General features: G+C 42.4%; 56 protein-coding genes. 9 read left to right on the top strand and 47 right to left on the bottom strand.

Features of this window, described 5'->3' with window-relative positions; genetic code table 11:
• Positions 1–51: 51 nt before the first annotated feature.
• Positions 52–912, bottom strand: coding sequence for a lipase family protein (locus WMO43_RS11755; RefSeq protein WP_177962175.1), 861 nt, complete (start codon positions 910–912; stop codon positions 52–54).
• A gap of 279 nt (positions 913–1191) precedes the next feature.
• On the opposite strand from WMO43_RS11755, the gene WMO43_RS11750 reads away from it, so the two are divergent.
• Positions 1192–1896: an AzlC family ABC transporter permease gene (locus WMO43_RS11750; RefSeq protein WP_353531354.1), complete on the top strand. Its 705-nt coding sequence runs from the start codon at positions 1192–1194 to the stop codon at positions 1894–1896.
• Entirely contained in the window at positions 1896–2222 is a 327-nt protein-coding gene (locus tag WMO43_RS11745; RefSeq protein WP_353531353.1) for a branched-chain amino acid transporter permease, read from the top strand. The genes WMO43_RS11750 and WMO43_RS11745 overlap by 1 nt, the downstream gene beginning before the upstream one ends.
• 14 nt (positions 2223–2236) lie before the next feature.
• On the opposite strand, the gene WMO43_RS11740 is transcribed toward WMO43_RS11745, so the two are convergent.
• The 8 genes from WMO43_RS11740 to hypB all read right to left on the bottom strand — a co-directional run bounded on the left by WMO43_RS11740 (position 2237) and on the right by hypB (position 12812).
• Positions 2237–3217, bottom strand: a complete 981-nt coding sequence (locus WMO43_RS11740) for an ABC transporter permease (protein ID WP_177962176.1) — start codon at positions 3215–3217, stop codon at positions 2237–2239.
• Entirely contained in the window at positions 3218–4330 is a 1113-nt protein-coding gene (locus WMO43_RS11735) for an ABC transporter permease (protein ID WP_177962177.1), read from the bottom strand.
• On the bottom strand, positions 4327–5859 hold the full coding sequence (locus WMO43_RS11730; protein ID WP_177962178.1) for an ABC transporter ATP-binding protein: 1533 nt from the start codon (positions 5857–5859) through the stop codon (positions 4327–4329). The genes WMO43_RS11735 and WMO43_RS11730 overlap by 4 nt, the downstream gene beginning before the upstream one ends.
• 89 nt (positions 5860–5948) lie before the next feature.
• Complete coding sequence (locus tag WMO43_RS11725; RefSeq protein WP_353531322.1) at positions 5949–7172, bottom strand: BMP family ABC transporter substrate-binding protein; 1224 nt, start codon at positions 7170–7172, stop codon at positions 5949–5951.
• Between the two features lie 161 nt (positions 7173–7333).
• Positions 7334–8659 (bottom strand): MATE family efflux transporter, encoded by a 1326-nt coding sequence (locus WMO43_RS11720; protein WP_177962180.1) that lies wholly within the window; start codon positions 8657–8659, stop codon positions 7334–7336.
• A gap of 410 nt (positions 8660–9069) precedes the next feature.
• Positions 9070–9414 (bottom strand): hydrogenase maturation nickel metallochaperone HypA, encoded by a 345-nt coding sequence (locus tag WMO43_RS11715; protein ID WP_178025248.1) that lies wholly within the window; start codon positions 9412–9414, stop codon positions 9070–9072.
• 9 nt (positions 9415–9423) lie between these two features.
• Positions 9424–12129, bottom strand: a complete 2706-nt coding sequence (locus tag WMO43_RS11710) for an FAD-dependent oxidoreductase (RefSeq protein ID WP_353531321.1) — start codon at positions 12127–12129, stop codon at positions 9424–9426.
• Between the two features lie 14 nt (positions 12130–12143).
• On the bottom strand, positions 12144–12812 hold the full coding sequence (gene hypB, locus WMO43_RS11705) for a hydrogenase nickel incorporation protein HypB (RefSeq protein WP_177962183.1): 669 nt from the start codon (positions 12810–12812) through the stop codon (positions 12144–12146).
• Between the two features lie 246 nt (positions 12813–13058).
• Here hypB and WMO43_RS11700 point away from each other — a divergent pair, with 246 nt between their 5' ends.
• Complete coding sequence (locus tag WMO43_RS11700; protein WP_353531320.1) at positions 13059–13763, top strand: FadR/GntR family transcriptional regulator; 705 nt, start codon at positions 13059–13061, stop codon at positions 13761–13763.
• Between the two features lie 20 nt (positions 13764–13783).
• Here WMO43_RS11700 and WMO43_RS11695 read toward each other — a convergent pair whose 3' ends face one another.
• Positions 13784–14584, bottom strand: coding sequence for a Cof-type HAD-IIB family hydrolase (locus tag WMO43_RS11695; protein ID WP_353531319.1), 801 nt, complete (start codon positions 14582–14584; stop codon positions 13784–13786).
• Positions 14585–14698: 114 nt separating this feature from the next.
• On the opposite strand from WMO43_RS11695, the gene asnB reads away from it, so the two are divergent.
• Complete coding sequence (asnB, locus tag WMO43_RS11690; protein WP_353531318.1) at positions 14699–16552, top strand: asparagine synthase (glutamine-hydrolyzing); 1854 nt, start codon at positions 14699–14701, stop codon at positions 16550–16552.
• Positions 16553–16618: 66 nt separating this feature from the next.
• On the opposite strand, the gene WMO43_RS11685 is transcribed toward asnB, so the two are convergent.
• From WMO43_RS11685 to WMO43_RS11600, 18 genes are all read right to left on the bottom strand, one after another.
• Positions 16619–17422: a PocR ligand-binding domain-containing protein gene (locus WMO43_RS11685; protein ID WP_353531316.1), complete on the bottom strand. Its 804-nt coding sequence runs from the start codon at positions 17420–17422 to the stop codon at positions 16619–16621.
• 156 nt (positions 17423–17578) lie between these two features.
• Positions 17579–18169: a dipicolinate synthase subunit B gene (locus WMO43_RS11680; protein WP_353531315.1), complete on the bottom strand. Its 591-nt coding sequence runs from the start codon at positions 18167–18169 to the stop codon at positions 17579–17581.
• 9 nt (positions 18170–18178) lie between these two features.
• Positions 18179–18967, bottom strand: coding sequence for an NAD(P)-dependent oxidoreductase (locus WMO43_RS11675; protein ID WP_353531313.1), 789 nt, complete (start codon positions 18965–18967; stop codon positions 18179–18181).
• A 34-nt stretch (positions 18968–19001) separates the two neighbouring features.
• Positions 19002–19688, bottom strand: coding sequence for a YczE/YyaS/YitT family protein (locus tag WMO43_RS11670; protein ID WP_353531312.1), 687 nt, complete (start codon positions 19686–19688; stop codon positions 19002–19004).
• The gene (locus tag WMO43_RS11665; RefSeq protein WP_353531311.1) at positions 19669–20124 is read right to left on the bottom strand and encodes a MarR family winged helix-turn-helix transcriptional regulator; all 456 of its coding nucleotides are present in this window, start codon (positions 20122–20124) and stop codon (positions 19669–19671) included. Before WMO43_RS11665 ends, WMO43_RS11670 begins: the two co-directional genes overlap by 20 nt.
• Positions 20125–20245: 121 nt before the next feature.
• The gene (locus WMO43_RS11660; protein ID WP_353531310.1) at positions 20246–20725 is read right to left on the bottom strand and encodes a hypothetical protein; all 480 of its coding nucleotides are present in this window, start codon (positions 20723–20725) and stop codon (positions 20246–20248) included.
• The gene (locus tag WMO43_RS11655; RefSeq protein ID WP_353531308.1) at positions 20722–21573 is read right to left on the bottom strand and encodes a DUF3990 domain-containing protein; all 852 of its coding nucleotides are present in this window, start codon (positions 21571–21573) and stop codon (positions 20722–20724) included. Before WMO43_RS11655 ends, WMO43_RS11660 begins: the two co-directional genes overlap by 4 nt.
• A gap of 192 nt (positions 21574–21765) precedes the next feature.
• Positions 21766–22158, bottom strand: coding sequence for a 30S ribosomal protein S9 (rpsI, locus tag WMO43_RS11650; RefSeq protein WP_177962374.1), 393 nt, complete (start codon positions 22156–22158; stop codon positions 21766–21768).
• Between the two features lie 24 nt (positions 22159–22182).
• Entirely contained in the window at positions 22183–22611 is a 429-nt protein-coding gene (gene rplM, locus WMO43_RS11645) for a 50S ribosomal protein L13 (protein ID WP_177962375.1), read from the bottom strand.
• A 159-nt stretch (positions 22612–22770) separates the two neighbouring features.
• Positions 22771–23538, bottom strand: coding sequence for a tRNA pseudouridine(38-40) synthase TruA (gene truA, locus WMO43_RS11640; RefSeq protein ID WP_353531306.1), 768 nt, complete (start codon positions 23536–23538; stop codon positions 22771–22773).
• A gap of 13 nt (positions 23539–23551) precedes the next feature.
• Positions 23552–24352, bottom strand: a complete 801-nt coding sequence (locus WMO43_RS11635; protein ID WP_353531305.1) for an energy-coupling factor transporter transmembrane component T family protein — start codon at positions 24350–24352, stop codon at positions 23552–23554.
• Position 24353: 1 nt separating this feature from the next.
• A complete protein-coding gene (locus WMO43_RS11630; protein WP_177962378.1) occupies positions 24354–25202 on the bottom strand; it encodes an energy-coupling factor transporter ATPase in 849 nt (282 codons plus the stop codon).
• Between the two features lie 5 nt (positions 25203–25207).
• Complete coding sequence (locus tag WMO43_RS11625; RefSeq protein WP_353531304.1) at positions 25208–26065, bottom strand: energy-coupling factor transporter ATPase; 858 nt, start codon at positions 26063–26065, stop codon at positions 25208–25210.
• A 32-nt stretch (positions 26066–26097) separates the two neighbouring features.
• Positions 26098–26604, bottom strand: coding sequence for a tRNA (cytidine(34)-2'-O)-methyltransferase (locus WMO43_RS11620; RefSeq protein ID WP_177962380.1), 507 nt, complete (start codon positions 26602–26604; stop codon positions 26098–26100).
• On the bottom strand, positions 26597–27775 hold the full coding sequence (locus tag WMO43_RS11615; RefSeq protein WP_353531303.1) for an aminotransferase class I/II-fold pyridoxal phosphate-dependent enzyme: 1179 nt from the start codon (positions 27773–27775) through the stop codon (positions 26597–26599). Before WMO43_RS11615 ends, WMO43_RS11620 begins: the two co-directional genes overlap by 8 nt.
• On the bottom strand, positions 27772–28254 hold the full coding sequence (locus WMO43_RS11610) for an Lrp/AsnC family transcriptional regulator (protein WP_177962382.1): 483 nt from the start codon (positions 28252–28254) through the stop codon (positions 27772–27774). The genes WMO43_RS11615 and WMO43_RS11610 overlap by 4 nt, the downstream gene beginning before the upstream one ends.
• Before the next feature lie 18 nt (positions 28255–28272).
• A complete protein-coding gene (locus WMO43_RS11605; RefSeq protein WP_353531302.1) occupies positions 28273–29262 on the bottom strand; it encodes an AIR synthase family protein in 990 nt (329 codons plus the stop codon).
• 80 nt (positions 29263–29342) lie between these two features.
• Entirely contained in the window at positions 29343–30995 is a 1653-nt protein-coding gene (locus tag WMO43_RS11600; RefSeq protein ID WP_353531301.1) for a VanW family protein, read from the bottom strand.
• A 321-nt stretch (positions 30996–31316) separates the two neighbouring features.
• On the opposite strand from WMO43_RS11600, the gene WMO43_RS11595 reads away from it, so the two are divergent.
• Positions 31317–31922, top strand: coding sequence for a hypothetical protein (locus WMO43_RS11595; protein ID WP_177962385.1), 606 nt, complete (start codon positions 31317–31319; stop codon positions 31920–31922).
• Positions 31923–31947: 25 nt separating this feature from the next.
• Here the strand turns inward: WMO43_RS11595 and WMO43_RS11590 are convergent, their stop codons facing one another.
• The 15 genes from WMO43_RS11590 to WMO43_RS11520 form a co-directional block, all read right to left on the bottom strand.
• A complete protein-coding gene (locus WMO43_RS11590; protein WP_353531300.1) occupies positions 31948–32664 on the bottom strand; it encodes a 3'-5' exonuclease in 717 nt (238 codons plus the stop codon).
• Positions 32661–33287, bottom strand: a complete 627-nt coding sequence (gene nth / locus WMO43_RS11585) for an endonuclease III (protein WP_177962386.1) — start codon at positions 33285–33287, stop codon at positions 32661–32663. The genes WMO43_RS11590 and nth overlap by 4 nt, the downstream gene beginning before the upstream one ends.
• Positions 33284–35002, bottom strand: a complete 1719-nt coding sequence (locus WMO43_RS11580) for a B12-binding domain-containing radical SAM protein (protein ID WP_353531352.1) — start codon at positions 35000–35002, stop codon at positions 33284–33286. Before WMO43_RS11580 ends, nth begins: the two co-directional genes overlap by 4 nt.
• A gap of 488 nt (positions 35003–35490) precedes the next feature.
• Positions 35491–36075, bottom strand: a complete 585-nt coding sequence (locus WMO43_RS11575; protein ID WP_177962388.1) for a manganese efflux pump MntP — start codon at positions 36073–36075, stop codon at positions 35491–35493.
• A gap of 24 nt (positions 36076–36099) precedes the next feature.
• Positions 36100–38766, bottom strand: a complete 2667-nt coding sequence (locus tag WMO43_RS11570) for a cell envelope integrity TolA family protein (RefSeq protein WP_353531299.1) — start codon at positions 38764–38766, stop codon at positions 36100–36102.
• 12 nt (positions 38767–38778) lie between these two features.
• Positions 38779–40854, bottom strand: coding sequence for an efflux RND transporter permease subunit (locus tag WMO43_RS11565; protein WP_353531298.1), 2076 nt, complete (start codon positions 40852–40854; stop codon positions 38779–38781).
• A 156-nt stretch (positions 40855–41010) separates the two neighbouring features.
• The gene (locus WMO43_RS11560; RefSeq protein WP_353531297.1) at positions 41011–41577 is read right to left on the bottom strand and encodes a TetR/AcrR family transcriptional regulator C-terminal domain-containing protein; all 567 of its coding nucleotides are present in this window, start codon (positions 41575–41577) and stop codon (positions 41011–41013) included.
• A gap of 108 nt (positions 41578–41685) precedes the next feature.
• Positions 41686–41922 (bottom strand): hypothetical protein, encoded by a 237-nt coding sequence (locus tag WMO43_RS11555; RefSeq protein WP_177962392.1) that lies wholly within the window; start codon positions 41920–41922, stop codon positions 41686–41688.
• Positions 41923–42000: 78 nt separating this feature from the next.
• Complete coding sequence (locus tag WMO43_RS11550; RefSeq protein ID WP_353531296.1) at positions 42001–43350, bottom strand: circularly permuted type 2 ATP-grasp protein; 1350 nt, start codon at positions 43348–43350, stop codon at positions 42001–42003.
• Complete coding sequence (locus WMO43_RS11545; RefSeq protein WP_353531295.1) at positions 43322–44518, bottom strand: glutamate-cysteine ligase family protein; 1197 nt, start codon at positions 44516–44518, stop codon at positions 43322–43324. The genes WMO43_RS11550 and WMO43_RS11545 overlap by 29 nt, the downstream gene beginning before the upstream one ends.
• Before the next feature lie 17 nt (positions 44519–44535).
• The gene (locus tag WMO43_RS11540; RefSeq protein WP_353531294.1) at positions 44536–45111 is read right to left on the bottom strand and encodes an NUDIX hydrolase; all 576 of its coding nucleotides are present in this window, start codon (positions 45109–45111) and stop codon (positions 44536–44538) included.
• 16 nt (positions 45112–45127) lie between these two features.
• Positions 45128–46300 (bottom strand): NAD(P)-dependent malic enzyme, encoded by a 1173-nt coding sequence (locus tag WMO43_RS11535; RefSeq protein WP_353531293.1) that lies wholly within the window; start codon positions 46298–46300, stop codon positions 45128–45130.
• Positions 46301–46416: 116 nt separating this feature from the next.
• Entirely contained in the window at positions 46417–46839 is a 423-nt protein-coding gene (locus tag WMO43_RS11530) for a lactate/malate family dehydrogenase (RefSeq protein WP_353531292.1), read from the bottom strand.
• A gap of 102 nt (positions 46840–46941) precedes the next feature.
• Positions 46942–48315 carry a TrpB-like pyridoxal phosphate-dependent enzyme gene (locus WMO43_RS11525; protein ID WP_353531291.1) on the bottom strand — a complete coding sequence of 458 codons (1374 nt, stop codon included), beginning with the start codon at positions 48313–48315 and terminating at the stop codon, positions 46942–46944.
• Between the two features lie 81 nt (positions 48316–48396).
• A complete protein-coding gene (locus WMO43_RS11520) occupies positions 48397–49308 on the bottom strand; it encodes a magnesium transporter CorA family protein (RefSeq protein WP_353531290.1) in 912 nt (303 codons plus the stop codon).
• Positions 49309–49435: 127 nt separating this feature from the next.
• On the opposite strand from WMO43_RS11520, the gene WMO43_RS11515 reads away from it, so the two are divergent.
• Positions 49436–50212, top strand: coding sequence for an SDR family NAD(P)-dependent oxidoreductase (locus tag WMO43_RS11515; RefSeq protein WP_353531289.1), 777 nt, complete (start codon positions 49436–49438; stop codon positions 50210–50212).
• Between the two features lie 755 nt (positions 50213–50967).
• Positions 50968–51663 carry a 3D domain-containing protein gene (locus WMO43_RS11510; protein WP_353531288.1) on the top strand — a complete coding sequence of 232 codons (696 nt, stop codon included), beginning with the start codon at positions 50968–50970 and terminating at the stop codon, positions 51661–51663.
• A 255-nt stretch (positions 51664–51918) separates the two neighbouring features.
• On the opposite strand, the gene WMO43_RS11505 is transcribed toward WMO43_RS11510, so the two are convergent.
• Positions 51919–52662: a YoaK family protein gene (locus WMO43_RS11505; RefSeq protein ID WP_353531287.1), complete on the bottom strand. Its 744-nt coding sequence runs from the start codon at positions 52660–52662 to the stop codon at positions 51919–51921.
• A gap of 118 nt (positions 52663–52780) precedes the next feature.
• On the opposite strand from WMO43_RS11505, the gene WMO43_RS11500 reads away from it, so the two are divergent.
• Both WMO43_RS11500 and WMO43_RS11495 read left to right on the top strand, forming a co-directional pair.
• Positions 52781–53695 (top strand): LysR family transcriptional regulator, encoded by a 915-nt coding sequence (locus WMO43_RS11500; protein WP_353531286.1) that lies wholly within the window; start codon positions 52781–52783, stop codon positions 53693–53695.
• 7 nt (positions 53696–53702) lie between these two features.
• Positions 53703–55082: an MATE family efflux transporter gene (locus tag WMO43_RS11495; protein ID WP_177962937.1), complete on the top strand. Its 1380-nt coding sequence runs from the start codon at positions 53703–53705 to the stop codon at positions 55080–55082.
• A 52-nt stretch (positions 55083–55134) separates the two neighbouring features.
• Here the strand turns inward: WMO43_RS11495 and WMO43_RS11490 are convergent, their stop codons facing one another.
• The 3 genes from WMO43_RS11490 to WMO43_RS11480 form a co-directional block, all read right to left on the bottom strand.
• Complete coding sequence (locus tag WMO43_RS11490; protein WP_353531285.1) at positions 55135–55566, bottom strand: PaaI family thioesterase; 432 nt, start codon at positions 55564–55566, stop codon at positions 55135–55137.
• A 158-nt stretch (positions 55567–55724) separates the two neighbouring features.
• Positions 55725–55940: a PDDEXK nuclease domain-containing protein gene (locus WMO43_RS11485; protein ID WP_353531284.1), complete on the bottom strand. Its 216-nt coding sequence runs from the start codon at positions 55938–55940 to the stop codon at positions 55725–55727.
• A gap of 145 nt (positions 55941–56085) precedes the next feature.
• Complete coding sequence (locus tag WMO43_RS11480) at positions 56086–57345, bottom strand: ATP-binding protein (protein ID WP_353531283.1); 1260 nt, start codon at positions 57343–57345, stop codon at positions 56086–56088.
• Between the last annotated feature and the right edge of the window lie 326 nt (positions 57346–57671).

Genomic DNA, 57671 nt, shown 5'->3' with positions numbered 1-57671 from the left:
TTACCTTATTGTGTGCAAATGAAGTATTACTGTCTTATTTTCCCTAAAATCTTAGCTCCATGGGCTCATGTCGATTCTTGGAAGATCTTTTAATAATGGAATGATGTATGCGCCATAGGACTCAATGTCATTCTCATCAATGATGATCTTAGCACTTCCGCCTTTGAATCCAAGTACATCGTAGTCACCCCATACATCTGTACGAAGGTAGCTTCTCATGTGCGCTTCTGCGAAATCTTTCTTTGCATATCCACCGTCTTCTCTGTTCAGTCCTGCGATCTGATGTACCGGACGAACGAATGACTGTGCACTCATGTATGGTACGATATCGGATGTATCACCAAGACGCTGTACTTTTCCTTCTCTTCCAATCGGGTTGATCAGTGGTGAACCAAAGGAAATTGTGTTGATGATGTTATAGCGATGTTTTAATGTTCTATCGCCTGCTGCCTGCTGTGCAACCATTCCACCTAAGCTGTGTCCTGTGAAGATTACGTTTGCTCCTTTTGGAACTACTTTGCAAACAACTTTTCTGATCTCTCTGATATAGAAGTTATCCTGCTCGAAACCTACCTGTAAGTCTGTGATGACTCCGCGTGGCTCGTTAAACATGAACTCAGTTCCTGCAAGACCTACGATGTAAACATCTTTTGTAACTTTTTTTCCGAAAACATTTTTGTTTTCCAGTTTCGCTTTGGAAATAGCAATCGGTCCGTTTGAATTAGGATTTACACCTGTATCACAGTGGTAATATCCCTGATAGATGAACTTTGCCATATCACAAGATGTTGTGTATACCTTTTCTGTTCCCTCTGCCTCTGCTGCGTTAGCTGTCATTGCCGGTAAAAATGTTGTTCCAGCAACTGCTACCGTCAGTGCTAAGCTAGCAACCCATTTCAAAATTCTTTTCATTTTTGCTTCTCCTCCTTAAATCTCTTTCCTGCATCCTTACGGCTTGTAGATTGTTTTTCTTTACAACTATAATTTATCATCCTGCAACTATTTCGTCAATAGCATTTTTTAAACACTTTGTTGCATTTGTATAATTTTTTTGCATTTTGTTACTATTTTTCATCGCATTGTATATTATCGTTTCAAGTTTTTTCGTTTTTATTCGTAAATATCACGAATAACAGCGTCAGAATCGCCTGAGTTGTGCTATTTTTCACTTATTTTTAGAATATTTGCTCTATTGATACTTTTTCACAATTTCTTCCCTTGGCTGCCTTTCCGCTGACGGTTCCCATCTTTGCGGGTTTCTGGTTTTTAGGATTGACTTATGGGATTTATATGAATGTTTCCGGTTTCAGTTTCTGGTATCCGATGCTTATGAGCATCACCATTTTTGCCGGATCCATGGAATTTGTTACAGTGAATCTTCTGCTTGGAGCATTTAACCCGCTGCAGGCATTCGTAATGGCACTGATGATCAATGCCAGACATCTGTTCTATGGTATTTCCATGTTAGATAAATATCGTGGCACCGGATGGAAACAGTGCTATCTGATCTTTGGCATGTGCGACGAGAGTTTTTCCATTAACTATACAGCGGACATTCCCGAGGGCGTGGACAAGGGTTGGTTTATGTTCTTTGTAACGCTTTTGAATCAGTTCTACTGGTTCTTCGGTTCTACCTTGGGTGGTGTCTTAGGCTCGTTTATTCATTTTAATACAGAAGGTCTGGATTTTGTTCTGACTGCCCTGTTCGTTGTGATCTTTTTAGAACAATGGCTGAAAGATAAGGATCATACCAGTTCTATTCTTGGCATTGTGCTTTCGCTGCTCTGCCTGATCGCCTTTGGCGCAGATGACTTTATGATCCCTTCCATGATCGCAATCGCAGGAGTGCTGACACTCTTACGAAAACCTTTAGAGAAAGGCGGTGAGACCGCATGATGACGTTGACACAACAAATAATTACCATCGCAGCGGTTGTTCTTGCCACGATGGTAACACGTTTTCTTCCATTTTTAGTTTTTCCATCGGGAAAACCGACCCCAAAGTATATCCGGTATCTTGGAAAAGTTCTCCCTGCTGCAGTGTTTGGACTGCCGATCGCTTACTGCTTAAAAAATGCAAGTATCTTTTCTGGCAGCCACGGAATCCCTGAAGCGATCGCCATTGCGGTAGTTGTTCTTCTGCACCCGTGGAAACGCCAGATGCTTTTATCTATCGCCGGCGGCACGATCTGCTATATACTTCTCGTTCAATTAGTATTTTAAGTTCCAGAATACCCTTATCTTTCCTCACGGAAATAGGATTCTCCAAGGCTTGCCGGTGGCTGGTTCTCGCGTTTCTTTCTGAAACTTGTAATGATCAGCACGACGATCGTTACCACATATGGAAGCATCTTGAATATCTCCTGGGAACTTCTCGTCAATCCCGGAATGTAAAGGTAGAGAATATAAAGTGCTCCAAATAAGAAGGAACCCCAGATAGCATTGACCGGTTTCCACAATGCGAAGATAACCAGTGCGATCGCTAACCATCCTCTGTCACCAAATCCATTGTTTGTCCATGTTCCTCCAAGGTATTCCATAACAAAGTAAAGACCGCCTAAACCTGCAATGCCTCCACCGATACAGGTAGCAAGGTATTTGTATCTTGTAACATTGATTCCTGCTGCATCTGCGGTTGCCGGACTTTCACCGACCGCTCTTAAGTTCAGACCCTGTCTGGTCTTATTCAGATACCAGGAAGCTAAGATCGCAAGGATAACAGAAAGATAGGTTAAAAATCCATAGGAGAATAATATCTTTCCAACTACCGGAATCTCACTTAACACCGGAATGCTCTTGCGATAAGCATCTGCAGTTGTTGCTACGGATATCTGACCAACACCGCCTGCCAGTTTTGAAATAGAACCTCCGAAGAAGTTACCAAAACCTACACCAAAGGTTGTCAGTGCCAGACCTGCTACATTTTGGTTTGCCCGCAGGGTAATGGTCAGTACACTGTAGATCAGTCCACCGAAAGCTGCACAGAGAACTGCACATACAAAAGAGATCAGCAGTCCTACCAGACCATTCGGATTCTGTGCCGTTTTTTCATAGAAGAAGGCTCCCATCAGACCTGCAATTCCTCCCATATACATCATACCCGGAATTCCAAGATTCAGGTTTCCGGACTTCTCAGTGATAATCTCTCCGGTTGCTCCAAAGAGCATTCCCACTGCCTGTCCGATCGCTTTTTGAATAAAGGTAATCAGCACTGTCATTTATTTTGCCTCCTTTCTGTTTTTACGGAACTCTACTTTATAATTGATAAAAAATTCACATCCGATCAGGAAGAATAAAATAATTCCGGTGATAACTTCCGATGCATTCTCGTTCAGATTGAACTGGGATGCGATCTGGATCGCTCCTTTTTCCATAAATACCAAGAAGAAGGATACTAAGATCATTGCAAAGGTATTGAATTTTGACATCCATGCAACGATGATCGCCGTAAATCCTCTTCCGCCTGCCGTACTGGTAGAAATCGTATGGCTTGCACCGCTGACCAATACGAAACCTGCAATTCCGCAGATTGCTCCGGAAATCGCCATCGTACGCATGATGACTTTTTTTACGCTGATTCCTGCGTAGAGTGCGGTGTTCTCGCTTTCTCCAACGACTGCGATCTCATATCCCTGCTTACTGTATTTCAAATAGAAATACATCAAAAGCGTGATCGCCATAATGATGATCACATTCCAGCCGTAAGTCCATTCGCCCAGTGCCGGAAGCCATCCAGCCTGTGTCGGCGCATTGATAATACCGACGGTATTAGAACCTTCCGGGTTCTCCCAGAATACGATACAGAAAGTTACGATCTGCATCGCTACATAGTTCATCATCAGGGTAAACAGTGTCTCATTCGTATTTAAAAATGCTTTAAATACTGCCGGGATCAGACCCCAGACTAAACCTGCGGCAAGTCCTGCTAAAAACATCACAACCAGTAACACACCATTGCTCATCGAATCTCCGCCATAGATCATAACGGCTGCAGCTGCGGCTGCTCCCGCTAAGATCTGACCTTCGGCTCCGATATTCCAAAACCGCATTTTAAATGCCGGTGTCAGTCCGACTGCGATACACAGTAGGATCATCGTATCACGGATCGTCACCCACAAACGTCTTTCCGTTCCGACTGCTCCATCCGCGATCGAACGATATACTTCTAAAGGATTTAACTTTGTCAGTGCAACGATGACCAATGCACATACTACTAAAGAAATTAATACTGCAATAATTCGGATTCCCCATGCTTTTCCAAAAGAGATCCTGTCTCTTTTCGAGATATGAACCAACGGTTCTTTTTTTGAAACTGAATGTTCACTTGTCATGCCTCGGATTCCTCCTCTTCCTTCGTCATCAACAGACCAATTTCTTCTTTTGTGGTCTTTCTTGCATCTACAACACCGGTAATCTTTCCACCACAAAGCACTAATATCTTATCACAAAGCTCTAATAATACATCCAGATCTTCGCCGACACAGATTACGGCAACACCGCGTTTTTTCTGCTCATTTAACAGATCATAAATCGTCAGTGATGAGTTGATGTCCAGTCCACGGACCGGATATGCCACCATCAATACCGTAGGATCTGCGGAAATCTCGCGTCCTACCAGTACTTTCTGCACATTACCGCCGGAAAGACGGCTGACCGGAGTGTTGACGCTCGGTGTGGACACCTGCAGCTGGTCTACAATCTTTTCTGCCAATTCTTTTGGTTCTTTGCGGTTTGCAAAAATTCCACGTCCTTCATTATAACCACGGAGCATCATGTTGCCTGTCATTCCCATGGAACCAACCAGTCCCATTCCCAGACGATCCTCCGGTACAAAGGATAATGCCACTCCAAGTTTTTTAATATCTGCCGGTTTCATACTCAGCAGTTCTTTTTCTTCACCATCTTCTGTAATATAACGTACACTTCCCGATTCCGTCATCTGAAGTCCTGCAACTGCCTCAAGCAATTCCTTCTGTCCGCTTCCGGCAATTCCCGCAATACCGAGGATCTCTCCTCCATAAGCTTCCATCGACGCATTCTTTAATGTCTTTACGCCCTCCTTGTTCACACAGGAAAGATTCTCGATCACCAGACGTTTTACAGGGTTCACCGGATCCGGGCGCTCTATATTCAGATCTATTTTTTCACCGACCATCATCTCTGTTAAAGATTCTGCCGTTGCATTTTTCGTTTCTACCGTACCGATATATTTTCCTTTTCTTAAAACCGATACACGGTCAGACAGTGCAAGTACCTCATTCAGCTTATGCGTAATGATGATAATGGATTTCCCCTGATCTCTCATGTTACGCAGTACGGTAAATAATTTTTCTGTCTCCTGCGGTGTTAAAACTGCCGTAGGCTCGTCCAGTATCAGAATATTTGCACCACGGTAAAGCATTTTTACAATCTCTACGGTCTGCTTCTGGGAAACTGACATATCATAAATCTTCTGATTCGGATCCAGTTCAAAACCGTAACGTTCGGTCACTTCCTGAATATCCTGAACTACCTTTTTCATATCCAGAACACTTTTTCCTTCTAAACCAAGGATGATATTCTCTGCTGCCGTCAGAACATCTACCAGCTTAAAATGCTGATGGATCATTCCGATCCCCAATGCAAAAGAATCCTTTGGGGAACAGATAGACACCTCTTCGCCGTCCACAAAAATCTGTCCCTCATCCGGGAAATAAATGCCTGATATCATATTCATCAGTGTAGTCTTACCACTTCCGTTTTCTCCAAGGACGGATAAAATCTCTCCATGCTTTACGGATAAGTCCACACTGTCGTTTGCAACAACCTCCCCGAAGCGTTTCGTAATATTTTTTAACTCGATCGCATTCGCCTGTTCCAAAACCAAACCTCCTTAACCTTGAAAGGGATTGCTGCAAAATATCATTTCGCAACAACCCCTTTGATGCTTTCAAATAGATTGCACTCTATTTATTTCTCTACGCTCTCAATACCATCAATGTTGATAGCAAATGCAGGTGCAGAATGTAACTCTGACTCGTGGAAGTAACCGTCTTTGATGTACTCATTTCCGTTGTCATCTTTCCAGGAATCAAGTTCTTTTCCATCTACTGTAAATGTAGAAGTATCAAATACATGTAAAGAGCCATCTTTGATCGCATCCTCTACTTCTTTTACTTTCTCTTTTGTTCCCTTTGCAATTGCTTTGTCGTTCAGCTCTGTGATCTTATCAGCGCCATCGTCATAGCCTTTGCACCAGTCTGTATCGATCTTTGTTCCATCAATAACGCTCTTTACTGCATATGTGTAGTATGGGCCCCAGTCGATGGATGCAGATGTTAATGCCTGTGTAGGAGCTGTTGCGATCATGGATACGTTATATCCTACGATTGGAACACCTGCTTTTTCACAAGCGGTAGAAGCACCTGTTGTATCTGCATGCTGAGAAATTAATACGCATCCGTCTGCGATTAAGGACTCTGCTGCTTCTTTCTCAAGGTCAATACTTGCCCAGCTGTTTGTGTAGATAACTTTCATGGTTGCGGATGGGCATACGCTTCTTACTCCTAAGAAGAATGCTGTATAACCGGATTTTACCTCTGCGTATGGGTAAGCTCCAACATAACCGATCTTTGTCTGGTCTTCTTTGATATCACCATTTTCGATCATCTCGTTTAATTTTAAACCAGCTACAACACCGGATACATAACGGGATTCGTAAACTGCTGTAAAGTAGTTGTGCATATTGTCAAGTCCGCTGCTTGCTGCCTGATATCCTGTTGCGTGACAGAACTGTACATCCGGATATTCTGCTGCTGCCTGAAGCAGATAGGACTCATGTCCAAAACTTGTTCCAAAGATAATGTTGCATCCCTGCTCAGCTAAATCCACTGCTGCATCATAGCATGTCTCATCTTCAGGGATCAGAGTCTTCTCGATGATCTGATCATCAGATAATCCTAACTCTTTTTTCATCTCTTGGATACCCTTCATGTGTGCCTCTGTGTAACCTTCGTTCTCATCGCCGATGTAAATTACTCCGACTTTGATATCTGACGCTGACGTGCTCTTTGCAGACTCTGTCTTTTTGCTGTCAGATGATTTGTCGTCTGCTTTCTTGTCACTGCTGCTTCCGCATGCCATCATGGAAAATGCCATAGCCCCTGCAAGCAGTAATGCTGCAAATTTCTTCATTTCTTTCCCTCCATGTTTTGAGTAAGCAAAAGGCATAGCTTTGCTCTATGCCTCTTTGCATCACCGGTACTTCCGGCTAAGTTTCGTTTATAACACATTGTCTAGTATATCATTAATTTGAAGGTTGTCAATGCTTACGTTCACACTTTTTTTACATTTTTCTACATTCTCTGTCTTTTCCATATTAATATGGCGACGATTGCAGTCAGCGTTTCGGCGATCACGAATGCACTCCAGACTCCCGTTACTCCCAAGAAATGACTTCCGATATAGGCTGCCGGCAATATGATCACTACATACCTTAAAAGTGTAATGACTAATGAGGACATTCCTTTTCCAAGTGCCTCTAATGCTCCTGCACAGACTACTGATACCGCGGAGATCACAAATCCAAGGCTGATGATGCGGAGCGCTTTTGCACCTTCTGCAATAGTCTGGCTGTTGTTTGTAAACATTCCCATCAGTTCCTGCGGCAGACACAGGCATACCAACATTCCGATGCACATAATTCCTGCGATCAGTTCCAGACAGATCCTGAAAATTTTCCGTACGCGCTCTTTTTCCCCAGCTCCGTAGTTATAACTTAGCAGCGGACGCATGCCCTGTACAATTCCGTTTGCCGGAAGATAGATAAAACTCTGTAGTTTAAAATAAATACCTAAAATGACCACATACATCTGGGAATATACGGCTAACATTCCGTTCAATGCAGAGATCAGCAGGGATGGCAGTGCCATATTTAAGGTTGCCGGGATTCCCACCTGGTACATTCTGACACTGATCTCTTTTGTCGGCCGCATCTCTTTCATGCGTATCTTTAACGTCACCCTGCCGCTGAAGTAGTACCACAGATAATAGCCCAATGTTACGACCCAGCCAAGTCCGGTTGCAACGGCTGCTCCCTGCACGCCCATCTTCGGGAAAAATCCGATTCCAAAGATCATCAGCGGATCTAAGATAATGTTGGCAATGCAGCCCGCCATCATGCCGGTCATGGTCGTAACCATTTTTCCTTCTGCCTGATATACTTTTTCAAACGTTACACCGACAACTAACAGTGCCGACATTCCAAAGATGATATTAGCATATGCAATACTCCATGAAAGTACACGCTCATCCTGTGTATACATTCTTAAATATACCGGTGCAAAGAAAAGTCCCGCGATCGTGACTAATATTCCATGCACGGTTCCTAAGAAAATTCCCTGCGAAGTTGCCGTATCTGCTTTTTCTTTTTCTCCCGCTCCTAAATAAAATGCGATCCTTGCATTCATTCCCACTCCAAATCCTACCGTCAGTGCCGTGATCAGATTTTGAAGCGGATAAACTAACGATACTGCCGCTAAGGCATCTTCTCCGATCTTTGCCACAAAAATACTGTCAATGATATTGTAAAGTGACTGCACGAGCATGGACAGCATCATCGGTGTTGACATGGAGAGGATCAATGGCAGCACCGGTTTCTCTTTCATGTATTCCTGGTTCATGTTTCCTCCTGATCTTTTTTCTCATGTGATCCGGGTGTCAAAACTGTATTTTATGAGATCGTTACCTCAAGCTGCACAAGTGAAGTATGGAAGGTTTCTTTTTGTGCAATGGAAATGAAACTCAAGAAATCATGGAGCCCTCTGGCGAACATGATTTCTGCTTTCGGAGGTTCATTGGAATGTTCTGCACAAGGAAACCCGAAATATTTCACTTGTGCAGCTTGTTCGACCAATCTATCTCGAAAATACAATTTTGGCAGCCGGAACGTAATAGGAAATAGTATCAAAAAATCTCCCGTTACATAAAAAGGACTATAAATCTACTGTTTAATATCAGAAACAGCAAAATCTATAGTCCTCTTTTTGAGACAAGTTTATTCCGATGTCTATTCTAAGACATTTTTACGTTTTTAGCAAGCCTCTATTTCTTTTATATTGCACCCGTTCCCCTCTAGGAGATATGTGTCATAGCTTTCACAATGCGGGCACTGTTTTCCGTATTTTACGGTTTGATAGGTTTTTCCACAGTTCTCACAAATGGTTACCGCCGGTGTAATCTCTATCTTCAGTTCCGAATTCTTCATGATATCTTCTTTTTTCCGGTAATATGCCCAACAGTCGGTCATATATTCCGGCACGATACCACTGACCTCACCGACTTCGAGGGTGATCCCCCCGATTTCGGTAAGCTGATTCTCTTCTGCAAGAGATTTCAAGGTCTTTGCCATATGAACTAAAATTCCAAGTTCGTGCATACTGTACCTCTATTTCTTCTTGTTACCACTGAAAGTAATTTTGATCTTACGTTTCAGAGCATATGGAAGAACCGCTTTCATCTTATCTTCGGATTTCCACATGTTGCTGCACTCCGGTAATTCACGATTTAAGTGGATTGCATCAAATTCACACTGTACGGTACACAGACCACATCCGATACACTTATTCGGATCTACTACAGATGCTCCACAGCCTAAACAACGTGCTGCCTCTGTCTTAATCTGCTCCTCGGTGAAAGTGCTTCTGAGGTCACGGAAGGTGTCTTTAGATACTCCTGATTTCTTGCCCGGTACCTGACGTTTTGCATTGTCGAAAGTCTCAACTTTGATGTTATCTTTGTCAAGTTCGATGAACTGACGTCTGTCACGGGAAAGTGTCAGGCTGTGTCCCTTATGTACGAAACGATGCATGGACACACTTGCTTCTTTTCCTGCTGCGATTGCATCAATAGCAAAACGAGGTCCTGTGTATACGTCTCCACCTACGAAGATATCCTCTTCGCCAGTCTGTAAAGTTACGGCATCTGCAACGGCTGTATTGTTTCTGTTTAACTCTACCTTGCTACCTTCTAATAATCCGCCCCACTCGATAGACTGTCCGATGGAAAGGATCACGTTCTCACACTCTACAGTGATTGTATCGTTCTCATCGTACTGTGGGTTGAAACGGTGTTCTTCATCAAATACGGAGAGACATTTCTTGAATACAACTGCTTTTACTTTTCCATTCTCGGTTAAGATTTCTTTCGGTCCCCAGCCGCATCCGATTGTGATTCCTTCTTCTTCTGCCTCTTCTACCTCGTCTGCTGCTGCCGGCATGATATCGCGGGACTCTAAGCAGTACTGGGATACTTTTGTGGAACCGGAACGAAGTGCCATTCTGGATACGTCGATTGCTACGTTTCCACCACCGATTACTACAGTATCTCCGGAAAGTGCATGTGCATCTTCACTGATATTTGCTTTTCTTAAGAATTCTACTCCGGTTACAACACCTTCTGCATCTTCACCCGGAACTCCTGTCTTACGTCCGCCCTGTGCTCCGATTGCAACATAGAATGCTTTATATCCCTGCTCGCGTAACTGCTGGATTGTAACGTCTTTTCCAACTTCCACGCCGAACTTGAACTCTATACCCATCTGACGTAATACGTCGATCTCTGCTTCGATCACGCTCTTTTCCAGACGGAAGGATGGAATTCCGTTCATTAGCATACCGCCGGCTCTCTGCTCTTTTTCAAAGATGGTTACCGGATATCCTTTTTCTCTTAAGTAGTAAGCTGCGGACATACCGGAAGGACCTGCTCCGATGATTGCCATTTTCTCTGTAAATTCTTTTCCTTCATGGTTCTCAACCTTTGGTACGAATCTGTTCGCACTGTTGATTTCCTGCTCTGCAATGAACTTCTTGATTTCATCGATTGCAACGGACTGGTCAATGGTTCCACGGGTACATGCGTCCTCACAACGTCTGTTACAGATTGCTCCGCAGACTGCCGGGAATGGATTCTCATGTTTGATGAGTTTTAATGCATCCATATATCTTCCCTGTGCTGCCATCTTCACATATCCCTGAACCGGAACGTGTGCCGGACATGCTGTCTTACATGGTGCTGTACCTGTATCATAGCAGTTGATACGGATATTATCTCTATAGTTCTTATCCCATTTTTCCGGTCCCCATTTTGTGTTGTCCGGAAGTTCGTGTTTCGGGTATTCGATCTTTCCACCGTCTTTTGTGCAAAGCTTCTGTCCAAGTTTTGCTGCACCTGCAGGACAGACTTCCACACAACGTCCACATGCTACACAATCCTGCGGATTTACGCTTGCGCGGTAAGCGGAACGTGACATATTCGGTGTGTTAAATAACTGAGAAGTACGAAGTGCGTTACATACGCCAACTGCACAGTTACAGATAGCAAAAATCTTGTTCTGTCCATCGATGTTTGTGATCTGATGTACATAACCGTTCTTCTCTGCACGCTCTAAAATCTCCATTACTTCATCATATGTAATGTAACGACCTCTGTTGGTCTCTACTAAGTAATCTGCCATATCGCCGACACCGATACAAAGTTCTCCTTCGATATCGCCTGTTCCCTCGCCTCTGACACGCTGCTGTGTACGGCAGGAACACTGACCTACGGCATATTTGTCCTGATATTTCTTTAACCAGTGAGAGATATGCTCTACGCTGGCTGATTTCTGCTCTGTTGGGATTGCTTTTTCTACCGGGATAACATGCATACCGATTCCTGCGCCCCCCGGAGGTACCATTGGTGTTACTTTCTCAAGTGGAAGACGTGCCATCTGCTCGAAGAAATCTGCAATTTCCGGATGCTCCTCGACCTGTTTTGTATTCATAACCATGAACTCTGCACAGCCAGGTACAAACATTGGAAGTATGTACTGTTTCTCATGCTTTGCATTTTCCCAGTTATACTCGATCAGTCCGATCACACTCATCTCTTTTAATAATTCTTCTGTACGTTCTAAGCTCTTACCGCATTTTTTAGAAATCTCTTCTGCTGTTGCCGGAACACGCACTTTCATAGAAAGGGCAACCTCTGCCATCTCATCTGTAACAACTCCTGCAAGTCCCCAGTACTCCGGATCATCTACCGTAACGGTATGTCCGATTCGGTCTGTAATCTTCTGACCTAATTTTAAAATCAATTCTCTTTGTTCTGCCATCTCTTTTCCTTTCTCTATGCATTCCAATTTTTAACTTCTGTACGAAGCCAGTCAGCCCACTTATCGATTCCCTCTCCGGTCTTAGCAGAGATCGGGATAATTGTAATATTCGGATTTAACTTCTTTACCCGTTCTTCACAAGCCTTCATGTCAAAATCGAAGTAATCCATTGCATCTATCTTATTGATTAAAAGTACATCCACAATACTAAACATCAGCGGGTATTTCAAAGGCTTATCATCGCCTTCCGGAACACTCAGTATCATGGCGTTCTTAGAAGCACCTGTGTCAAATTCTGCCGGACAAACCAGATTGCCGACATTTTCAAGGATTGCCAAGTCTACATCTTCACATCCAAGACCTTCGATCCCCTGCTTTGTCATACCTGCATCTAAATGACACATTCCTCCGGTATGAAGCTGGATCACCTTTGCCCCGGTCTTAGAAATCGTATCTGCATCCACATCGGAATCAATGTCTGCTTCCATAACACCGATACGCATTTCATCTTTCAACGCCTCAATTGTCCGTCCAAGAGTTGTTGTCTTACCTGACCCCGGTGAGGACATCAGGTTTAAAAGGAATGTCTTTTCCTTTTTCAGATCTTCTCTTAAAAGGTCCGCTTCATGATCATTATCTTCAAAGATACTCTTCTTAATCTCGAGAACGCGGAACTTATCCATTCTCTATTCCTCCTTCATCTATGGTACCATCTTCCTGTTTTTCTCTGGTCATACCAGAATAACAGTTTGCTCTTTGTCAAAAGTTTAACACGAATACTTTAAGTTCGTCAAGGTTAACATGGCACATTTCCGGTATTTTTTTCATATTTTTGCTTGATTTTTTTCTTGATTTCCGTCATATTTTACAATATAATGGTATCTGGAACGTGGTCATACCACAATCAGAAAAGGAAGTGATTTTTACAAATGGAATTTTCAAAACTGAATGCACCTTCATTAAAGGAATTATTTATACAGGAATTAGAGACGATGATCCTGTCCGGAAGACTGATGGTTGGAGAAAAACTTCCGCCGGAACGTGAACTGGCAGAATCCATGCAGGTCAGCCGTGCGGTCGTCAACTCCGGCATTACGGAACTTGCCAGAAAAGGCTTTTTGATCATCAAACCGCGTGTCGGCACCTTTGTTGCTGATTACCGCAGAGACGGTACGATGGATACCCTGATGTCGATCATGAATTATAATGGCGGGATTCTCCGTGAAGCGGAAGTCCGCTCTATCTTAGAGCTTCGTATTGCTTTAGACTCCCTTGCGATCCGGCTCTGGCTGCCGGAAGCTAAAGATGAAGAAATCCATCTGCTAAGAAGTTATGTAGAGGCACTGAAAACCGCAAAAACCACTTCTGAAGCAGCAGAATTTGCTTTCCGTTTTCAGCATGAACTGGCATTTTTATCAGGAAATACCCTGATCCCTTTGATCTTTACTTCATTTAAAGTACCGGTTATTTCACTGTGGGAGCGTTTCTGCCGGATGTATGGCATTGAACAGCTCTACGCTAACAGCGATACGTTATGCAATTATTTTGAAGCAAGAGACGTAGATAAAGCCACCGAATGGATCTCATCCTCTCTGAACGAGTCCATCGATGGCAAATATACGATTTATTATTAATAATCTGCAAACCGATTGCCCTATAATGTATCGATCAGTTTTTCAAGGACCTGAAGGACTCCGTCCTCTTTCATTGGCGGTGCCGTAAAACGTGCACTGTCGATGACTTCCTGTCTGGCATCTCCCACCGCATAGCTGTAATAAGCGTTTTCAAACATCTGTAAGTCATTGATATTATCTCCGAATGTCATCGTTTCTTCCGGTGAAATACCATAGTAGTCCTGTATCATTTTTAAGGAATTTCCCTTATTCGTTCCCTTATTCATCACATCGACATAAGTAAAACCGGAGCATGCAAGCTGCAGGCGGTCCTCCCATTTGGGAACAAAGGTCTTTGCAGTCACTCCTTCTGCATCTGTCGGATGAAAAACCGTCAGTTTGATACAGGGCTCTTTAAGTTCTTCTAACGAATCCACCATACGACACTCATAGAGCATGTTGTCTTTCATAATCTGATAGACTGTTTTGTCCTGTGGTGAAAAATATGCAATTCCTGCCACGCAGTATGCACATTCACATCCGTTTCCAATCGCCCGCACATCCCGTACCAGCTCATGGGATGTCTCTAAATCCATTTTTGAAACATACAAATCTTTATTTTCCACCCGCACATGTGCTCCATTATCAGCTATATAAAGCAGTTCCTCATGTACCGGTTCAAAAAGGCGTGCCAGTGCCGGATACTGGCGTCCGCTTGCAGCTGCAAACCGTACTCCTTTATCCAGCAGTTTTCGTACTGCCGCATAATATCCCTCATGGATCTTTGGTGTACTGATTCTGCAAAGCGTTCCATCTACATCAGTTGCGATTAATTTGATCATACAATCACCCTTTATTCTATAGTGTCCTTTATATTTCTATTATACCATAGTCCACTGCATACTCCTCACCATTTTTTCATAAACTAATAGAAAATTCTTTTTTCAGGAGTAACTATGTGCAGTATTTCAGGTTTTTTTAACCCCTATGCTGACTACTCTGCGAACCGGGCAGAATATCAGCAGATTCTTAAACATATGACAACATCTCTCTTTCACAGAGGGCCTGACGAATGTGGCTTCGCCCTGTCAAAACGCTGTGGTCTTGCCCATACCAGATTGTCCATTATCGACTTAAAGACTGGCTCCCAGCCGATGGTATATGAAACAGGCGGATTTTCGTATCAGATGATCTTCAATGGTGAGATTTATAATCTGCCGGACCTAAAACAGCAGCTTGCTTCTTTGGGCTATACTTTCCGTACTACCTCGGATACGGAAGTTCTGCTGTTGTCTTTTTTAGAATACGGTCCTGACTTTGTAAAACAGGTAGACGGTATCTTTTCATTTGCCGTATATGATGAACGTCACGAAACGATTTATCTCTTTCGTGACTATTTTGGTGTCAAACCGCTGTTTTATACCTTTTTAAATGACACCTTGATCTTTTCTTCGGAAATCAAGGGATTGTTCTGCTATCCGGGTGTCGAGGCTGCCGTCGATTCTGATGGTTTAAACGAGATTTTTTCCCTGGGGCCTGCAAGAAGTCCCGGCAGTGCAGTCTTTCGCAATATTCACGAATTAAAACCGGGCTTTTATCTGTCGCATAACCGCTATGGCACGCAGTTTACAAATTACTGGCGGCTCTCTTCGATGCCGCATCGCGATTCCTATGAAGATACGATCGAAAAGACGCGTTTTCTTCTGACCGATGCCATCCGCCGTCAGCTTGTCTCGGATGTTCCGGTCTGCACGTTCCTTTCCGGTGGCGTGGATTCGAGTGTCGTTTCAGCGGTCTGCGCCGCAGAATTAAGAAAAAAAGGGGTACAGCTGACTACATTTTCTTTTGATTTTAAAGACAATGACAAATATTTTAAGTCCAACAGCTTCCAGCCGTCCCAGGATGCTCCTTTTGTGAAAAAAATGGTGGATTTCCTAAAGAGCAACCATCACTATCTGACCTGTGACAACCGGACGCAGGCGGATCTGCTCTATGAATCGGTCGATGCCCATGACCTCCCATGCATGGCAGATATTGACTCTTCCCTTCTCTATTTTTGCAGGGAGGTCAGCAAGAGCCACAAGGTGGTTTTGACCGGCGAATGTGCGGATGAAGTCTTTGGCGGCTATCCATGGTTCCATCGTGAAGAATTCTTAAAGAGCAATACGTTTCCGTGGACTCCGTCGCTTACCCCAAGACAGTCCCTGTTATCCGGTTCACTTCTTGATGCCTTACAGATGGAAAAATATGTGCAAAAAATCTATGATACTTCGGTATCTGAAATTGCGGTTTTACCGACCGAAGATGAAATCGAATCGAACCGCCGCAGGATCGGTTACTTAAATATCCGTTATTTTATGCAGACTCTTTTAAACCGCATGGACCGCACCAGCATGCATTCCGGTTTAGAAGCCCGTGTTCCATTTGCGGACCGTGCTCTTGTAGAATATATTTTTAATGTTCCGTGGGAAATGAAAGCGAAAGACGGAACCGTGAAAAACGTGCTCCGACAGGCTTCTAAGGGACTGCTGCCGGATGAGATCCTTTTCCGCAAAAAAAGTCCTTATCCGAAGACTTACCACCCTGCTTATGAAGCACTGCTTTGTGAACGCTTAAAAGATGTCCTGTCCTCCGCAAACGAACCGATCTTACAGCTTGTGGACAAAGAAACAGTGCTGCTTTTCTTAGATCATCCAAAGGACTACGGTGCTCCATGGTACGGTCAGCTTATGGCAGGACCGCAGATGACTGCTTATCTGTTGCAGATCAACTATTGGTTAAAAAAGTATCAGGTTACAATCCTTTTATAAATGCTTCCTATAGAGCAAAAAATCCCCACCATTCTCAAATGGTGGGGGTATTTTCTGTTCTGATTTCTAGTCTTCTTTCTCAGATTTGCTCTTGGACTCTTCCATCTTATCAATAACTGTAGTCAGATTCTTTAATGATTCTTTGATAGACTTATTGATCGTTCCTGAACTTGTTGCTAAGTCTCCAACTTCTTTTGCTACTACACTGAATCCTTTTCCGAATTCTCCGGCTCTTGCAGCTTCAATGGATGCATTCAATCCGAGGATTCTCTGACGGCCTTCAATCTTATCCAGTTCACAGGACTTGCCGTTGATCTCACGGATTAGGTCGGATGCCTTATCAATCTCCTGATCAAAGATTAAGATTAAGTCTTCGTCTTTTTTCCGTACATACTGGGAGTTCACAACGATATTGACTACCTCGTCTAACAGTTTTGCTGAAGCACGGATCTCTTCCTCGGTTCTAACGGTAATATCCTGCAATGCTTCGATATACTCATCCGGGTCGATTCCAAGCTCTACAGCAAGATTACGGAAATGCTCTTCATCAGGTGGCTGTGGTAATACCTGTCCTCCGACTAATTTTCCGATAAAATGATCACCAATCTTGATGTCTGCCGTAAAATCTATCAGTCCTGCATGACAGAAATATACTCCCTGACCTTCCTGATCACATTTTACACATCGGCGTAATCCTTCCTTTGTTCCTCTTGTGTATTTCATACAGAAATCTTTCCAGCCAATCGGGTCCATCATATATTCGCCCTTTTCATCAACAGCGATAATTCCAATTCCCGTTGCAGTGGACCAGTCTGTCAAAATCTGAATCAATACATCCATGTCAAAAAAATCTGAGATATTCATGCCCATGCTTCATCCTCCGTTCCATAACTTTCTATTGATTCTATTATACTACGATATCGTAGGAATTTCAAAAATATTTTCTGCTTTTTCTTCTTTATGTCATTATGTCATATTTTTTCCTTCTTTTTTGTCTATTCTATCTATATTTCCAATGTTTTTACGTCAAAAAGGCGAGCGTACCATCGGTTGAAGCTGTCTGCCCTGCAACGCTTCTTTGATTGTGTCCGGTATCAGCTCTACATGTGCAATCATGGACTTGGGTTTTTTTTCATAATTATCCTGTCCAAACGGCACCAAATAGATGTTTTTCATATTGGCTAACATTCCAAGATTCCGAAAATTAATACCCAGTGCATCATTCGTAGAAACTGCAAGAATCAGCGGTCTTTCATTTCTAAGATGTGCCTTGGCTGCCATCAAAACAGGCGTATCGGTAATACCGCCGCATAATTTTGCCATTGTATTTCCGGTACAGGGTGCAATGACCATTGCATCCAGATTTCCGTTCGGTCCGATCGGCTCTGCAGCCTGTATGGAACGTATGCCCATATGCCCTGTCATTTCTTCTATTTGTTCGGTAAATACTTCTGCTTTTCCAAAACGACTGTCTATGGTCTGTACGTTTTCCGAAAAAATCGGGATGATGTCCATACCATCATCAACCATGTCTTGTATGATTTCTTTTATTTTTTCATGGGTACAAAAGGAACCGGTTATTGCAAAACCTATCTTACAGCTTTTTTCCGTCTCCATATGCTCCTCCTATCTGCATTGCTCTACAATATATTCATGCAAAATTTTTGCCGATGTCTTTGGTGCATATTTTCCCGGAAGCCCCGGACAGAGCTTCGCCCGGATACCGTGGCACTGACAGTAGTCATGATCCACGCCGCCCCCGCCGGATGCGATATCTATGATCGTCATTCCTGCCGGAAGTTCTTTTAACGCAGCTTCCTTCCATATCCTCACCGGAACCGTGTTAAATAAGAAGCGATACTCTCCTGCCGTGTGTTCTGTCAGGATCTCTTCTATATTTTGAACACTATGGCAGCCGCTGATTTCTGCGATCGCCCTTTTTTCCGGTTCCTGTTCTAATACGGTGACTTCACACCGCATCCCGCAGAGCCGGTCTGCAAGGACTCTTCCGCATCTTCCATATCCTGTTACTAACACTTTTGCACCATACAAGGTCTCCTCCGAAAAACAGATTGCCTCGGCAATTGCTCCTTCTGCCGTTGCAACTGCATTTTTTACTGCAATCGTCTCTTCTTCCATATAATCATAACAGCTTACGCCTTTTTCCATGCAGGCATCCTGAAAAAACTCCGGGAGATTACCGCCAAAAACACGCTGTCCTTTCTGAAGTTGGCATATCATCTGCTTTAAATCTAACTTTGCCGTCACTACCGGAAGCAGTACCAGTTCATATTCGCCAAGTTCCCGGCATTTTTCTTCGCAAAGCGTAACCTGACAACCATCTTCAAGTAACATCTGTGCAAGGTACTGCTGCCTTGCATCCCGGTTTTTGACACATAATACGTTTTTTTCCATATAGAAACGCCTCCCATAGTTTCAGTATATGAAACTATTCAGAAGGCGTTCCTTGTAAGATCTTATCGCGTTTTTCACCAAACCATCCGGTAATGACTCCAAGTACCGAACCGACCAGCACTGCTGCTATGATGGTTCCGACCCCGACTGAGCCAAGCGTTCCCAATGCCACCAGACAGGATATCAGCGAAATAATAACCATAGAAATATCAAATCCGACTTTTACTTTATTAAATGCGATATGCATTGTATCCGATACTGCTTTCATCGCTCCTTCCCCCGCTAACGGCACGATGTCTGCCGGCAGATAAAAAAAGATTCCCACCGCAATCAGTACCGTGCTGCCAAGCATCATCAGCAGCCGCACCGTCATATGCTCCGGCGTTGGCAAAAAGGAAAACAGATAATTTGAAAAGGTGGTAAAGTAACCAAAGATGACTCCGACGACGACCTGCAACAGGTTTTTCATCTGAAAGGCTTTTCTTAAAATGAGTATCTGCATCACGACCAGCACGATATGAAAAAGTATCGTTGCCTTTCCCATTTCAAGCCCTGTGATACAGGTGATGGTATATGGGATAGAGCTGACCGGCGACACGCCCAGATTCGATTTGACCGATAATGAAATTCCCAATGTCATAATAAACAATCCCACGATATAGACAAGGAATCTTATCGCATAGTTTTCTTCTCTGATTTTTTTATGTAGTTCGCTCTTCATTCTTTTGTTCCTCCGATAGAGCCACAAGATTCTGACTTACCCGCTCTAACAAACGTTCCAGTTCTTTGACCTCCGCTTTTGTCAGCCCTTCCACTGCCCGCTTGTCCACGAATGTAAATGTCTCTTCCACCACTTCTGTCATTTGTTCTCCATGTTCTGTCCTTGAAACATACAACGACCTGCGATTTCCGTTTTTTGTTTCCCGTTTTATCAGTTCACGTTTTTCCATTCTTCCTAAAATTCCTGTTACCGATGCTGAATCCAGATTACAGCCTGCCGCAATAACTTTCTGTTCACATGGCTCATGCTCCGCTAAAAATTCCAGGATTTTGGGTTCACCGGGTCTTAAATCGGTTTTGCTCTTGATATCTATAACAATGCTTTTCTGACAGTTCGTATGGCAGATCCGCAGTTTGTAGTGTAGGGAATTTTCCATAGTGGCTCCTTTGTTTTTGTATTGGCATGCTAATTGTTTGTATACTAACTGTTTGTAGACTTATTATAACATAGGGAATGGGGATGTCAAGAGGGGGATTGGACGATTTTATGCATACAAGTTAATAATTCCCGTGTTCCCTAATAATCTGCTTTAATCTGGCATTATTATCAAATATATTTTCCGACAGCTTATTAATTTCTAACAAACTTTTGATACACCACTCCGGATCCTGCGTATGAAACGAATAATAAACATCATTCATTTGTCTGTAATTGAAAAGCTGCATAATGAATTTTGTAGATTGTTCCCTTGTATATGAAATATATCTATACATATACCCTATCCAAAACAGTGCACTTTTAGAGTATTTCACTTTCCCATAATCTGTGTCACCAAATTGTTCTAAAATACTATTGATTCCCTCGCACACATCGAGTGATAAAGACGATGAATTATTGGAATCTAATTTTGATAATAAATCTGAATGTAAAAATCTTCTAATAAATACCGCTGTTGAACAATCCAATTCATTTGATCGTTCAAATAATTTTCCTTGATACTCAGCAAGCATTAATCCGTTATGATCAAATTGTCTCATTTTAATATTTCCTCAATATACAAACCTGTTTTAAATTCTCTTTTTGCCAGTTTTAATTTTGTATCTATTTCATAACTTCGCTCATTTAAGACCTTCCTACAATCTTTACGTTCCGGAACCGATAAATAATACTTTTCGATTGGCACTAAATTCTGCAAAGCTTTTTCTGTTTTAAAAATAAATTGACGTCCCAATTTAGATGCCGACAATGAATGAAGTGCAACATCAGCATTGATTTCACCTTCCGTAAATTGAGCCATAATATAAAACATCTTGTTATCCGCAATCGGTGCTATAACTATATCTGCCTTTTCAATCTCATTCACTATTTCCCTAACCATCGAATTCGAGACATATTCTCCCAATGTTCCTCTATAATAGCAAATAGCAAGCATCCATTCCAAATCACATTCAAATTTCTTTATTTTCAAATCCAAAAGCGAATATCTAAACGAATACACACAAGATTTTTCTTTTTCACATACAAACGACAATGCTTGATTATATGTCTCCCCCAGATAAAATCCTTTTCCAAAGTCACAGTTCTCCCTCGAATCAGAAATTGATATTTCTGACAAACCCTTCTTAGAGCCATGAAATAATACATCTCGGTATTTTTCTTTTATTAATTCTTCCTTAACCGAATTAATCCTATATTTATTATTATATGCGTAAGCATATATTTTTTCGCAGACATCATCTCTGGCTATGCCTTTTTTCACTATTCCTTCCAATGTAGTCCGTGAAACTTTTGCCCTTTCAGCAAACTCTATATTATTTATCTTTTCTGATTCTAATATAAAACCTATGTCCTCTTTGATATTATAATCACATGCAACTTTAATCATTCACATCCACTCCTTTTATAGTTATAGTATACCTCCGAGAACTTGTTTGTTCAAGTTGTGCAAATAAGTTTTGTGAAATAACGGATATTAAGTTCGTTGATTTACACTTGTAGAAACGCGAAAAAAAGGACATTCTCCGGTATTCCTACCGGAAAATGTCCTATACACATCATAATCTTCGTTAACAAATGCTTAACGTTTAGAGAACTGCGGAGCTCTACGAGCTGCTTTGAGACCGTACTTCTTACGCTCTTTCATACGAGGGTCACGAGTTAAGTAACCTGCTGCTTTTAAGGTTGGTCTGTAGTCTGCATCTACCTGAAGTAATGCTCTTGCGATACCGTGGCGGATTGCTCCTGCCTGACCTGTGTAACCGCCGCCTTTTACGTTAACTAAAACGTCGAACTTGTCAACTGTCTCTGTAGCAACTAATGGCTGACGAACGATAACCTTTAAAGTTTCTAATCCTAAATACTCGTCAATGTCTCTTTTATTAATTGTAATCTTACCTGTTCCCGGTACTAAATATACTCTGGCAACAGATGATTTTCTTCTTCCTGTTCCGTAATACTTTGTATTAGCCAATGTCCTTTACCTCCTTATCACCGATTAAAATGTTAATGTCTCAGGTTTCTGAGCTGCATGCTTGTGGTCCGGACCAACGTATACAAATAATTTCTTGTACATCTGTCTTCCTAAAGGTCCTTTTGGAAGCATACCTTTGACTGCATATTCTACAACTCTCTCCGGATGTTTGTTTAACATTTCTTTTAAAGTTGTCTCTTTCATACCGCCAACATAATCGGAATGGTGGTAATAAATTTTCTGATCTAATTTCTTACCTGTTACTTTTACCTTTTCAGCATTTACAACGATCACATAATCACCTGTATCGATGTGTGGTGTGAAAATCGGTTTGTTTTTTCCTCTTAATACGCTTGCAATTTCGGATGCTAAACGTCCTAATGTCTTATCAGTAGCATCTACTACATACCATTTTCTTTCGATTGTAGCAGGGCTTGCCATAAAAGTTTTCATTGGTTGACCTCCTTGAACTTTACCTTTGCGGTATCAATGTCCGAAAATACCACATCCGGTATACACATTTTTATATAGTAAAATGTCCCTCCGGGGCTATGGAGTTACATTTCTTCACTATGTCAGACTTAAATATTATAGTACACACATCCACGCGTGTCAACTCTTTTCTTCTAAATCCTCATATTCAATCCCAATCATGGTCAGTCCGTGTGCCGGAGCAGTCGGTCCCGCCATTTCACGGTCTTTTGCCGCTAAAATCTCCGGTATCTGTTCCGGTTTGTATTCACCGGTTCCAACGCGGATCAGTGTTCCTGCAATAATGCGAACCATATTATATAAAAAACCGTTGCCGGTGATCCGTATCGTAATAATATCCTCTTTTTTATCTACCGTCAGCGCATAAATCCTCCGCACCGTCGTTTCCACCCGGGCATGAATCGAACAAAAACTCTTAAAATCATGTTCTCCGACCAGATAACCCGCCGCCTCACGCATGGCATGTACATCTAAATGACGGTAATAAAAATAAGTGTCCAGCCTCCGGTTCGGATCACGAAATTCCCTGTTTAAAATCCGGTATTCATAGGTCTTTTTGCTCTTGACATGCCTTGGATGAAAATCAGGTGGTACTGTTTGGGAACACTGTACGACGATATCCTCCGGAAGTCTCTGGTTCAGAGCGTAAGATATTTTCTCTGCCGGCATTCTTGCGATAGTATCAAAAACAGCTACGTTCCCACAGGAATGTACGCCTGCATCTGTCCTGCTTGCACCACTGACGATGATTTTTTCTCCAAGCAGCTCACTTAATGCCCGGTTCAGTTCTCCCTCGATCGTGTTGCCATTGGGCTGTATCTGCCACCCGCAGTAATTCGTTCCATCATATGCCACAATAAGCATGACACGTTTTTTCGTATCTTCCATGGTTCTCCCTCTTCTAGAGTGCAAAACGAAGCACCATCATAATGACAAAATATAAAATAACAATCGCATATGCACGATAATCAATATTGGCATACTTCAGTGGTTTCATTTTCGTTCTTCCGGCTCCACCGCGATAGCAGCGGGCTTCCATCGCCATTGCTAAATCATTGGCACGACGAAAAGCAGATACAAAAAGCGGCACTAATAACGGAATCATATTTTTTGCACGCTGGATAATGCCTCCATTTTCAAAATCTGCACCTCTTGCCATCTGCGCCCGCATGATCTTGTCCGTCTCTTCCACAAGGATCGGAATAAAACGCAGTGCGATCGACATCATCATGGCAATCTCATGTACCGGAACATGGATTTTATTCATTGGTGCCAAAGCCTTTTCCAAACCGTCCGTCAATTCGTTTGGCGTTGTCGTCAGGGTCATGACCGATGTGCCAAGAATCAGATAAGTCAGACGGATCGCCATCAGGATCGCATTTCGCAGTCCCTCGTAAGTGATCGTAAAGATCCAGAATGATACCAGTTCTTTTCCACTTGTCAAAAAGAGGTTGAAAAGTGCTGTAATGATCATCAGGATCACAATCGCTTTTAAGCCTTTGACCATGTAGCCGATCGGCACTTTGGAAAGTTCGATAAAGCCAAACATAAAAATGGTCGCAACTAAGAATCCCCATACGTTTTTAAAGGAAAACAGGGAAATAATGAAAATCAGCGTTGCAAACAGCTTGACTCTCGGATCTAATTTATGAATGACGGAATCCGCCGGATAATATTGTCCAATCGTAATATCTCGTAACATGTTATCGTCCCAACTTTGCTAAAATCTCTTCTTTTGCTTCTGCTACTGTTGTGGCATCCATAGAAACGGGAATACCTGCCGCTGCCAGTTCATGCATCAGATAAGTAACCTGTGGAGCAGCCAGCCCGACCGCCTCTAATTCCTTATAGTGTGCAAATACGCTCTTTGGAATATCATCAAACATGACACTTCCCTGATTCATCACAATAATGCGGTCTACATATTTTGCCACATCCTCCATACTGTGTGATACCAGAATAACCGTAATGCCCCGCTCCTTATGGAGTTTTGCCACCTGATCTAAAATCTCATCCCTGCCCTTCGGGTCAAGTCCCGCTGTCGGTTCATCAAGAATCAAAACCTCAGGCTGCATCGCTAAGACTCCGGCGATTGCCACACGGCGTTTCTGACCGCCTGACAAATCAAACGGGGAATGATAATACACCTCTTCCGGCAACCCTACACTTTTTAATGCCGCAAAAGCACGAAGCTCTGCCTCTTCTTTGGTAAGTCCCTGATTTTTCGGCCCAAAACAGACATCTTCAAAAATCGTAGTCTCAAACAACTGGTGCTCCGGGTACTGGAAAACCAGTCCTACTTTACTGCGAAGTTCCTTCAGATTGTAACCTTCATCATAAATGTCGGCTCCGTTGTAGTATATTGCACCGGAAGTTGCCTTTGTCAGACCGTTTAAATGCTGGATCAGTGTCGATTTTCCGGAACCGGTATGACCGATAATACCGATAAATTCTCCGTCTTCAATTTTTAGATTAATATTTTTTAAAGCCTGAATCTCATATGCAGTCCCCTGACTGTATACATAATTCACTTTATCTACAATAATTGACATTTCACTCACCTGTGTCCTAATTTGCACAATTCCTGCACCAGTTCTGCTCTTGTCAGGATTCCCGCCGGGATTGGAAGCCCGGATTTTCTGAGTTCGTCTGCTAAGAGCGTGATCTGCGGAACATCCAGTCTGTGACGTTTTAATTCATCCACCTGTGAAAAAATCTCACGCGGAGTTCCCTGCATCACGACTTTTCCCTTATCCATGACAAAAACCCGATCAGCATCCACAACTTCTTCCATATAGTGTGTGATCAGGATCACGGTCACACCTTTTTTCCGGTTGAGCAGATGTGCCGCCTGCAATACTTCTTTTCGTCCGTTCGGGTCAAGCATTGCCGTAGGCTCATCAAAGATAATACATTCCGGCTGCATTGCCATGACTCCCGCAATCGCCACACGCTGTTTCTGTCCTCCCGACAGCTTGTTCGGAGAATGACTGCGGAATTTCAACATTCCTACTGCCTTTAAACTCTCCTCGACACGCTCCCAGATCTCATCTGTCGGAACACCGATATTTTCCGGTCCGAATCCGACATCCTCTTCTACCACACTGGCAATGATCTGGTTGTCCGGATTCTGAAATACCATGCCGGCAGACTGACGGATATCCCAGAGATGTTTTTCATCGGAGGTGTCCATTCCATCTACCCACATTTCGCCGCCGGAAGGTTCTAAGATCGCATTCATATGCTTTGCCAACGTGGACTTTCCGGAACCGTTATGACCTAAAATTGCCACAAACTGTCCCTTTTCGATTTCGATATCCACGCCGTCCAATGCAGTCTGAATAGACTCCACCTGATTGTCCTCATCCCGGTGTATATATTCATGTACTAATTTTTCTGCTTTAATAATCTTCATCCTATGCACCAGATTATGCCTTTCCTGCTGATTTATACATTCTCCCAATGAAGTCTGTGTAAATCTCCTTCTAATTTCATGTGGTCAAACTGATTCTGCCTGAGGGCTTCGTACAACACAATTGCTACGGAATTAGAGAGATTCAAAGAACGTGTCTCTCCAATCATCGGAATACGCACGCACTCCTCCGGATGTTCTACCAATATCTCCTCCGGGATTCCTGCACTCTCCTTGCCGAACATAATATAGCAGTCCGGTTCGTAAGATGCTTCCGAATAAATCTTCTTGGCCTTCGTCGTTGCCATATATATCTTAGCTCCCGGATTTCTCTGCAAAAAATCCTCGTAGTTTACATAACGTTCCACTTCTAATTGCGACCAGTAATCCATACCGGCACGTTTTAACGCCTTTTCACTTAAAGAAAAACCAAGAGGTTCGATCAGATGCAGTTTTGTTCCTGTTGCCACACAGGTTCTTCCGATGTTTCCGGTATTTGCCGGAATCTCCGGCTCATATAATACGATATTGAGCTTAGCCATTCTTCTTTTCCTCTCGCAAATGTGCAATAAAATGCTCCAAACGCTCTAATGCCATCTTCAGATTGTCCAGTGAATACGCATAGGAGATCCGAAGGAATCCCTCGCCGCAGGCACCGAATGCCGTTCCCGGAACAACCGCAACCTTCTCTTCCCGTAAGAATCGGTTTGCAAACTCTTCCGATGTCATACCGAACTCCTGAATACTTGGGAAAATGTAAAATGCTCCAAACGGTTCAAAGCACTGTAAGCCCATCTCCTTAAAACGATGCACTAAATAGCGTCTTCTTTCGTTGTATTCTTCACGCATCTTCATCACATCATCGTCACCGTTACGCAGTGCGGAAATGGCTGCATACTGGCTTGTCGTCGGTGCACACATAATGGCAAACTGATGAATTTTTAACATCTGCTCTAAAATCTCTGCCGGAGCACAGGCATAACCCAAACGCCAACCTGTCATTGCATATGCTTTAGAAAAACCGTTGATCAATACGGTTCTCTCTTTCATTCCCGGAAGAGAAGCGATCGACACATGTTCTCCACAGTAAGTAAGCTCTGCATAGATCTCATCACTTAAAACAAAGATGTCATGCTCTTTGATAACCTCTGCAATCTCTTCTAAATCTTTTCTCTCCATGACTGCTCCGGTCGGATTGTTCGGAAATGGCAGCACTAACAGCTTTGTCTTTGGCGTAATGGCTGCTTCTAACTCCTCCTTTGTCAGACGAAATTCATTCTCCTCTTTCAATTCGATGATGACCGGAGTTCCATTTGCCAAAATAGCGCATGGTTCATAGGATACATAACTTGGCTGAGGAATCAGTACCTCATCGCCCGGGTCAAGCATGGCACGCATGGCAATGTCGATTGCCTCACTGCCACCCACTGTAACCATAATTTCCTTCTTATAGTCATAAGTGACATCGCATTTACGATATATGTATTTTGCAATTTCCTGCTTTAACTCTTTTAAACCTGCATTGGATGTGTAGAAAGTTCTTCCTTTTTCTAAGGAAAAAATGCCCTCATCCCGAATATGCCACGGTGTATCAAAATCCGGCTCACCTACACCGAGTGAAATGGCATCTTCCATCTCATTTACGATGTCAAAAAATTTACGAATACCGGATGGTTCTATTTCAACAATTCTTTTGGACAGTGGATTTCTCATGGTATCATCAAAATCCTTTCGTCTTTTTTCGGCTCAGCCATAATGGTTCCGTGGTCTTTATATTTTTTCAAAATAAAGTTTGTCTTTGTGCTTAATACGGAATCTAAAGTAGAAAGTTTATCGGATACGAACTGTGCGATCTCACGCAGTGTCTTTCCCTCTAAAATGACCATAAAGTCAAAACCGCCGGAGATCAGATATACTGCATTTACTTCCGGATAATTATAGATTCTCTCTGCTACCTTATCAAATCCCATGTCTCTTTGCGGTGTTACACGCACCTCGATCATGGCTGTTACTTTTTCAATTCCTGTCTTTTCCCAGTTGATCAGCGTATGGTAACCGCAGATGATGTGTTCTGCTTCCATTGCCTCTAACTCATTGACTACATCTACTTCATTTACGCCGAGCATGATTGCTAATTCTTTCAAATCCACACGGCTGTTTTTTTCAATAAACGTTAAAATCTTTTCACGCATGATGATCCTCCAACCTCTCTATTTACTCAATGCTTTATATAATTCATCCGTTTTCGGCGGCTCTAAAAATCTGCGTTCTTCTTCATTCAAAAGCACACGGTCATTACTGTCGGTTGCTTTTCCAATGACAACTGCCGGAATGCCTGCTTTTTCTAATTCCATGACCAGACCATTTCCATCCTTGGCTGCCATCAGCATAGAACCGCTTGAGATCAGTTCATAAGGATTTATGCCGAAAAACTCACAGATTTCTACTGTTTCCTGCTTTAACGGAATCTTCTTTAGATCAATTTCCAGTCCGACGCCGGATGCCTCTGCAATCTCCCAAAGTGCGCCAAAAATGCCGCCCTCTGTCACATCATGCATAGCAGCAACGCCAGACTTAACGGCGGTCGCGGCCTCCGACAGAACCGATATGTAACGGTCAAGTTCTTTTGCTTTATCGATAAACGGCTGAGAATAACGCTCCCGTAATGCCGCCTCTTTTTCCTTTGCTAAAATGGCAGTTCCTTCAATACCGATCCATTTTGTGACAATGATATCCATCCCCGGTTTTACACCCGCGGTAGAGATGACTCTGCCTTCTTTTGCTTTTCCGACACCTGTCACGGAAATCACAATCTGATTGACCACTTTGGTAACTTCGGTGTGACCGCCCATGACCTGAATGTGATTTTTTTCACAGGCTTCTTCTACCTGTGCCATCACTGTCTTTAAATCTTTTTCTTCGACGTATTCCGGAAGGAGGACAGTTAACATAATTCCTATTGGTTCCGCTCCTGCACTTGCTAAATCATTGACGGTAATCTGTACTGCCAATGCCCCAATGTCTTTCGCTGCTCCGGTAATCGGGTCAGTGGAAATGACAAAGACTTCATCCTCTGCTAATTTCATCGCTGCGCAGTCTTCGCCCACACCTGCCCCTAAAAGCACTTCTTTCCGTGTTGTATGCAGTTGTTTAAAAACGGAACGCTTTAATACGTTTTCCGGAACTTTTCCAACTTTCATCCTGATCTTCCGCCTGTTCTTATTTATAGTTCAAGGCTGTCTCATTGCTGAGGCAGCCTCTTGGATTCTATAGAGCTGTTTTAATCATTTCCCTGATTATTCTCTTCTTCCTTGGTATCCTTCTGATTGTCATCTTTGCTTTCGTCTTTTTTATCGGAATCCTTCTTGTCATCCTTGTTATTTTCTTCCGGCTGGCTTGGCTGCTCCGGCTGTGCCGGTTCTGCAGGCTGTGCTGCTGCCGCTGCCGCTGCTTCTGCTGCCTGCTGTGCCGCTGCCGCATCACGGGCTGCCGTACAGTTTGCTGCCGCTGCTGCCTGAATGGTTGCCTCATCCTGTGTTCCGATCGCTGCCATAACAGCATTGATCGCATCCTGACTGTCAGAAGCAGTACCTACTCTGACGATCTTCGGTGATGCCTGATAATTAGAAGTGTTAAATACTTCCCTGCTCTCTTCTTTTCCATTTACTTTTACAACTTTCCACAGTTTGGCTTTTTTACCGATATGTGCAGACTGCTGTGTGGAAATGGTACCGATCTGTAAGGTTCCGTCAGCAACATATTTTACACCCGGATCTGTTTCACCGGTGGTCTCGCTGACAAATTCAACCTCACGGTTTGCATCTCTTGTCTCTTTTCCATAGACATTAAAGTGGATGATACCGCCGTCGGTATAACCTTCGATATATACCGGATATTTTGTGGAATTCTTAAATTTCAAATCCTTGTATTCACCGGAAATTGCGGCATCCATAGATGGCTCTACATAGCTTACGATCATAGAGTGTGCAAATCTTTCGGTAATCTCAAGTTCTGCACGGATCACTGCATTATATAAAGTTGTAGACACCTGGCAGATTCCTCCACCATAGGTCTCAACAGTTGTTCCATTCTCATAGGAACCTGCTAACTCATATCCATTCTCTGCATTAAACGGAACGACTGCATCATGTACGGAAAATTCTTCGCCCGGATAGATGATGCTTCCATTGATCTTGCTTGCTCCATTACGCACATTTTTTGCACGTCCTGCTGATGAGGAACTGAAGTTTGTGCTGTAACCGCCAAGTAAATCTTTGACTTCTGCTAACTCTTCTTCGGAACCGCGCGGCTCTACGAGTTTTGCACTCAGTTCAATAGAGGCTGCTTTTCCATCCCACTGATTCTGCATATGTGATGCGATCTGTTCAATGGATTTCTCTGCGTTTACTTTAATTCCTTCATGTCCTTTTACAAAGGTAAACTGTCCGTTCTCACGGGTCAGTCCGTTATCCTGTGCTTCCTGATCTAACTCTTTTGCATGCTCTTTTAACAAAGCTGCTGTCTTGCTTTCGTCAATGGCATAGGAAAGTACAAAGACTTTGTCGCCTTTTTCTAAATCTTTCTTTTCTTTATATCTTGCGATCGGATTTCCGGTTCTTCCAAGGTTTACTGCTTTTTCAGCCAACTCCGGGTTTCCCCAGGTAACACCTAAATCCTTTGCTGTTACTTCTATACTGTTCTCACCGGCTTTTAATGTGATTGCCGTATCCTGCAGACTCTCAATGTAATCCTCTACTGCGGCGGTTGCTTCTTCCTCTGTCATTCCTGCCACGGAAACATCTCCGATATAAACACGGTCTGCGATGACATGATTCTCATCTTCTTCCGCTTTGACACCCATATGGATTCCTGCTGCTGCCACTAACACAAATGCTGCTACAAACAAAAACCATCTTTTTTTAATATTTCTCATTCTGTTACCCCTTTAATACAGCCGCCTCTGATATCATTTTATCCGAAAGTCGGCTTTCTATGCTGGTTTTCTATGTTCTCAAACGTTCGTTTTCTATTGTATCATAAAAATCTGTTTTTTCAAGATGCAGAACGCCTAATTAATTTGACACCCATCCTCTGTTTTAGTATATTATGTCCTAGAATGCTGCAAGTAATAAAGAAAGAAGCATAGATGCCACTAAGATGATCACGATCACGCTGGCGATGATGCGGTTTCTTTTAGAATTACGGTAGTTCATATTTTTCACCTCACTTTATGATTATGGAAAGGAGACACACAATGGTCCCTGTTGTTCTAATTACTTTTATATTATTTTTAGCATATTACGCTTATCGGCGTAAACAGATTGACAAAGTCAATACACAAAAAGAATCTGATTTCTGGCAGCGTGAAAACGATGCAAACAGTACACGCAAACAGGATATCACAAATTTAGATTACATCCAAATTCCTGTTGATACTTTTCCTATCGGTGCTTATCCAAACGAAGGATACGAGGAAACGGAACAACAGTTACTTGCTCTTTCCGAACAGAAGATCCTGAATTTAACCGGCATTTCAAACACGGATTTAAAACTGCAGTACGGTGTTTCAAACCTGGCTATTCTTAGCGACTGTGATGAACGCTTTACTACGCTCGTTCGCCTCTTAACAGATTATGCAAAAGGCCTTGCCGAACATGCACACATCGATGATGCTATCCGCGTTTTAGAATTTGGTGTCAGCATCAAGAGTGATGTTACGGAGAACTATACGCTCTTAGCCGGACTCTATCAGGAAAAAGGCGAAACCGCCAAAATTTCTGATCTTATCGAAAGTGCCGATTCCTTAAACTCGCTTTCGAAAGACACTATCCGGAAAAAATTAAGAGAGATACTGTCTTAAGATTCCCATTTTAGAATTCTATTTATTATTTTAACATCCTGCCATATTGGCTGATGATCCGGTCAACCTGGCGGGATGCTTCATTTCTTGTCAGTGTTTCCCATTCCAGATTAAGGTTTATTTTATGATAATCTGCCAATTCTTTCAAGTGCTTTTTTTGTCTGGCTGTTGCCGGAGTCTGCCGCTTGGCTTTATAAATCAGTGGCTTAGGCTCAAAGACATCTGCCTGCACCGCCCCGAATTCCTTCTCTAACCTTTCATAGAGCAGATAGGTCGCTTTTGCATCGTCTAAGGCACGGTGATGGTGTCCGATCTCGATTCCATAGTATCCGCAAAGAGCATCCAACGTCCTTTTTTCCAACGCCGGCAGACATCTTCTGGCTATCTTTAACGTATCTGCCGCCTTTCGTTCAAAGGACATCTTCCGGTTGATCGCAGCCTGTTTTAAAAAACTATAATCAAAGATCACATTTTGTCCTACTAAAATATCTTCCCCAAGAAATCCAAAAAAGTGATCTAACACCTCATCCTCTTCTTTTGCTCCTGCTAACATCTCCTGATCGATCCCGGTCAGTTCTGTGATCTTTTCCTCTAATAGCTGGTGCTGCCGGATCAGCATGGAGCACTCGCTGACGATTTCTTTTTTTCTGACCCGTACTGCCGCCACCTCCAAAATCTTATGATGTTTTGGATTGAGTCCTGTCATTTCTAAGTCAATGACGCAGTAGTCCTCTAACATCATTTTCCACTTCCCTTACATAAGTCTGACAAAAAACATTCGGTACATTTCGGATTCCGTGCAGTACAGATACTTCTGCCAAGCGTGATGATCTGTATATTGTAGAGGATCCAGTGGTCTTTTGGCAGTACCTTCATCAGATCGTATTCAATCTTAACCGGATCATCCTCTTTGGTAAAGCCCAATTTTTTTGAGATCCGTTTGACGTGGGTATCCACAACCACACTCGGTTCATGGTAGATGTTTCCACGGATGACATTTGCGGTCTTTCTGCCGACTCCCGCTAATGCGGTCAGCTCTTCTAATTCCCTTGGCACTTCTCCGTCGTATTTTTCCACTAAGGTTCTGGCACAGGAAATGATGTTTTTTGCCTTATTGTGATAAAATCCGGTCGAATGGATATCCTGCTCTAACTCTTTTAAATCCGCATTAGCAAAGGCTTCTAACGATGGATATTTCTGAAACAGGTCTTTTGTTACGATATTGACTCTCGCATCGGTACACTGCGCACTTAAGATAACGGCGATCAGAAGCTGCCACGGTGTCTCATGGTTCAGATAACAGACATACTCCGTTCCATATGCTTCATCCAGTCTTTTTAAGATTTCAGCGATTCTCTTTGTCATGGCAATTCTCCCTTCTCTATTACCTGTATTCCTGCCTGATTCGTCAGCGGATTTCTGTGTTCATAGTCAAACAGTACAAAATACTCGTTGCAGGACTCCGGCAGTTTTTCAATACTCCGCTCCTGCTCGGTCGGAAATCGATAGGTAAATGGCTCTAAATGGCTCTGTTTGCCTTTTTTGCAGACTTTCCGGCTGATTTCTTTATACGGCTCTAAATCTGTGGCAAATGCCGGACGGCTCTTCATGTTCTCGCGATAATATAGATCAAAGGTCAGGGATTGTTCTAACATTCTCATATCCGTCACATACTCTTTTGCAAACTCTAACAGGATCTCGCAACGGCGTATCCTTGTATGTTTCAGATGAAAATAACCCTGCATTTCATAAAATTCTCCCATCTTTTGGAACATCTCAAACCCACCGTCAAAAAACTGCTCTAAGATTTTCATTGTAACTTCATACTGGTGGCTGTTATAGTACACCTCTAACATTTCTTCCACCTGTTTGATCTTTAAGACTTCATCAAAGCTCAGCCAGTTCGTTTTCATAACCTCATAAGGTGGCTTGGATTGATAGATCAGACCATATTCTCTGGCATGTTCAAACATATAAGAACCTTTTAGCACCTTTAAAAATCCAAGCTGGAGCTGCTCCGGCTTTAAGTCGTAAATCTCATCAAACGACTTCCGGAAAGTCTGATAATCCTCATACGGCAGTCCCGCAATTAAATCTAAATGCTGATGGATGTTGCCCGGTGCCTGTATCCGTCTCACGACTGCTTTTAGTTTTTCTAAATCCATGGTCCGGTGTATTTCCTGTATTGTGACATCATTCGTGGACTGCACACCGATCTCTAACTGTATGAGCCCCGGACGCATTCCGGCAATATATTCTAATTCTTCCTCCGTCAGCAGATCTGCCGCCACCTCAAAGTGAAAATTCGTCTTTCCCAAATCTTTTTCTTTGATAAATCTCCAGATTTCCATGGCATGTGTATGACTGCAGTTAAAGGTCCGGTCTACGAATTTGACCTGGGGCACTTCCTGTTCGATAAAAAAGCCGAGTTCTTTTTTTACCAGCTCGATATCACGAAACCGCATTTTTTTATCGATCGAAGAAAGACAATAACTACAGGAGAACGGACAGCCTCTGGAGGATTCATAATAAATGATCTTGTTTTTGAACTGTTCCATATCTTCATAACAGAATGGGATCGTGCTCATATCCACCGGCTCTGCCATTCCGGTAAATGCCACCGTTTTGTCCCGTTTCCGGTATGCGATCCCCGGAACCCGCAAAAGTTCTTCTTCCCGCTCACTTTCCTCTGCTTCTATATAACAGCGGCACACCTTTTTAAACGTATGCTCGCCCTCTCCGATAAACACTCCGTCGATTCCCGGATTTTCTGCTAATAACGTCTCTACCTCATAGGAGACTTCCGGCCCGCCAACCCAGATCGGTGTATTCGGACATAATTTTTTTAATTCTTCTATTAATTCCTTTACATACGCAATATTCCAGATATAGCAGGAAAAACAGATGACATCCGCATGCTCTTTGTAAATGCCTTCTAAAATCTCCTCTACTCTGTTGTTGATCGTATATTCTAACAGTCTGATATGTTCCCGATATTCTTTTGCATATGCCCTTAAGCTGTAAACTGCCAGATTGGAATGGATGTATTTTGCGTTGATCGCGTTTAGTAGTATTTTCATAATTCCTATCATATCACAAGGGTTTCTTCGTAACAAGTTCTTTCCTGCGAGGATGGATAAGACATAGTTTGCAATAGTGCCGCGAGGGCGTACCTTTCAGATATTCCAAGTTTCCTTGTGCAGATCATTCCGATGAACCTCTGAAAGCAGGAATCGTGTGCGCCAGTGGGCTTCACGATTCCTTGAGTTTCATCTCCATTGCACAAAAAGAAACTTTCCATATCTGAAAGGTTCTCCCCGCGATCTACTCTTTGGTTTTCTTTGCTTTGCATCCTGCTTAGGTGTCATACTTGTTTCTCAGGGGCATATTTGTATGGAAATGGGGGAATGCAGGTAAATGTAATGGGGATAGGTATCTTGAAATATTTCATTGGTGCAGTTGGCTACACCGCTTATGAACCATACCTTTCCCATTATTTTACGCGAAAAGAAGGTGTTCCCCGCCTTTCGGCTTTGGAACACCTTCTTAATTTCTCATTCCCTATTTATCATCTCATCACAATGTAACGGACGATGACATCGATCCCTGCTGCGATCAGAAGTGCTCCGCCTCCGATGTAGGCTTTTGACTTCTGCTCAAATCCCAGCCGGTAACCCGTATAGAGCCCGATGATGACCATTGCGATCGTGACGCAGATAATCATGATCAATACTGCTTTTATATCTGCCTCTAAGAATGCAAATGCGATTCCTGTCAGGATCGTGAATATCGTTCCTTTTGCGATCGAAAAGAAGGTTTTTTTAATATCCAGACCATCTTCCCGTTTCTCTACGATCCTTTCATTTCTCCATGCTTTAACAAACATCCGAAGACCCATGCCAAACAGGATCAGAATTGCAAGTATCCTTCCTATAAAGGCTTCTCCACTCAGTTGTGTATCATACTGGTTCAGGAGAGTTACCAAAAAGCTGCCGATGAGAAGTGCGATTGTCTGCCACAAGGCGATCACGGTAACTGCCATGGATAAGCGTTTCTTTTCCAGTTTTGCGACTAATGCACCCTGACACTCTACTGCCGCAAAAGTATCCAGCGACATGCCAATGGTAATCAGCACAATTTCTATCCAGCTCATTCCTCCCTCTCCTTTCCGTTTCTGTTAGTCTTCGTCTGTTCCTACGCCCTCAGTACGGATAATGAATTTCACTTCTCCAAGAGTATCCTCAGAAATATCTGAGAATGACTGATAATCTGAACCAGCCTGCATTACTGCTACAACTTTGTTTAACATACCTTTGACATCGCCATTGTAGGTATCTGCTAACTTCTGTATTCCTTCTTCATCGAATTTTACCATTCCCTCATTCAATGTTACGGAACCGTCTGCTAATTTGCCAACACCATCTGTTAATGCCGGTACCTGATCAGCAAGTGCCTGTGTACCATTCTTTAATGCGTCCATTCCTGTTACTAAGCTGTAACCGTTAGACTGTACTGCTTCAATTCCTGCTGCTACTGTTTTCTTTGCTGACTCAGCTCCTGCGATCGCACCCTGTGCTGCTCCACTCTTAGCTCCTGATAATGCTGCTGTCTGAGCTGCCTCGGTTGCTCCTGTTACGGCACCCTGTGCTGCTCCGCTCTTAGCTCCTGTGATCGCTGCCTGCTGTGCTGCTGCTGTTGCTCCGGATACTGCTCCTGCTGCTGCTCCACTCTTAGCTCCTGTTACAGCTGCCTGCTGCGCTGCTGCTGTTGCTCCGGATACTGCTCCTGCTGCTGCTCCCTGTTTTGCTCCTGTTACGGCTGCCTGCTGTGCTGCTAATGTTGCTCCTGCTACCGCACCCTGGGATGCTCCCTGTTTTGCTCCTGCTACCGCACCTTTTTCTGCTCCCTGCTTAGCTCCTGTTACGGCTGCTTTCTGTGCTGCCTGCGTTGCTGCATTCTCACATGCTGCCGCTACATTTGGAGCGGCTCCTTCTCCGATCTGTGCTGCCATAGCATCGATCAACTGATAAGCCTGTGCTGTTGCATCTTCATCACTGATGCTGCCGCCTGCTGCTGCTACATTTGCCTTGATACCTGCTTTTAAGATTGGGAGAAGCTGTGCATTTCCCTTTAATGCTGCAGAAACAGTACTTGTAGTCGTTGCTTTTGCCTGATCTTCAATTGCCTGACGCTGTCCTGCATCAAATTCTGCTTTGACTGCTGCGGCTGCTAATTTCTGGATATTGCCTGCCTCAGCATCTACAAGCTGGTCTGCCTGGCTCTTAATATCTGCTTCCTGTGCTGTTACAAGTGCTTCCGCCTGTTTTGCAATTTCTGCCTGCTGTGCTGCTACGGTATCAGCTGCCTGTTTCTTAATCGCTTCTGCCTGTGCATCTACGGTTGCAGACGCCTGTTTTTCAATGCTTTCTTTCTGAGATGCCACCGTATCGGCTGCCTGTTTCTTAATGGAATCTGCCTGTTTGTCTACGGTATCAGATGCCTGTTTTTCAATGCTCTTCTTCTGGGATGCTACCGTATCGGCTGCCTGCTTCTTAATGGAATCTGCCTGTGCATCTACGGCATCGGATGCTTTCTTCTCGATATCTTTCTTCTGGGATGCTACCGTATCGGCTGCCTGCTTCTTAATGGAATCTGCCTGTGCATCTACAGTCTCTGATGCCTGCTTAGAAGCGGCTGCTTTTTCTTCTTCTGTCATTGCAGTATTTAAGGTTGCATCTAAGGAAGATACACCATTGCGAAGAGATTCTGTGCTGCTGTTTAAGGTGTTTGCACCATCTGCTAATGCAGGAACTTTACTTCTTAACTGCTCTAAACCTTCACGAAGCTCTTTTGTTCCGTCTGCTAACTGTGAAGAAGAATCAGAAAGTGTATCAATTGCATCATCTAAATCGCTTAAGTCTACGAAATCTTCTACATTGTCGCTGCTTGTAATACCGCTTAACATAACGCTCATGGTCATATCCATGGAGAAATCTTTTACGTCAGCAGTTACTTCTACATATTCCGGGATATCAATATCTTCGGAGAAATCAGAAGAAGTTACTTTTAAGCTGTCCTTTAAGCCCGGCATTGCAACGCCGACCACCATGTTCTTGTCACCGTCAGAAATAACTTTACCATTCTTAACCTTAACGTTTGTAAAGCTGTCGTCTAAGATCATTCCTGTCATAATGGTAAATGGTACATAAACGCTATACTTCTTACCGTCTACAGTTGTAGTAGTTTTCTGGTTGTTCTTGTAATCAAAACGGATCGTAACTTTTCCGCTCTTGCCTGCGATCTCATCCGGATCCATCTTCTCACCGTCTAAGTAGTAAGAAATGGTCTGTTTTACAGGAAGCTCTTTATCTGTTTTTCCCTGATAATAGATGTCTTTTCCTTTTGCTTTCCAGGTGATCTTTCCGTCTTTTTCTTCAAACTTCTCTTTACCTTTGACATTCTTGATGTCTTTTAAGTCTGAAACGTCTTCAATTGTCTCATTTCCATCCGGGTTCTTTAACCAGTCACTGACAATGACATCTTTTGCTTTTCCGGAGTTATCTGCAACAACGTAAACAGTCTCTTCTTTTCCGACTTCTTCGTCTGCTGCTTTGCTGATCTTAGAAGAAAGAACTTCTTTTAAGTCTTCTTCATCATCTTTGTTATCTTTTTTGTCTTTCTTATCGGTAGACTCCTGTGTAGTCTCTGCCTTTGTAGATGTCTTTGCTGCATTAACAGTGTATACACCGGCACTTCCGCCTGCAACGGCGATGGTTAATACGCCGGCTGCAATACGGATCACATATTTATTTTTAAATCTTCTTTTTAATTCAGGTAATTTCATCTTGGTTCCTCCTTAATTTTTTTGCACAAATCCTTTACTTGTCTTGCAGATTATCTTATCAAAAATCATAAACATGGACGGCAGTATGAAGATTACTACGAACATACTGATGATCGCACCTCTTGCCATCAGTGAGCAAAGAGAAGCTATCATGTCTACGTTTGAATATAGACCTACACCAAATGTTGCTGCAAAGAAACTCAACGCACTGACAATAACGGACTGCATAGATGCTCCTAAGGCAGATGTAATTGCCTCCTGCTTTTCTACTCCATTGTATCTTGCTTTACGATACTTCGTTGTCATCAGGATTGCATAGTCTACGGTTGCTCCTAACTGGATCGTTCCAATTACGATTCCTGCAATAAACGGAAGTTTCGTTCCTGTAAACGCCGGAATACCCATGTTAATGAAGATAGCAAACTCAATAACCGCTACTAAGATAATTGGTAAGGATATTGATTTGAATACGCATGCAATAATTAAGAAGATCGCACCAATGGATACTGTACTTACGACGTTGAAGTCATGGTTTGTGATCGTGATCAAGTCTTTTGTACAAGGTGCTTCACCGATCAGCATCGCATTTTTATCATACTTCTTCATGATCTTTTCAATCTTATCACACTGATCATTTACTTCATCAGATGCTACTTTGTATTCAGAACTGATCATCAACATCTGATAGTTCTCATCCATAACAACTTCTTTGATGTCTGATGGAATCATCTCTCTTGGTACGGTTGGTCCTACCAGACTGTCTAAACCAAGGGTCGCTTTTACACCATCCACGTCATCAATCTTGCTCATCATCTCGTTCACTTCTTTTGGCTCTAAGGATGAATCACAAAGGATAATGTGTGTAGAGTTCATTGCAAATGTTTCGTCTAACTTGTCGTTTGCGATAACACTGTCCAGATTTCCCGGAAGTGTACCGGCTAAATCATAGTATACTTCATAATGAGTATAACCCCAAAGTGCAGGAATTAATACGATAATAAATGTTACGATAAATGCTTTGTAGTGTTTTACTACCCATCCGGAAATAACACCTAAATCCGGGATGATCGCTTTATGTCTTGTCTTGTCGATCGCTTTATCAAATACAAGGATCATAGACGGTAACACAGTTACACAGCAGATAACTCCGAAGATAACACCTTTTGCCATGGTAACACCAAGGTCAAGACCAAGGGTAAAGCTCATGAAGCAGAGTGCTACGAATCCTGCTACGGTTGTGATGGAACTTCCGATAACGGATGTTAAGGTGTTCGAAATTGCATGAGCCATCGCTCTCTTCTTATCATCCGGGAAACGCTCCTGGTTCTCTTCATAAGAATGCCACAGGAAAATGGAATAGTCCATCGTAACACCGAGCTGTAGTACCGCCGCAAGTGCCTGTGTGACATAGGAGATCTCTCCGAAGAACACATTCGAACCTAAGTTGTATATAATTGCCATTCCGATACTTAATAAGAAGAATACCGGGATCAATGCAGAGTCCATAGTCAGTGAAAGTACGATGACTGCAAGGATTACTGCGATGAGTACATAAATCGGTACCTCTTTGTCTGACAGGTTCTTCGTATCTGTAACGACTGCCGACATACCACTTATGTAACACTGTTTGTCTGCTACGCTTCGCAGCTCTTCGATCGCATCCATTGTTTCATCGGATGACATGGAGCTGTCAAAGAAAATTACCATTAAGGTTGCATCCTTGTCCTCATTGATGAATGCATCCTGTACCTTATCCGGTAACATGGTTTTTGGAATAGATAAATCTGCTAAGGAATCATACCAGAGAATTTTTTTCACATGGTCTACTTTTTCCATGTTCTTTCTCATCTTTGAAATGTCCTGATCTTCCATTCCTTCTACTACGCACATGGAAAATGCTCCTGTGCCAAATTCGTCCAAAAGAATGTCCTGACCCTTCATGGTGTCAATCTCTTTCGGTAAATAAGTTAGGATATCATAGTTTACTCTTGTGTGAAAATATCCTAGTGCTGCTGGGAAGAGCAAAATAATACTCACTATCAAAATCGGAATACGTAATTTTACTACTCCCTTTCCAAAATTAATCATCTTTCCTCATCTCTTTTCTTTAATCTCGAACTTGAGTATAAAAAAAAAGACCGAATAAATAAATATTCAATCTTTTTTTGCTGTCTTTTACGATTATACATTTCGGTGCTTTTGTATTGCGCCCTATACATTTCTATCCATGTGTATATTTTGTTACTACATTTCAGATAATATCTCGTCCAAAGAACGTTTTATGACATATTGATAAATATCTGCCACTTCTTTTGGCGGTATCACCATATTGCTCTTGATCCAGCTGATCGCCACAAAACACATGGACTGGCTGTAATACTCTGCTAAATGATCCGGTGTCAGCCAGGCATGTATCGGTTTCTTTCCGGTTACCTTATTCTCAATAACTCCTAAGATGATCTGCTTGATACAGGACTTTACAATACTCTCAAAGGAATTCTGTCCTTCTAACTTACACGCCTTACTATAGAAGTCCCGCTCTTTTTCAATGCTTGTAAACATCAGCACCAATGCCTCATGCACCATACCATTCTGAAGAAGCGGTCCGATTGGTTCTATGATTTGTGACATGATGATCCATTCTAACAGTTCATACTTGTCTTGAAAATGATTATAAAATGTCGGACGGATGACTCCCGCTTTATCTGTAATTTCCTTAATTGTAATCTTTTCTATCGGCTGTTTTAAGGTCAGCTCTTTAAAACTTTCCGCTAACAATGTGTCTACGGCGTTCTTTCCCTGATTTGTCATAAATTTCCTCTCAACTGCAACGGAATGATCCTTCTTCTACGACAGCTATAAAATAGCACGAAACCGTAAATATGTCAAATTTTACGTCCCCTTTTTGGTCTCTTTGTGTCATTCCTCCTCATCAAATTCCACGGTTACAAAATATCCTTTTTCTGTCTCTTTTACATCTATGACTTTTCCTTCTCTGCTCTGTAAACGTTCGTTATATTTATAGTTTGCAGACATTGCATACGCCCGTCCTAAGGTATAGTAATAGGAATTTGGCAGTTTACCCTCTGTGACCGGCAGGATATCTCCGACTTCTAAGAGTCCTGTCCGCTCCATTTTAAATTCCATTTTCCGCATTTTGTTTCCTCGATCCTTCTATTATTATTCCTCTATGCTCGGATTCTTCTATGTTCTGATTCTTCTATACTTTAACCCTTATACCTTCTTTTGGGTCACAAATAATGTTGGCAGTGCCATTTCGCTGTACTGTGTGGAAATGATCTCGCTCTTTGAGATTCTTGAATACACTCCCCTGAATTTTCCACCATAAGTAAATAATCCGGTCAGGTTATACACCGGGAAAAATGTACGCTCGCCCTGTGCTAAATCCACGTTCATGGTCTGATACGGCACACAGAATTCCTGGATCAGATAGGTGCTGTCTGCATCGTTTCTTTCCTTATAGAAGTATTCCTTCCATTCCTCCGCATTGCACTCCACCCCTGCATGGATTCCCTGTGAACCGTAAGAATCCTCCGGCTTTAAGATCCACTTGTCTTTTTCGGTTAAGATTTCTTCTATATTTAAACGTTCATCATGGATGCTGTAGGTCATCGGTACATGAGCCTTTACAAATGCATTTTCTTCCTCTGTCAGAAATGCCTGCGTCTGTGGCAGATGTAATATCTTGTATAGGATTTTATTGTGGGCAATCTGCGTTCTGAAATCTCCAATCAGACATACGGCATTGTCCTTTACTGCTGCAATGAAATCTCCCACTTCTTCATAGTGCTTCATGATATCACTGGTGACAGCACGGCGGTAAATTGCATCCACCTGCATTCCATCCGGTGTATACAATGCTCCGTCCTGATATACCAAATCCCGAATCTCACAAAGCTGTGCGTTGCATCCATGCATCCTAAAATGATCTGCAAAAATCTGAAATTCCATCTCTGTCGCATTTTCCATAAAATCCACGATCGCCACATTCGGATATTCTTTGGAATCCTGACTGCTATGGTAAATCTCTAAAAATGTCTCCACCCAGGAATCAAAAAGCTCGAAACTCTTGAACTCATGGGTTTCTGCCATTTGCTGATAGGCTTTTGTCTTTTGGATCGCGATGTTTAACTCCCTGTCCTCGTTCATTGCCGAAGTTCCGTCGGTGTTAAATTCGCAGAATTTGAAATCACCTGTTTCTTCATTATAAAAGATGTCGATCCTTGCGATCGGGATCGGGCTGTCATAGGTCGGTTCTCTTAAGATCAGTTCCTCTAACTTCGGCTCGAATCCAAAAAGCCTCCGGTAATCCTTGTCTTTTGCATAGGCATCCATAACCTTATAAAAAATGCCACACATCGTACTGACCAGATCAGAGAATATCCGCTCCTCCCGTCCGGTAAAAATCTTTGGAACATAGAGTGCTTTGACACATCTGCCATGATACTGCGCTGTCGAGTTACGGATATATTCGTTTGCCTCTTTTGCCGTCCTCTCATGGGCTTCTATGTCCTGTTTCGTAATCTCAATATATTCATTTGTCAATCTGGTTGTCTCGCTCATTCTGATGCCTTCTTTTTTCTAATAATTTCTGCATTGGTTCTTGGGAAAACTGCTGTAGGTAGGCAAAGATCTCGCCTGCCTTTCTTCCATATACCATGCCGTCTTCTCCATAGCTTATGACATTTTCTTTCGCCTGTGCAATATCCTCTTCTGTCGGATTTCCCAGATACCTGCGTATCTTTGTGATATTTCCTCCATAAAAAATATCCCGAATCAGGGAGACATAGGCAAATGCTTCTTCCTTTGGAAGACTGTCTGCCATGCGGATTTCAATATAATTTTTCAACCGCACATCCGGGAAAACCATGGACAGCATATGCTCAATCTCTTCCTCTGTCATGAGTCGTTCTCTATAGTACTCCGCTGCTGACCACTCTCCGGTCGGCATAATAATACCGTGGTCTTTCGCAAAGATGAGCGGCACATGATAGACATATTCTGCATAAGTATAAAAAGAAAATTCCTCGCTCATGCTTCCCGGAACGATTCCGCATCGTTTCTTGTCCACATGATTCCAGATTTCTGTCCGTGGAATATGTTTTTTTACGGGAATTCCGTCTATGACCGCTGTGTTCTCTGTCAGCAGTGCCAGCACCGGGGATAACATCTGAGCAAGCTGGAATTTTTTCACAAAATCCTGCTCGTTCAGATAGTCGATCGACACCTGCGTGGAAGCACTTCCGCGCATCATGCGGATTCCCATGGTCTCCGTGTGCTTAAAATATGCATCCATGTATTCATATCGTCTCTTTGGGATCAGTGGCAGCTCTGCGGCTTTTGCATACGGCTGATAGCCACAGGTTTCGAGCCGCATATGGCGTAGTCCTAAATAGGACTCCATTCGTTTTAAGAATCCTTCGTAGATCTGTTCTAATTCCTGTACGGTCTTTCTTGGAAAAATGCTGATTTCTAACTGGGCTGCCGGCTCTAAACTGATCGCATACTCCATCGTCACACAACCTAACAGGGAACGCTGCTCATACTCGCACTGTTCGTTGCCAAATACTGCTTCTAACAATTCCGCTATCTCTTCATATGTTGCATTGGTATTGTCTTCTTTTATAACAAAATGTTCTATTTCAACTCCGATCCTACGGTTATAATCCTCCTTACAGCCTGCACGAAAATAATCTGTAATCTTTCTTATATTCATTCCTGCAAGATCCATCACTCAGCCTCGTCTTTCTATGTTGTTTCCGTTTTGCTTAGTATGCCTAGATATTCCCCCAATGTTTCAAACTCGTCCTCAAAAATACAATGACATAATGCATTTTTACGAATTCCATCTAAACACTCTGCAAAATCCATCCATAAGACCCCGCTTACTTCTTCCTTTTGTAAACACATTCCTTCCGGTTCTATGTTTTTCTCCAATATAAAAATAGCACTGATTTCATGATTATGAAAGGGTTTTCCATAAAATTCCTCTTTTACGTCCCCTTCGTGCATGCCAAGAAACCGTAAGTCCTCTGGGCTTACGGCGATTCCAAGTTCCTCTTCTAATTCCCGGACTGCCGATTCCCTGTAATCGGCTCCTGCCGGCAGATGTCCGGCGGAAGAGATATCGTAACATCCCGGAAATGAATCCTTGTCATCACTCCGCTTTTGCAGCAATACATCATAGCCGCTCTTTTTATTCTTCCGAACCAGCCACACATGGGAGGTTCCATGAATGTCACCGTCCCGATGTACCAGTGAACGCGCCTTGACCTCCCCGGTCGGATTGCCTGCACTGTCACGGATATCAAAATATTCTTCCATACTCTGCCTTCTTAATCTAGATTCTTGCAACACCTGTTTCTTTTGCTACCTTAGCGACTGCTTCGGCTACGGCTGTTGCTACATTTTTATCTAATGCACTTGGAATGATGTAGTCTGCACTGAGCAGATCATCTGTTACAAAGGATGCGATTGCTTTTGCTGCTGCGATCTTCATCTCATCATTGATTTCACTTGCTCTTACATCTAATGCTCCACGGAAGATTCCAGGGAACGCAAGTACGTTGTTGATCTGGTTCGGGAAGTCGCTTCGCCCTGTTCCTACAACTGCTGCTCCTGCTTCTTTTGCAAGGTCCGGCATGATTTCCGGTGTCGGGTTTGCCATTGGGAAGAGAATCGGATTCTCATTCATGGAACGTACCATATCCTGAGTCACACAACCCGGTGCAGATACGCCGATAAATACGTCTGCTCCTTTTAATACTTCTTCAAGAGTTCCTGCTTCGTGATTTCTGTTTGTAATCTTTGCCATTTCCTCTTTCTCTTTATTCAGACCTTCTCTGCCTTCATAAATAGCACCTTTTCTATCGCAGAGAATCACATTTTTTAATCCCATTGCAATCAACAGCTTGATGATGGCGATTCCTGCTGCACCTGCTCCGCTGGTTACAACCTTGATTTCTTCCATTTTCTTTCCGGTTAACTTTAAGGCATTTAACAGTGCTGCTAAAGTTACCACTGCTGTTCCGTGCTGGTCATCATGGAAAATCGGAATGTCACAGGTTTCTTTTAATTTTTCTTCAATCTCAAAACAACGTGGTGCGGAAATATCCTCTAAGTTGATCCCGCCAAAACTTCCGGCGATCAGGCTGACTGTCTTTACAATATCGTCAACCTCTTTGGAGCGTACACAAATCGGTACTGCGTCCACGTCTCCAAATGCTTTGAAGAGTGCACATTTTCCTTCCATAACCGGCATTCCGGCTTCCGGTCCGATATCTCCAAGTCCAAGTACGGCTGTACCGTCTGTTACAACTGCTACTAAGTTGGAACGTCTGGTTAATTCATAGCTCTTATTGACATCTTTCTGGATTTCTAAACAAGGCTGTGCAACGCCCGGTGTATACGCCAGTGATAAGTCGTCTTTATCCTCTAACGGACAACGGCATACTACTTCGATTTTTCCTTTCCAGTCATAGTGTCTTTTTAATGATTCTGATGCATAATCCATGTTTTTATCTCCTTTTTGTTACATTTATTTTCTAAATTATCTTTTACTATCATAAGACAATCCCGCTTAGATTTCAATTGTCTGAATGACATCTTTTAAGATATTTGCACTGTCGATCAGCAGTCCTTTTTCACTGTCTGAAAGTTCCGGTTCCACGGTACAAACGAAGAATCTCCATGCTCACCGAACACATAACCATGTACATTGCTCGGACTGACTTTTGCCCGCTCCGCTAAAATACTTCTAAGACGGCTGGAATCCAACAGGGTTCCTGGTCCAATGACACGCTCTTTTGGCATTCCTGTAATCTCCTGTACTGCATATGTAAGGACATCGACCGGATTGCTGACGATGATGTAAATCGCATCCGGTGCATAGGACACTACCTGTGGCATGACGTTTTTGATAATATCTACATTTCCCTGTACCAGTTCGATCCTCGACTGTCCGGGCTGACGCGCTCTTCCGAGCGTTACGATAACAATGTCGGAACCTACTCTTCCTGACCCCAGAATACTTATTTTTTTATGACTGCTCATAAAAATTTCCCTCCTACATTAATCTTCTGACATGCATGATTTCATGCTATCAGTTGCGTAGGAGGGAATCAATTAATTCGCCCGCTAATATTTTGTTAAACTTTAGACAATCTTCGGGATTCCTGCAAATCCTTTGGCTAAATCTTCCTCGGTCGGGATGTAGTCGGACATCTCTCCATTGTGGAATTTCTCATATGCGACCATATCAAAATAACCGGTTCCGGTCAGTCCAAACAGGATGGTTTTTTCTTCTCCTGTCTCTTTGCACTTGAGTGCCTCATCGATTGCTGCACGGATCGCATGGCTGCTCTCCGGTGCCGGAAGGATTCCTTCGACTCTTGCAAACTGCTCTGCTGCTTCAAAGACGCTGGTCTGCTCAACACTTCTTGCCTCTAAGAGTCCATCCTCGTACATCTGGGAAAGTGCCGGGTTCATGCCGTGATAACGTAAGCCGCCTGCGTGGTTTGCTGATGGAATGAATCCACTTCCAAGGGTATACATTTTTGCAAGTGGGCATACTTTTCCGGTATCACAGAAGTCATATACATAACGTCCTCTGGTAAGGCTTGGGCAGGATGCAGGTTCTACCGCAATAAACTCGTAATCTGCCTCTCCTCTTAATTTTTCTCCCATAAACGGTGCGATCAGACCGCCTAAGTTAGAACCGCCGCCGGCACATCCGATGATCATATCCGGCTTGATGCCATATTTGTCCATGGCGATCTTACTCTCTAAACCGATGACGGACTGATGTAATAATACCTGATTTAACACGCTGCCGAGTACATAACGGTAGCCTTCTGTTGTGGTCGCGGTCTCCACTGCTTCGGAAATCGCACAGCCAAGGCTTCCTGTCGTTCCCGGAAATTCTTTTAATATCTGTCTTCCGATCTCGGTGGTCTCTGACGGAGATGGTGTCACACTTGCACCATAGGTTCTCATAACCTCACGACGGAACGGTTTCTGCTCATAGGAGACTTTTACCATATAAACTTTACAGTCTAAGTCAAAATAAGAGCATGCCATGGACAAAGCAGTTCCCCACTGTCCTGCACCGGTTTCGGTAGTAACGCCTTTCAGTCCCTGCTTCTTTGCGTAATATGCCTGTGCAATTGCAGAATTGAGCTTGTGGCTTCCGCTGGTATTGTTTCCTTCAAATTTGTAGTAAATTTTTGCCGGGGTATCAAGTTTTTCTTCTAAACAATAAGCCCGTACTAACGGTGAAGGGCGATACATCTTGTAAAAGCTGCGGATCTCTTCCGGAATCGCGATATACGGATCGGTCTCGTTTAATTCCTGTGCCACTAATTCATCGCAAAAAACAGCTCCTAACTCCTCTGCTGTCATCGGCTGCAATGTCTGTGGATTTAAAAGTGGTGCCGGTTTGTTCTTCATATCGGCACGAACGTTATACCATTCCTTTGGCATTTCGCTTTCTTCTAAGTAGATCTTGTAAGGGATTTCTTTTTGCTTCATCTGACACTCCTCATTTCTCTGTGCATATCTTTGTGTTTTCAGTATTTTAACACGTTGTTGTGGTAAATTCAACCAGTTCGGTTACAGATATTTTTTCTTTTTAAAAATCCAAAGGCTCACGATGATGACTAGGATACTTGCACCGATCGCGACCGGATATCCGTAGACCCATTTCAGCTCCGGCATATAGACAAAGTTCATGCCATACCAGCCGGCGATCAGAGTCAGCGGCAAAAATACTGTTGTAACAATGGTCAGCACTTTCATGACATTATTCTGCCGTATCCCGATCTCGGACTGATAGACATCCTGCACCTGCATGGCATATTCCCGAAGCACCTGTGTCTCCTCCTGAAGTCTTGTTGTACGCTCCGCAAAAATCCGAAAGACTCCGGTATGCTTTTTTTCAAAAAATTCCTTTTCATTCTCATACAGATTTTCGCCCAGATCGGCAAGCTGGCTGTAGTAGCGGTACAGCCTTGAAATCTCTTTTTTCAGATGCAGCATCCGGTAGTTGAAGTCCTTTAGCTCGTCCTCCACCATGCTCTCTTCCATTTTTGTGATCTCTTTTTCTAATACTGCTAAATAGATCAGGTCTTCATCGATCAGGGATATTAAAAAATCATAAAAAAACTTTTCCAGATTGCAACCGCTGTGTACTTTTCCCGCAATGATTTTCTTGATATGTGCCTGCACCAGACCGTTATCATCAATAAAGATCAGTTTTCCGGGCAGGATATAAAATGCAAAGCCCATGTTCTTTTCATGCTCCCGTTTTACCGGAATATGAAAGGTTCCAAACAGGTAATTTGCATGGCTTTCCAACTTGCAAAAATGGATGTTGTCCTCACGCTGTCCGAGCAGATAAGTTGCACGGATGTCCATTTCTTCTTCCCATTCTTTGTGGGTAAAAACTGCCACACCGGACTGTCCGCTTTCCCAGTTTTCGGCACTGGTCTCTTCCACTCTGTCTTTTTCGATTCTGTAAAACATCGCTCTCCCTCCTCTGCTTTTTATCATATCACAATTTTTGCATTTCTATTTTTAGAAATTTTTTTCTATGGTAAAATAATAACATATACTAGACGTGAAAAAAATTGATTTTTAGCTGGAGGTAATAATGAAGAAAAAGAACATTGCGATCGTAACCGGAGCAAGCAGCGGACTCGGCAAAGAATTTGTAAAACTGTTATCTGCAAAAAAAGGACTGGATGAGATCTGGATCATTTCCAGAAATGAAGAAAAATTAAAGAAGATTCAAAAACGATACGGAGAAAAGATCGTTGTCTATCCGATGGACCTTTCCTCTCTCGAAAACATTAAGACTTTTGGTGAAAATCCGAGCCTTAAAAACTGCAATATCCGCTATCTGATCAACAATGCAGGATTTGCAAAATTCTGTTCGTATGATGATATTTCCATTGATGAATCGATCAATATGATCGACCTGAATATCAGCGGTGTCGTTGCCATGGGACTGGTATGCATTCCACATATGAAAAAGGGCAGCCATATCCTAAACATTGCCTCACAGGCTTCGTTCCAGCCCCTGCCATATCAGAATATCTACAGTTCTACCAAGGCGTTTGTCAGAAACTATACCCGTGCCCTGAACGTGGAACTCCGGGAAAAAGGCATCACTGCTACGGCAGTCTGCCCCGGCTGGATGAAAACCGGATTGTATGACAGAGGGATCATTGACGCAAAAAAAGCAACCACCAACTTTACAAACATGGTCACTCCCGATGTTGTCGCAAAGAAAGCTCTCGCAGACGCAGAGCACGGAAAAGATATGTCGGTCTACAGCACCTATGTCAAAACCTGCCATACCATTGCCAAACTCCTGCCACAGAAAACGATGATGAAACTCTGGCTGATCCAGCAGCGGCTTTTATAGCGCCTTCTATAACTAATTAGGGTGTCAAAGTCTGTTTCAAGTTTTTTGATTGGCGGATTGCACAAAGCTGGGGCTATTTTGTTCCGTTGTACGAAAATAAGAAAATCTAAGTCTGTCTGAGTCAGGTTGTGATAACGTGACGTGTACGTCTTAAACACCCCGTCCATGGGGTGTTAAGACTTTGGCTGCCGTCCATGGCAGCCAAACACTATATAGGAACAGCCAGACTAAGATTTACTAATTTTCTCCCAAAGTCACAAAAGCAGTCTCAGCTTTGTGCAAGTTTCCATCCACTAAGTTGTGAGTCGTCTTTTGGTACTCTAGTCTATATTTTCATATCCAGAATTGATATTTAACTAATCTCTTATCTATACTTATTTTCTCTATCATTCTGTATCCAACTTAATAACTTAATTAGGACACAGAAATTGTAGTTATAATTTGATTTAGACCTAATCTATATCTGATATCCGAGAATATTAAAAAAATGAAGTATGGAAAGTTTCTTTTTGTGCAATGGAAATGAAACTCAAGAAATCGTGAAGCCCACTGGCGCACACGATTTCTGCTTTCAGAGGTTCATTGGAATGGTCTGCACAAGGAAACTTGGAATACTTCATTTTTTTAATTCTTTATGCTTAATTATTTATTTCATAACCATAACTACAAGTTTTTACCTATTCTAACAAAACCTATCAGTTATAATTTGCATTGTTTTGGCACATACTTCTGATGTAAGGAAAAATGTTCCATGAATGAAGCCGGAAGAAATCCGGTATAAAGAAAGGAATCTTATGACAGAACCGAACCGAATTCGGCAGGCTGTGGCAACCACTGTTTTTGCTTCTGTTCTTGCACTTGGTGCCTATCAGGGAAGAATCATTCCCGATGCAGAACAACTGACAGAAACGGTACACATGACCTGCGAAAAAGAAAAGAAGGATAAAAACATTGTCACTGCTTCTAATATCAGTGAACCTGACCAAAGCAAACATGATATTGAATACGAAGAACTGAATGGTTCCCTGCAAACCGTGGTCTATGCCAGACAGCAGGTAACCTTAACAAAGGAACACCGGATTCCCGATGTACTGCTGACTGCCTATGAGGCAAGCGAGGTAAGCTGTGGAAAATACGCAGACGGAATCACCAAAACCGGAACGCCTGTCCGTGCCGGACACACAATTGCCGTTGATCCAAACATCATTCCTTTAGGAAGTGAAGTCATTATCAACGGACACACTTATAAGGCAGAAGATATTGGAGGAAAGATCAAAGGCCACCGCATTGACATTTATATGAATACGATCAGCGAATGTATGAATTTCGGTGTTCGCTATGCCGATGCCGTATGGTTAGAAAACTACGAAGCCATACAGACCATTAAATACACTTATGAAGGGGAAAACCTGATCTCACAGGAAGTTGTAAGCGAGGAAGCCCTGAATTAGGATTCCTCATCGCCTGCACCCATGAAATATTCCAGGTTTCCTGGTGCAAACCATTCCAATGAACCTCCGAAAGCAGAAATCGTGTGCGCCAATGGGCTTCACGATTTCCTGAGTTTCATTTCCATTGCACAAAAAGAAACCTTTCATATTTCCTGGGTGCAGGCTACAAAATTTTATTAAAAATATAGTTTTGACACCCGAAGTGTTTTTGCTTTATAGGAATTTCCTATAAAGCCAAAAATGCAGTCCAGCGAGTTAACCTATTTGCTGAACTGCATTTTTGTTAATTGCATTTTTTATTGCTTCCGACTCAACAACTTCCATTGCAAGTTCCGTGATCTTCGGCTCGATCGTAAGGCTATGCTCGTATACGGCAAGTCCGAACGCTGCCGGCAATGCGAGAAAACAAAGCCAGATGCTTGTTACATCGAAGAACTGCCATGCAACACACGCTGCTCCAACTCCTAGATGGAAGGAGAGAAGTGTTCCTCCATAAAATTTTAATTTTTGCAGGTGCTCCTGCTTTTTTTCATCGGCAAATAAAGTCACCGCCGATACAAACTGTCTTAGGTTATTCGTTGAAAATACGGTTGCGCTGTTATAGCCTCCGATCCCCTTAAAACTGCACCACTGGAATGCCATCGCAAAAAATATCGGATACAGTCCCAGTACCGGATTCATATCTTTTGGAAGAAATCCCAGTAAGATGACTGCTCCGCCGTCGATCAGTATGCTGAGTATCTTATTGTTTACTGCCGTGTGCTTCGGGAGCCAGACCGACAACACGACTGCTGTGGAATAGAGCACCAACGCTCCGATACGGAGCACAAAATCCAACGGTCTGCCGCCGAGGATATCCTGCACTAAATAGATCAGGTTACTCGTCTGTGCCGAACCAAACAGATCATTACGGGCTACTATTGCATATAATCCAAAATATCCACCAATAAATGCCATGACAAAATGCAATAACATTTCATGGTTTTTTCTTAAGTTCAAATTAACATCTCCATTCTTTGGCAAAACTCATTTTCGTCTATTGTACCATATTTGACATCTATATAAAAATACATATAATATATAGGAAACGATACCTAAAAAGTATAGGAGATTGGATATGGATATCAGAACACTACGATATTTTCTCGTTACCGCACAGGAACGGAACTTTACAAAAGCGGCAAACAAACTGTGCATGGCACAGCCGCCATTAAGCCGTCAGATTAAATTACTTGAAGAGGAACTGGGTGTTACACTGTTTATCCGCAACAGCCGGCAGCTCCAGTTAACCGAAGAGGGTTATTTTCTCAAACAACAGGCAGAGGAAATTCTTCTTTTAATTGAAAAAACCGAGCATCAGCTTGAAAAAATGGGAACCAATGACTATGGCACCATTTCGATTGGAGCAACCGAAAGCTGCGGTGGCAGCATTTTACCGCATCTGATTGAGGGGTTCCACGAGACTGCCCCACATATCCGTTTTCAGATTTGGACCGGAAACAGTGATGAAACCCAGGAACGTCTGGAAAAAAATCTGGTGGATGTCGCCGTGGTGCGCGAACCGTTTAACATGGAGCAGTATGACCGTATTTTTTTGAATCATGAGCCCTGGGTCATTATCTGTAACAAAGAGCATTTTTTAGCAAAACACCCGGAAGGCGTCCGTGTGTCAGAATTGCAGGATGCTTCCCTGATCATTCCGATCCGCCAGCCGATTCAGAATGAGATCAATAGCTGGTTCAATGAAATTGCTTCCGAACGAAACATTTTCTGCCTATACAATTCCATTACTTCCGTGATGGGATTTGCAGAACACAATCTCGGTGTCATTATCTGCCCCGAAAGTGCAAAAAATCTGATCAACCGCGAGACATTGACCTATCGAAAGATCATTGATCCGGTTCACGAATCCGGCACCTATCTTGTGAAAAAACACTTACAGCTTATGGCTACTGCCACGGAAAAGTTCTGGAAATATGTGGAGCATCAGACGAAATCCAATCCGTCCAAATATAAAGAATCTATGAGGTGAAATACAAATGAATGATACAAATGAAAACAATCCTTTGGGTTATGAAAAACTGTCCGTACTCTTAAAACGTTTTGCTATTCCGAGCATTATCGCAATGGTGGTCAGTTCCCTTTACAATATTGTCGACCAGATTTTTATCGGACAGGGGGTTGGTTATTTAGGAAATGCTGCAACAAATGTTGCGTTTCCTCTGACTACGATCTGTCTTGCGATCACACTTTTGATCAGTATCGGAAGTGCCTCCCGTTTCTCTCTTTCACTTGGTGAAGGGGATGCAGACCGTGCAGCACAGGCAGTCGGCAATGCCCTTGCTATGATGGTATTATTCGGCATTCTCTATACCCTGTGTATTGAGATTTTTTTAGTGCCGCTCTTAAATGCTTTTGGTGCAACGCAAGACGTTCTGCCTTATGCCATTGAATACACGAGGATCACTGCGGTTGGTATGCCTCTTTTAATTATTACGAACGGCATGAGCAATCTCGCCAGAGCAGACGGCAGTCCGAATTATTCGATGATGTGTATGTTAATCGGTGCCATCATCAATACGATTTTAGACCCGCTGTTCATTTTTAAATTCCATATGGGTGTCCGGGGTGCTGCCTTTGCTACCGTCATCGGTCAGTTTTTCTCTTTTCTTATGGCTCTGTACTATGTGAAAAAATTCACACACATCCGTTTAAAAAAACAGCATTTTATCCTGAAGCCACAGGTATGTCTGAATATCGCATCCCTTGGCATGAGCAACTGTCTGAATCAGGTGGCGATTACGTTTGTTCAGATTGTAATGAATAATTCTATGACTTATTATGGTGCAAAAACGATATATGGAAGTGAAATTCCACTTGCCGCAAGCGGAATTGTAATGAAAACAAACGGCATTTTGTTATCGGTTATTATCGGTCTTTCACAGGGTTCACAGCCTATCATTGGTTTTAACTACGGTGCAAAACAGTATGACCGTGTCCGCGGTATCTACCGGCTTGCCATTTCCTGCAATCTGGTCGTATCTGCGATTGGTTTTGTGCTGTTTCAGTTTTTCCCAAAACAGATTATTGCTCTGTTTGGAACCGGAGATGAACTCTACTTTACCTTTGCCGTCCGTTTTATGAGAATTTTCTTATTTATGGTGATCGTAAATGGTGTACAGCTTCTTTCCTCGAACTTTTTTGCTGCGATCGGAAAACCGCTCAAAGGTATGCTGCTCTCCTTAACCCGACAGGTGTTTTTCCTGATTCCGCTCCTGTTAATTCTTCCGATGTTTTTCGGAATGGATGGAATCCTGTTCTCGGCACCGATTGCGGATACGGCAGCATTTTTGACTACAGTAATTCTGATCCGTAAAGAGATGAATCTGATGCGTGAGCAGGAGCTTGCATTGAAGTGATTTTATGAGAGCCCTCGCAGGGCTTCTGCGGATGGTCGGCATCTGACGCCCTTTAACTCAGCTTCTCAAAACCGTACATCGTACTGCTTTGATTGACGATGTTGTAGTATGTGAAACCGCCATTGCACACTAATGTTCCTTTGTCATCAAAGACTTCTACGGTCAGTACGGTAATCCTTCCTCCATGACGCACGACTTTCGCTTCACAGACTACTTCTGTTGTATCGCGGATCGCTTCTAAATAGTTAAAGTTCGTATCGATCGTTGTCACCATGTGTCCATAGGTTGCCGCCGCGATTCCTGCAATCGTATCTGCCATGGAAAAGACGCATCCTCCATGCATTCCTCCGTAGACATTCTGGTGTTCTTTTTTCATCGGCACCGTTCCTTTTGCGTAACCTAAACGGACTTCCGTCAGTTTCATTCCTATATGTTTTGCAAATGGATTCCGGTCAACGATGGCTGACATTTCTTCCTGCAGCATGATGGTTCCTCCTGGTCTGTTCTTGTTCCGAATGTTCATTACTGGTTTAGTATACCACATTTTGTCGATTTTCATCCACATCACCATTTGGGAATCAAAAATAGTTTAGTTCAACCACCCCTACCGTAGACCTATGTTATTTCTAATGAAATTCTCTTTCACTCATTATTTTTCTCTTTACAAATAATTAATCCTATCGTCTTTCCGTCTGCGTCTGTTCTTACAATATCATCTACAATATTTATATATGTTCCGATCTGCCCAATGTCTCTTGATTTAAACTCTTTTACTTTTACTTCAACGACCACATAACAATGCAAATTCAAATGGTAAAACAACAAATCAATATATTCTTCTGTACCTTCAATCGGCAATGGATATTCTCATCCTACAAAAGCAAAGTTATACGGACCTTTTGATTTCATACATATTGATACAAGTGCTTGATTTTACCTTCCTTACAAACCAAAAGTTGTCATATTCTTTACAAAGATAAAATTTCAATTTACTAGTTGCTTTTTATAATTTCAATGACTCTACGTTCAATAAAAAATCATATACATTCATGATTAAAATACCCTGATCATTATAAAAAGGTTTTGGTGTATTAGATGTAATTACAATCTTCTTAAATGAATCATTTATTTTCAAAAAAGGGCGAATTTCCTGTGCCATTTTTGCTTCCGTCTCCAGCATATATGCTGACTGGATATAATACTTTTTAGAACCCTTATTGCAAATAAAATCGACTTCCAGTTGCTTTTTTACCGGTTTCGCATCCTTCCCTTTCTCAACAACAGTCAGATTACCAACATCCACATGAAAGCCTCTCATTCTTAATTCATTGTAAATTACATTCTCCATAGAATGTGTCGCTTCCATTTGTCTATAATGAATTCTTGAATTTCTTAGTCCCATGTCCATAAAATAGTACTTCAATGGCGTACCGATATAAGATTTTCCTTTAATATCATATCGATTCGCCTCTTCAATTAAAAAAGCATCCTCCAAATATTCAATATATTTCGTAATAGTAGTTGCGGTAATCTTTGAATTATTTACACTTTTAAATGTTTTCTGAAGTTTGTTAGGATTCGTCAAAGCACCAATTGCGGATGCCAAAACATCAAGCAACGATTCCATTTCTCCAACATTTCTGATTTTGTTTCGTTTCACAATATCGCTAATATATGTTTCCTGAAACAGATTATCCAGGAGTATCATTTTTTGCTCATCCGTTTCAGCTAATACCACCAAGGGAATACCACCATAAGTAATATATTCGTTCCATCCATCATATTTGTTTCCACCATAGCAACTCATAAATTCCGAAAAGCTCAAAGGGTACATATGAACCTCATCCCCTCTGCCTCCAAATTCAGTTGCGATATCTCTGGATAAAAACTTCGCATTGCTCCCCGTTACAAACACATCGCAATTCTTCTTATCCGCTAAACCATTAAGCACACTCACAAATTCATCCAGCAGCTGTACTTCATCTAAAAGAAAGTAATATTTTTCATCATCTTGAATTTGTTCCTTTGCCCAAGGGTAAAAGATTTTCGGATCTCGATATTCTATATTGTCAAATAAATCAAATGCCATTTCAATAATGTGTTTATCATCCACTCCATTTTCAAGCAGATGATTTTTAAATAGAGTTCGCAATAAATATGATTTGCCACATCTTCTTATTCCTGTTACTATTTTAATCAGACCATTTCCTTCACGCTTTATAAGTTGTTCCAAATAGTAATCTCTTTTAATCTCTTTTACCATAATGCCTTCTCTCCTAAAAGATATTTTGGTTATTATATTTCTAAATATCTTTTATTATACCCAACAATATTATATTATTCAATCATCCGCAAGATGTTTTGGTCAATTTTTACCAAAATATCTTTTAGGTTATTTTAGCATTATCATATTATATAAACACAAAAAAACAGCAGGCAGTCTTATTATATGACCACCTGCCTGTTATTTGTTCTGATATTATTTTTTGTATATCATCAATTCATCAAACTTGAAGTTATAAACATCTTTGCAAATATACCATATCTATTAACTGTACACCACACTCATAAATTGGGTGGTCATAATTG

Source organism: Maccoyibacter intestinihominis, assembly GCF_040096355.1.
GTDB lineage: Bacteria > Bacillota > Clostridia > Lachnospirales > Lachnospiraceae > Maccoyibacter > Maccoyibacter intestinihominis.
The sequence above is the reverse complement of the archived record's forward strand: the minus strand, read 5'-3'. Positions and strand labels throughout refer to the sequence as shown.

Bases quoted from the DNA above. Each gene is read 5' to 3' on its own strand.
- WMO43_RS11570 (WP_353531299.1), bottom strand. From the start codon at position 38,766: ATGAAATTACCTGAATTAAAAAGAAGATTTAAAAATAAATATGTGATC.
- WMO43_RS11680 (WP_353531315.1), bottom strand. From the start codon at position 18,169: ATGGAGACGGAAAAAAGCTGTAAGATAGGTTTTGCAATAACCGGTTCC.
- WMO43_RS11590 (WP_353531300.1), bottom strand. From the start codon at position 32,664: ATGATGTTAGAGGACTACTGCGTCATTGACTTAGAAATGACAGGACTC.
- WMO43_RS11670 (WP_353531312.1), bottom strand. From the start codon at position 19,688: ATGAAGAGCGAACTACATAAAAAAATCAGAGAAGAAAACTATGCGATA.
- WMO43_RS11745 (WP_353531353.1), top strand. From the start codon at position 1,896: ATGACGTTGACACAACAAATAATTACCATCGCAGCGGTTGTTCTTGCC.
- WMO43_RS11510 (WP_353531288.1), top strand. From the start codon at position 50,968: ATGAAGCCGGAAGAAATCCGGTATAAAGAAAGGAATCTTATGACAGAA.
- WMO43_RS11490 (WP_353531285.1), bottom strand. From the start codon at position 55,566: ATGCTGCAGGAAGAAATGTCAGCCATCGTTGACCGGAATCCATTTGCA.
- nth (WP_177962386.1), bottom strand. From the start codon at position 33,287: ATGACAAAGAGAATCGCTGAAATCTTAAAAAGACTGGATGAAGCATAT.
- WMO43_RS11495 (WP_177962937.1), top strand. From the start codon at position 53,703: ATGAATGATACAAATGAAAACAATCCTTTGGGTTATGAAAAACTGTCC.
- WMO43_RS11695 (WP_353531319.1), bottom strand. From the start codon at position 14,584: ATGATCAAATTAATCGCAACTGATGTAGATGGAACGCTTTGCAGAATC.
- WMO43_RS11665 (WP_353531311.1), bottom strand. From the start codon at position 20,124: ATGGAAAATTCCCTACACTACAAACTGCGGATCTGCCATACGAACTGT.
- WMO43_RS11755 (WP_177962175.1), bottom strand. From the start codon at position 912: ATGAAAAGAATTTTGAAATGGGTTGCTAGCTTAGCACTGACGGTAGCA.
- asnB (WP_353531318.1), top strand. From the start codon at position 14,699: ATGTGCAGTATTTCAGGTTTTTTTAACCCCTATGCTGACTACTCTGCG.
- WMO43_RS11515 (WP_353531289.1), top strand. From the start codon at position 49,436: ATGAAGAAAAAGAACATTGCGATCGTAACCGGAGCAAGCAGCGGACTC.
- truA (WP_353531306.1), bottom strand. From the start codon at position 23,538: ATGGAAGATACGAAAAAACGTGTCATGCTTATTGTGGCATATGATGGA.
- WMO43_RS11605 (WP_353531302.1), bottom strand. From the start codon at position 29,262: ATGAAAGTTGGAAAAGTTCCGGAAAACGTATTAAAGCGTTCCGTTTTT.
- hypB (WP_177962183.1), bottom strand. From the start codon at position 12,812: ATGGATAAGTTCCGCGTTCTCGAGATTAAGAAGAGTATCTTTGAAGAT.
- WMO43_RS11555 (WP_177962392.1), bottom strand. From the start codon at position 41,922: ATGCGGAAAATGGAATTTAAAATGGAGCGGACAGGACTCTTAGAAGTC.
- WMO43_RS11700 (WP_353531320.1), top strand. From the start codon at position 13,059: ATGGAATTTTCAAAACTGAATGCACCTTCATTAAAGGAATTATTTATA.
- WMO43_RS11525 (WP_353531291.1), bottom strand. From the start codon at position 48,315: ATGAAGCAAAAAGAAATCCCTTACAAGATCTACTTAGAAGAAAGCGAA.
- WMO43_RS11675 (WP_353531313.1), bottom strand. From the start codon at position 18,967: ATGGAAAAAAACGTATTATGTGTCAAAAACCGGGATGCAAGGCAGCAG.
- WMO43_RS11625 (WP_353531304.1), bottom strand. From the start codon at position 26,065: ATGAAGATTATTAAAGCAGAAAAATTAGTACATGAATATATACACCGG.
- WMO43_RS11530 (WP_353531292.1), bottom strand. From the start codon at position 46,839: ATGAGCAGTCATAAAAAAATAAGTATTCTGGGGTCAGGAAGAGTAGGT.
- WMO43_RS11660 (WP_353531310.1), bottom strand. From the start codon at position 20,725: ATGAGACAATTTGATCATAACGGATTAATGCTTGCTGAGTATCAAGGA.
- WMO43_RS11620 (WP_177962380.1), bottom strand. From the start codon at position 26,604: ATGGCTAAGCTCAATATCGTATTATATGAGCCGGAGATTCCGGCAAAT.
- WMO43_RS11540 (WP_353531294.1), bottom strand. From the start codon at position 45,111: ATGGAAGAATATTTTGATATCCGTGACAGTGCAGGCAATCCGACCGGG.
- WMO43_RS11480 (WP_353531283.1), bottom strand. From the start codon at position 57,345: ATGGTAAAAGAGATTAAAAGAGATTACTATTTGGAACAACTTATAAAG.
- WMO43_RS11630 (WP_177962378.1), bottom strand. From the start codon at position 25,202: ATGTCAATTATTGTAGATAAAGTGAATTATGTATACAGTCAGGGGACT.
- WMO43_RS11635 (WP_353531305.1), bottom strand. From the start codon at position 24,352: ATGTTACGAGATATTACGATTGGACAATATTATCCGGCGGATTCCGTC.
- WMO43_RS11720 (WP_177962180.1), bottom strand. From the start codon at position 8,659: ATGAACCAGGAATACATGAAAGAGAAACCGGTGCTGCCATTGATCCTC.
- WMO43_RS11710 (WP_353531321.1), bottom strand. From the start codon at position 12,129: ATGGCAGAACAAAGAGAATTGATTTTAAAATTAGGTCAGAAGATTACA.
- WMO43_RS11735 (WP_177962177.1), bottom strand. From the start codon at position 4,330: ATGACAAGTGAACATTCAGTTTCAAAAAAAGAACCGTTGGTTCATATC.
- WMO43_RS11595 (WP_177962385.1), top strand. From the start codon at position 31,317: ATGGTCCCTGTTGTTCTAATTACTTTTATATTATTTTTAGCATATTAC.
- WMO43_RS11685 (WP_353531316.1), bottom strand. From the start codon at position 17,422: ATGGGCATGAATATCTCAGATTTTTTTGACATGGATGTATTGATTCAG.
- WMO43_RS11725 (WP_353531322.1), bottom strand. From the start codon at position 7,172: ATGAAGAAATTTGCAGCATTACTGCTTGCAGGGGCTATGGCATTTTCC.
- WMO43_RS11740 (WP_177962176.1), bottom strand. From the start codon at position 3,217: ATGACAGTGCTGATTACCTTTATTCAAAAAGCGATCGGACAGGCAGTG.
- WMO43_RS11500 (WP_353531286.1), top strand. From the start codon at position 52,781: ATGGATATCAGAACACTACGATATTTTCTCGTTACCGCACAGGAACGG.
- WMO43_RS11580 (WP_353531352.1), bottom strand. From the start codon at position 35,002: ATGAAAATACTACTAAACGCGATCAACGCAAAATACATCCATTCCAAT.
- WMO43_RS11655 (WP_353531308.1), bottom strand. From the start codon at position 21,573: ATGATTAAAGTTGCATGTGATTATAATATCAAAGAGGACATAGGTTTT.
- WMO43_RS11600 (WP_353531301.1), bottom strand. From the start codon at position 30,995: ATGAGAAATATTAAAAAAAGATGGTTTTTGTTTGTAGCAGCATTTGTG.
- WMO43_RS11615 (WP_353531303.1), bottom strand. From the start codon at position 27,775: ATGAGAAATCCACTGTCCAAAAGAATTGTTGAAATAGAACCATCCGGT.
- rplM (WP_177962375.1), bottom strand. From the start codon at position 22,611: ATGAAAACTTTTATGGCAAGCCCTGCTACAATCGAAAGAAAATGGTAT.
- WMO43_RS11610 (WP_177962382.1), bottom strand. From the start codon at position 28,254: ATGCGTGAAAAGATTTTAACGTTTATTGAAAAAAACAGCCGTGTGGAT.
- WMO43_RS11545 (WP_353531295.1), bottom strand. From the start codon at position 44,518: ATGGATCTTGCAGGAATGAATATAAGAAAGATTACAGATTATTTTCGT.
- WMO43_RS11560 (WP_353531297.1), bottom strand. From the start codon at position 41,577: ATGACAAATCAGGGAAAGAACGCCGTAGACACATTGTTAGCGGAAAGT.
- WMO43_RS11520 (WP_353531290.1), bottom strand. From the start codon at position 49,308: ATGTTTTACAGAATCGAAAAAGACAGAGTGGAAGAGACCAGTGCCGAA.
- WMO43_RS11575 (WP_177962388.1), bottom strand. From the start codon at position 36,075: ATGAGCTGGATAGAAATTGTGCTGATTACCATTGGCATGTCGCTGGAT.
- WMO43_RS11715 (WP_178025248.1), bottom strand. From the start codon at position 9,414: ATGCACGAACTTGGAATTTTAGTTCATATGGCAAAGACCTTGAAATCT.
- WMO43_RS11535 (WP_353531293.1), bottom strand. From the start codon at position 46,300: ATGGATTATGCATCAGAATCATTAAAAAGACACTATGACTGGAAAGGA.
- WMO43_RS11550 (WP_353531296.1), bottom strand. From the start codon at position 43,350: ATGAGCGAGACAACCAGATTGACAAATGAATATATTGAGATTACGAAA.
- WMO43_RS11565 (WP_353531298.1), bottom strand. From the start codon at position 40,854: ATGATTAATTTTGGAAAGGGAGTAGTAAAATTACGTATTCCGATTTTG.